This window comes from Actinokineospora cianjurensis (genome assembly GCF_003663795.1).
Taxonomy (GTDB): Bacteria; Actinomycetota; Actinomycetes; order Mycobacteriales; family Pseudonocardiaceae; genus Actinokineospora; species Actinokineospora terrae.
The window spans coordinates 2,982,512-3,038,942 of sequence record NZ_RCDD01000001.1; the positions used below are offsets into that span (position 1 = coordinate 2,982,512).

Genomic DNA, 56,431 nt, shown 5'->3' on the forward strand with positions numbered 1-56,431 from the left:
TGGTGGTCCTGGGGCACGCCGAGTACTACCCGCGGTTCGGGTTCACCCCGGCGTCCGGGTTCGGTGTCCTTGCGCCGTTCGACGTGCCCGACGAGGCATTCCTGGCCCTGTCCCTCGACCCCGGGCGCCGCGCCCCGACCGGCGTCGTCCGGTACCCGGCAGCCTTCGGGGTCTAGTCGGCGGTTGACACCGGGCGCGCTGGTCCCACGGCGGGTGGAACCGGTACTAGCGCTATCGGGCGGTTCCCGGAAAGATTGACTCCACGCCGGAGTCGTCGGGGCGTCTTCGGGTACCGCTGTTCGGGGAGTGCATGGCCGGGTTGTCCCGCCGCCGGGTTATCGCGGCATCGGTGGGGGGTGTTGCCTCCGCCGTCGGGCTGGGGTTGTTCGGCGCGTGGGCGCTGCGCGAGGACGAGAAGCCCGCGCCCAGTGACGCCAGGACGCCGATCCCGACCGAGATGGGGCCGACGAGCACCGTGCCGCCGCCGAGGTTGTTGGAGATCAAGACCGTTCGGTCGAAGGCGCGCGGCCGGGACGTGGAGGTCGTCGCCTTCCGGCCGGACGGGGTCGCGCCGGGGGTGCTGCCGGTCTGCCTCGCACTGCACGGGCGGGGCGCCGGGGCCAGGGTGTTCACCGAACTCGGTGTCGGCGACCAGCTCAGCGCGGCGGCGGCGTACGCCGTGGTGGCCGTCGACGGCGGCGACGCGTCGTACTGGCTCAAGTCCTCACCCACCGACGACCCGCCCGCGATGCTCGCCGACGAACTGCCCGGCTGGCTCACCGACCTGGGCCTCAACCCGCGCCCGTTCGCCGTCCTGGGCATCTCCATGGGCGGGTACGGCGCGCTCAACTACGTCCGCGACCACCGCGAGACCGTCCGCGCCGCCGCCGTGCTCAGCCCGGCCCTCTTCACGTCCTGGACCGACGCGCGGGCCCGCAACGTCTTCGACAGCCGGGCGCAGTGGGAGCAGACCGAGCCGCTTCGTCACATCGATGCCCTCGCGGACGTGGAACTCGGTGTATGGTGCGGCGAAGCCGACCCGCTGCTGCCCTCGGCCAACCGGCTCATCGATACGGCGCGACCCGCCGTCGCCAGGACCGCGCCCGGGGGCCACACCGCCGACTACTGGGTCACCGCGATGCCCGAGGCGTTGTCCTTCCTGGGTTCGCACATCTGAGGCCAGTGGTGTAGACCTTCTGCGTCAGGTGGTGTAGACCTGTTCTTCCGCACGTGCCGGGCGGTGCCCGACCGCGTCGGCGCGCGCACCCAGCGCCACCGCCAGGCGGTGCGGACCACCTGATCATCCCACCACGGGAGTTCCACAGTGGACGGACGTTGGACCAGGCGCGGGTTCCTCCTCGCCTCGGCGGCCGCGGTCGCGGGCTGCGGCGCGCGCCAGCAGGCCACCCCGCAGGCGGCGCCGACCCCGCTGCCCAGCAGCCAGCCGCCGGTCGACTCGACCTCGGTGAGCAACCTGATCTGGCGCTCCTCGATCGGCGACGTGAAGATGATCGTCATGCGCCCGCGCGAGGTCGCGGGCCCGCTGCCGGTCTGCCTCGCGCTGCACGGCGAGGGCACCGACGCCAACCAGTTCGTCGAGATCGGCCTGCCGCCGCTGCTCACCGCCACCGTCCGCGCGGGCACCAGGCCGTTCGCCGTGGTCGCGGTGGACGGCGGCACCGCGGGCTGGCTCGGCGCGCCGCAGAAGATGCTGGCCGAGGAGCTGCCGGACTGGCTCAGCCGGGCCGAGTTGGCGGCGACGCCGTTCTCCGTGCTGGGCATCTCCAGCGGCGCGGTCGGCGCCTTCGAGTACGCCCGCACCCCCGGCCTCGCGCTGCTCACGGCCTTGAGCCCGGCGGTGTTCACCTCGTGGCGCGACGCCGAGCGATTCGGCGGCTACACCGACGAGAAGCAGTGGGAGCGCTCGGAACCGCTGCGCAACCTCACCGCGGTCGCGGGCCTGCCGTTCGCCGTGTGGTGCGGCACCGACGACCCGCTGCTGCCCGCGGCGCGGGAGCTGGCCCAGCGCACCAAGGCCAACCCGGCCACCTTCGGCGACGGCGACCACTCGACCCTCTACTGGAAGAAGGTCCTGCCCGAGGTGCTGCGCTTCATCGGCGACTCGCTCGGCAAGAAAACGCCCTGACCCGGGCCCGCCGGGGCACCCGACTGGACAGCGTGCCCCGACGCGGGAACCCTGGGTGCGGTGGGAACCGATCTTGCCGCCGACCTGGCCGCCGCCGCCGACCTGCTCCGCACCGCGACCGAGGTGACGCTGCTCGCGCACGTCAGCCCGGACGCCGACGCCCTGGGCAGCGCGCTCGCGCTCGGCCTCGGGCTGCGCTCGCGCGGGGTCGGGGTGCGGGTGTCGTTCGGGTTCCCCGCCGACGTGCCGCGGTCGCTGCGCTCGCTCGACCCCGGGGGCCTGGTCGTGCCCGCCGCCGAGGTGCCCGCCGCGCCGCCGCTGCTGGTCGCGCTGGACTGCGCCAGTGAGCAGCGGCTCGGTGTCCTTCTCGACCGGGTGCCCGCCACGATCGCGGCCGGGGGCCGGGTCCTGGTGGTGGACCACCACGTCGCCAACACCCGGTTCGGCACCGACCACGTGGTCGACGAGTCCGCGCCCGCCACCGTGGTGCTGGTGCTGGCCCTGCTCGACCGGCTGGGGGTCGAGCTGACCCCGCAGATCGCGCGCTGCCTGTACGCGGGCCTGATCACCGACACCGGGTCGTTCCGCCGGGCCACCCCGGACACGCACGCGCTGGCAGGCAGGCTGCTGGCGGCCGGGGTCGACCCGACCGAGGTGGCCAGGGAGCTGATGGACTCCCGCCCGTTCGCCTGGCTGCGCCTGGTGTCCAGTGCGCTCTCGCGCGCGCAGCTCGTGCCCGACGCGGTCGGCGGCCGCGGCCTGGTGGTCACCGTGGTGTCGCTGACCGACCTCGACGGCATGGAGCCGGAGGACGCCGACAGCGTGGTCGACCTGATCCGCACCGCCGAGGAGGCCGAGGTCGCCGCGGTGGCCAAGGAGATCACCCCCGGTCGCTGGTCGGTGTCGCTGCGCGCGGTGGGGGACACGGACGTGCGCGCGGTCGCCGCCGCGCTCGGTGGCGGAGGTCACCGGCTGGCCGCCGGGTTCCCCGCCGCCGGGTCGGCCGAGGACGTGCTCGTGCTCATCAAGGGCGCTTTCGCCTAGTCCACTTCGGACCCCACCGGTGCTCGGGGACCACTCGGTGATCGCGCGCGGACCGGCTGTGATCGCCGGGAAAAACCGGGCGCGACTTCCCGACGTTTTCGGTCGGTCATGTGATGGCCTGATGGTATAAACCATTTGTTACCTGGCGTGTGGGTCGGGACGGGCGCCGCCGGTTGTTGTGCGACTCGATCAGGTGGTGCTCATGCGGTCGACCAAACTGCTCGCGCTCGCGTCCGCGCTCGCGCTCGCCGGGTGCGGCTCCGGGAGCGGTGCCGACCCGGGGGCCGGTGCCCCGCAGGGCGCGGACGCGTTCCTCGGCGCGGGCTGCCCGGACGCGGGTGTCCGGCCCAACGGGGACAAGGAGTTCACCTACTGGTCGATGTGGAACGCCGACGAGCCGCAGGGCCGGGTGCTGAGCAAGGCCATCCGGTGCTTCACCGACAAGACCGGCGTCAAGGTCAACGTGCTGTGGTTGGGCCGCGACCTGCTGACCCGCAACATCGCGCCCGCGCTCAACACCGGCACCGTGCCCGACCTGTTCGACCAGGACGTCAGCCAGGTCATGGCCACCGTGGTCGCCGCGGGCGGCACGCAGCCGGTGCAGGACGTGCTCGACTACCGGGTGGGGGAGGGCGACCTGAAGGTGCGCGACGTGCTCCCGGTCTCCTCCTACGACTTCCCGCAGAACAAGGGCCCGGACGGCAAGATCTTCGAGATCCCGTACGTGGTGTTCGGGTCCGCTTGGTGGTACGACCGCACCGTCGCCGGGCGGGTGACCGCGCCGAAGACGACCGACGAGCTGTTCCAGTTGTTCGACAACGCCAAGTCCTCCGGTGTCGCCGCGATCGCCCAGGACGGGGACCGCAGCACCAGCAACGCGGCGCTGTTCACCCAGGCCGCGTTGCGCTACCTCGGCGCGGGCGGCCTGGTGAAGGCCGCCGAGGACAAGACCGGCGAGGTGTGGCGCAACGACGTCGGCCTCTACCAGGCCGCCGAGTTCGTCGAGAAGATCGCCAAGGGCCGGTACCTGATCCCCGGCTGGGACTCGGCGAAGTACCCGACCCTGCAACACCGCTGGGCCACCGGCGAGGCGGCGTACTTGTCGCTGCCCGGCTGGCTGCCCGGCGAGACCAAGGACTACCTGGCCCGCAAGGGCGGCGACCACTCGGTGAGCCTCGCCTCGTTCCCGTTCCCGCAACCACCCGCGGCGTCGCACACCGTCGCCGAACGGGTACCGGTCGGCTTCGCCGTCACCGCCAAGGCCAAGAACCCCGGCGCGGCCAAGGCGTTCATCGCCTACGTGCTGAACAAGGACATCCTCTCCGGTGTCCCCGCGGTCGCCGACAACCTGACACCCCGCGCCGACCTGGCCGTCCCGGAGTCCCAGAAGGACATCAAGGCGGGCCTGACCGACCCGGGCGTGGAACAGGCCCTCTACCTCGACGGCGTGAACGCGGTGGCAGGCGGCCGTTGGGTGGAGGCAGTGCTCTACCCGCTGACCGACAACCTGCTGCGCGGCAACATCTCCGCCACCGACTTCATCGACGCGGTGGCGGACAAGCAGGTCCGGTTCTGGAAGGGCGCGAAGTAGCCAGGTTGGTGACGAACAGCACCAGGTACACCACCGTCATGCCCGCCTGGTAGGCGATCGAGGCCCGGTTGTTGTCGAAGGCCGACCACAACGGGCTCGGTCCCCACCGGACGAGCGCGAACAAGAAGAGTCCGTGCCACCCGGCGAACAACGCCACCAGCACGGTGAGGAACCCGCACCAGGGTTCGGACTCGACCAACGACTTCCAGATGAGCGCCAAGGCGAGCAGGTTGACCACCAGGGCCAGCACGGCCAGGCAGGCCAGGAACATGAGGTCGAGCTTGCTCAGCCGCGAGCCCGGGGAGAACACGCCGAAGGACGCCGCGATCTGCACCCCCACGCAGACGATCGCGAGCACGCTCAGCAGCGGTCTCGACCGTCCACCGCGCACCACGGGGTGGTACGGCGGCGGTTGCGGCGCGGGGGCGAACACCGCTGCCCCCGGCGGGTATACCCGTTCGACCTCGTCCTGTTCCTCGTCGTCCCCCATGCCTGCACCGTATCCAGGTGGACTCGCGGCGTCACTGTGACCTGGCAGTCCCCTGTCGATCACCCGCGCGCACCCGGTGATAATCATGCTGCCTGACGAAAGGGAATTCATCTTCGACCCATTGCCGACCAGTGTGGACAAGCGCGAAGTCCCCGAAGTTCCTACCCCTGTTATCGGGGTCACGGGCGGGCGGTGCGGGTTTTCGCTGCGTATTGTCTGGTGGGTGGACCGGGTAGCCGCCGGTGTTTTCCGGTCACTAGGGGGCGCAGGTGGGAAGAATCGGCTCGACCTCCTTGCGGCAGATCCTCGGGTTGGCCGTGCCCGCGCTCCCGGTGCTCGCCGCCGAGCCGCTCTACCTGTTGGTGGACACTGCGGTCGTGGGGCACCTCGGCGGGCTCGAGTTGGGGGCGCTCGGGATTGGCGCCGTGGTGTTGGCGCAGTTGTCGACGCAGTTGACGTTCCTGTCCTACGGCACCACCGCGCGGGCGGCCAGGTTGCACGGCGCGGGCAGGAGCGGGGACGCGGTCGCGGAGGGCGTGCAGGCGACCTGGCTGGCGATCGGGTTGGGACTGGTGCTCGTCGGCGTCGGGCAGGTGGTGGCCGGGCCGGTGGCGCGGGCGCTGGCCGGGTCCGGGGCGGTGGCGGACGCGGCCGAGGGGTGGCTGCGGATCGCGGTGCTCGGCGTGCCGATGGTGCTGATCACCCTGGCGGGCAACGGGTGGATGCGCGGCGTGCAGGACACCCGGCGGCCGCTGGGGTACGTGCTGGCGGGCAACGGGGTGTCGCTGGTGCTGTGCCCGACCTTCGTGCACGCCCTCGGCTGGGGGCTGGCCGGGTCGGCGATCGCCAACGTCATCGGGCAGTCCATCGCCGCGGTGCTGTTCCTCGGGGCGTTGCGCGGCAACGTGCGCGCGCCGCAGCCGAGGGTGATGTGGGCGCAACTGGTGCTGGGCCGCGACTTCGTCCTGCGCAGCCTCGCCATGCAGGCGTGCTTCCTGTCCGCCGCCGCGGTCGCCGCCAGGACGTCGATCGGAGCCGTTGGCGCGCACCAGGTCGTGCTGCAGCTGTGGACGTTCCTGGCGCTGGTGCTCGATTCCCTCGCCATCGCCGCGCAAGCGCTTGTCGGGGCGGCTCTCGGGGCCGGGCAGGCCAAGCGCGCGCGTGAGCTCAGTGGCCAGTTCGCCCGCTACGGCCTCGTCTTCGGCATCGCGCTGGGCATCGTCTTCGCGGGACTGTCGCATGTGCTCCCACGCGCGTTCACCATGGACCCGGCCGTCCTCACCGAGATCCCGCACGCCTGGTGGTTCTTCGTGGCCATGCAACCCCTGGCAGGCGTCGTCTTCGCCCTCGACGGTGTCCTGTTCGGCGCGGGCGACATCGCCTACCTCCGCACCGCCACCCTCGCCAGCGCCCTGATCGGCTTCCTGCCGCTGATCTGGCTCTCGCTGGCCCTCGACTGGGGCCTGGCGGGCATCTGGACCGGCCTCACCCTCTTCATCGTCCTGCGCCTCATCACCCTGCTGGCCCGGCTCCGCTCCGGGAACTGGGCCGTCGTCGGCGCTACCCGCTAGCTCAGGACACGTTGAGGGCGACCAGGGCCCGCGCGCTGGTGCCCTCGTCCACACCCAGCGCCACGGCCGTACCGGCCGGGTCGAAAATGCCGTACGTCCCCGTGATGCCCGCCGCCGGAATGCGTTTCCCGTGGGACAGGGCGATCGCTTCCACCCGGTCCAGGTCGCGCCGCGGGAAAGCCGTGTTCACCGCTGCGGCCATGTCCAGGGACAGGCCGGGTGATTCCTCCAGTGCCTCCAACGTCCGCGCCACCCGCAAGTCGAACGGCCCCACCGTCGTCCGGCGCAACGCGCCCAGGTGGCCGCCGACCCCGAGGGACGCGCCCAGATCGCGGGCCAGCGCGCGCACGTAGGTCCCGGAGGAGCAGTCCACCATCACGTCCAACTCCACCCCGGTGGCCGTCCGCGTGGTGGCCAGCAGGTCGAACCGGAACACCGTCACCGGTCGCGCGGCCAACTGGACCTCCTCGCCTGCCCGCACCCGCGCGTACGCCCGCTTCCCGTCCACCTTCACCGCGCTCACCGAGCTCGGCACCTGCTGGATCGGCCCGGTCAGCACCGCGATCCCCGCCGCGATGGCCTCGTCGGTGACGCCGGTCGGGTCCGCGCTCGACACGACCTCGCCCTCCGCGTCGTCGGTGGTGGTGGCGGCGCCGAGGCGGATGGAGGCCAGGTAGGTCTTGCGGTCGAGGGCGAGGTGCCCGAGGAGCTTCGTCGCGCGTTCCACGCCGAGGACCAGGACGCCGGTGGCCATCGGGTCGAGGGTTCCGGCGTGGCCGACCTTGCGGGTGCCGATGATGCGGCGGACCCGGGCCACCACGTCGTGGGAGGTCATGCCGGGGGCCTTGTCGACGACGATCAGGCCGGGGGGGACTGCTGCGCGCTGAGACACGAGCGGCAATCTTAAGAGGCCGCCGCTTCCTGCTCCGCCGGGATGTCCCACGGCTTGCGCCGGATGCGGACCGGGACGTCGTCGCCCCTGGTCTCGGCGGCGAACACCGCGGCCCGCGCGCGCCGCCACCACACCAGCGTGCGCCACGAGCCGAGCAGCAGCACGACCGCGACGGCCAGGAACGCGAACCGGAACGTCGACGGTCCCGCCGACGCCGTGTCGCCGCCGATCAGCAGGCCGATGCCGAGCGCGGTCACCGTCGTGGCCGTGAACCCGCCCACGTTCACCACACCGGTGGCCGTGCCGACCCTGTGGATCGGGTTGTAGTCCCTGGCCAGCGCGAACGCGACCCCGGAGAGCGGGCCGCCGACCGCGAGGACCGCGAACGCCACCGCGGCGACCGGCCTCGGGACCACCCCGCCCGGCCAGCCGAGCAGCACCGCCCACACCACCATCGCCGCCAGCAGGAACCCGGCCACCATCGGCACCCGGCTCTCCGGCCACCGCCCCATCACCTGCCCGATGACCGGCCCGGTGACCATCGCCACCACGACCAGCAGGCTCAGCACCGACCCGGCCGCCGCAGGCGAGAGGCCCTGCGCCTGCACCAGGTACGGGAAGCCCCACAGCAGCCCGAGCACGCCGGGGCTGAACATCGTCGAGAAGTGCACCCAGAACCCCAGCCGCGTCCCCGGCACCCGCCACGCCTCGCGGACCTGCCCCACCACGTCCCGCAGCGACGCCGCCTCCCGGGGTTCCTGCTCGCCGTCGGGGGTGTCGCGGACCCGGAACAGCACCACCAACGAGTACGCGGCGGTGGCCGCGCCCGCGATCGCGAAGGTCGAGGACCAGCCCGCGTTGGACAGCAGGAAGGTCAGCGGGACGGTCGCCAACAGGTTCCCCACTTGCCCGAGCGCGGCGGTCACCGACGACAGCACGGCGTACTTGCGCGGTGGGTAGTGCGCGGCGACCACGCGCAGCACGCTCACGAACGTCATCGCATCGCCTAGACCGAGCACGGCGCGCGCAGCGAGAGCGAGTGGGTAAGAGGCGGCGACCGCGAACAAGACCTGTCCCAGTCCCATGAACAGCGCGGCGGCAGTGAGCACGCGGCGGGGCCCGAACCGGTCGACGAGCAGCCCGGTCGGCACCTGCATCGCGGCGTAGACCCCGATCTGCAGCACCGTGAAGGTGCCCAGTTCCGCGGCCGTGATGCCGAACCGGTCGGCGGCCTGCAGCCCGGCGACCCCGAGCGAGGTGCGGTGGAACACCGCGAGCAGGTAGACCGCGACGGCGGCGGCCCAGACCGCGAGTGCCCTGCGCCCGGTGGCTGGCAACGGCCCGCTCCTCTCGTCCACCCGGACCCATCGGGGGAGGTGCTGCGATTATTAGCCTAGCTAAGCGTGTGACCGCGCACACCCGCCGAACCGGGGAGTTCGGTCACACCCGAACCGGGCAGGTCACGACCGGCCCACCCGCCCACCCGCCTGCCCCACCCGGTGCCCGACCGCCGACCCCCGCACCCACTAGGCTCGGGGCTGTGCAGCGTTGGCGCGGTCTGGCGGACCTACCCGGGGGCTGGGGTCGCTGTGTGGCGACCATCGGCGTGTTCGACGGGGTCCACCGGGGACACCAGGAGTTGATCTCCCGAGCGGTCGCCCTCGCCGCCGAGCGCGACCTGCCCAGCGTGGTCCTCACCTTCGACCCGCACCCCTCCGAGGTCGTCCGCCCCGGCAGCCACCCGGCCCAGCTGACCACCCTGCACCGCAAGGCGGAGCTGGTGGAGGAACTGGGCGTCGACGCGTTCTGCGTGCTGCCGTTCACCTCCGAGCTGTCCAAGGTGGCCCCGGACGAGTTCGTGCACGAGATCCTGGTCGAGCGCCTGCACGCCGCCGCGGTGGTGGTCGGCGAGAACTTCACCTTCGGCAACCGCGCCGCGGGAAACGTGGCGCTGCTGACCACCCTCGGCCAGCGGTTCGGCTTCACCACCGAGGGCGCCGAACTGGTGACCGCGGGGGAGCTGGCCTTCTCCTCGACCTACATCCGCTCCTGCATCGACGCCGGTGACGTGCGCGCCGCCGCCACCGCCCTGGGGCGCCCGCACCGCCTGGAGGGCATCGTGGTGCGCGGCGACGGCCGCGGCCACGAACTCGGCTTCCCGACCGCCAACCTGTCCACGCCCCGCTTCGCCGCCGTCCCCGCTGACGGTGTCTACGCGGGACGGTTCACCTTGCTCAACGGGCACAACCGCGCCCCGCTGACCACCGCGGTCTCGGTGGGCACCAACCCGACCTTCTCCGGCCGCGAACGCCGGGTCGAGGCGTTCGTCCTCGACGTCGACGAGGACTTCTACGGCCAACGGGTCGCGGTCGACTTCGTCGAGCGGCTGCGCCCGATGGAGCGCTTCGCCGGCACCGAGGCGCTGGTCGAGCAGATGCACCTCGACGTCGCGCGGACCAGGGACCTGCTGACCTGACCGTCCGGCGCGGACGGTCATCCTGGTGGTTCTCCCACGAAACGAACGAGTGGGCCGGCAAGATACACCCGGTCAGGGGGACCGGACCGGCACTAGGGGAGAGGCGGCGGGTGGAGGATCACAAGATCGTCCAACGCAACATCGCGTTGCAGCGCGAGTGGTACGGGGAGCCGCTCGGTGACCGGGTGCGCAGGCTGGTGGTGGCCTTCGACGTCTCCCAGGCCAACCTCGCCGACGTGCTCGGCATCAGCGCGCCCATGCTCAGCCAGGTGATGAGCGGCCGCCGGGCCAAGATCGGCAACCCCGCGGTGCTGGCCAGGCTGATCATGCTCGAGCGCAAGATCCTCACCCCCGAGGTGGCCTCCGGCCGCCGGGAGGCGCTGCAGCGCGCCCTCGACGACGTCCGCGCCTCCAAACCCGCCGTGACCAGGGACAACCTGCCCGTCGACGTCGGCCGCAGCGCCATCCTCGCGCTGCGCAGGCTCGCCAGTGCCGAGGACCTCACCGAGGCGGCCGGGCTGCTCGACGACCGCTTCCCCGATCTCGCCGACCTGCTGCGCCGCGCCGGAAAGCGCACGTGAGCGGGCTGTTCTCCGCTTTCCCACTCCCCGACCCGGTGGCCGACCACCTGTCGGCGCACCTACCACCCATCCCGCCCGGTCTGCGCGCCACGCCGCGCGAGCTGTGGCACGTCACCGTCGGCTACTACGGCGCGGACGACCCCGACCGCAGGCTGGCTAGGCTGACCGACCGGGTGAGCGGGCTGCCCGCCCCCAGGCTGCGGATGAGCGGCTCCGGGACCTTCGCCGCGGTGTGCCTGCTGAAAGTCGCTACCCCCGATCCGGTGGACTTGCGTAGGCTTGCCGAAGCGGCCGACTTCGCCGAGGGCGGCCACCCCGACTACACCCCGCACGTGACCGTCGCGCGCTGGTCGACACCGACCACCCGAGGCGCCGAGATGGCCGCTGAGCTGCGGGGGTACCGGGGTCCGGAGTGGGTCCCCGACGAGTTGGTGCTCTACGCCAGCGACCGGGGCTCCTACACTCCGCTCGCCCGGGTGCCCCTGCTCGCCAGGAGCGCCCCGGGGGCAGGGTGCTAGCCTTGGCGTTTGGGTACGGCTGCGGTCCGTGGCGGCTGTTACCGACTCTCCCACACGGCACAGGCACCACCGAGGAGTTGACGAGTGGCTCTGTCCACCGAGCAGAAGAAGACGATCCTCACCGAGTACGGCGTGCACGACTCGGACACCGGATCGCCCGAGGCCCAGATCGCGCTGCTGACCAAGCGCATCAAGGACCTCACCGAGCACCTCAAGCAGCACAAGCACGACCACCACTCGCGGCGCGGACTGCTGCTGCTGGTCGGTCGCCGCAGGCGGCTGCTGAACTACCTGACCAAGGTGGACATCGAGCGCTACCGGTCGCTGATCCAGCGACTCGGCCTGCGCCGATAGCTCGAACCCCGGGGGGAGTGGCCACCAGGTCGCTCCCCCCGGGTACATAAAACCGAACCGACACCACCCCGCGCGTGCCACCACGGCACACCCCGCGGGCGAACCAACAGGGCAGCACGCCGCGCGCCACGGGACCAGTTCGCCGGTCCTCGGTAGTGGTCTCCGCCGAGCCATGAGGGCTCCGGGGACTTCGATCGAAGACCGGCCTCGTCATGAACCGTGACCCCGTGCTCGGGTAGCGCGCTGGCCCGACGACGAGGAGTTATCCCTACATGACCGACATCGCTGTGCACGAGACCACGGCCGTTATCGACAACGGCTCCTACGGCACGCGCACCGTCCGCTTCGAGACCGGCCGGTTGGCCCGTCAGGCCGCTGGCAGCGTCGTGGCCTACCTCGACGAGGAGACCATGCTGCTGTCGGCGACGACCGCCTCCAAGCAGCCGAAGGACCAGTTCGACTTCTTCCCCCTGACGGTGGACGTCGAGGAGCGCATGTACGCCGTGGGCCGCATCCCCGGCGCGTTCTTCCGCCGCGAGGGTCGCCCGTCCACCGACGCGATCCTCACCTGCAGGCTCATCGACCGGCCGCTGCGCCCGTCCTTCGTAGACGGTCTGCGCAACGAGATCCAGGTCGTGATCACCGTGCAGAGCCTCAACCCGCAGGACCTCTACGACGTGGTGGCCATCAACGCCGCCTCCGCCTCCACCCAGCTGGCCGGTCTGCCGTTCTCCGGCCCGATCGGCGGCGTGCGGGTCGCGCTCATCGGTGCCCAGTGGGTCGCCTTCCCCACCCACGACCAGCTCAAGACCGCCGTGTTCGACATGGTCGTCGCGGGCCGGGTCGTCGGTGACGACGTCGCGATCATGATGGTCGAGGCCGAGGCGACCGAGAACGTCACCGACCTGATCGCCGAGGGCGCGCAGGTGCCGACCGAGGAGGTCGTCGCCGCCGGTCTCGAGGCCGCCAAGCCGTTCATCCGGGCGCTGTGCGACGCGCAGGCCCAGCTGGCCGCGGTCGCCGCCAAGGCCACCCGCCCGTACCCGACGTTCCCGGCCTACCAGCCCGACGCCTTCACCGCGGTCGAGGCCGCCGTGAGCGACGAGCTCGCCGCCGCGCTGACCATCGGCGACAAGCAGGAGCGCGAGACCCGCGTCGACGAGGTCAAGGCCCTGGTGCTGGAGAAGGTCGGCGCGGTCGAGGGCGGTGCCTTCGACGGCCGCGAGAAGGAGATCGGCGCCGCGTTCCGGTCGCTGAACAAGAAGCTGGTCCGCCAGCGGATCCTGCGCGACAAGATCCGCATCGACGGCCGCGGCCTGACCGACATCCGCGGCCTGTCCGCCGAGGTCGCGCTGATCCCGCGGGCGCACGGCTCCGCGCTGTTCGAGCGCGGCGAGACCCAGATCCTGGGTGTCACCACGCTGAACATGCTCCGCCTCGAGCAGCAGATCGACTCGCTGTCGCCTGAGACGCACAAGCGCTACATGCACCACTACAACTTCCCGCCGTTCTCCACCGGCGAGACCGGCCGCGTGGGCTCGCCCAAGCGCCGCGAGATCGGCCACGGCGCGCTCGCCGAGCGGGCGCTGGCGCCGGTGCTGCCCAAGCGCGACGAGTTCCCCTACGCCATCCGCCAGGTGTCGGAGGCGTTGAGCTCCAACGGTTCCACCTCGATGGGCTCGGTCTGCGCGTCCACCATGTCGCTGCTCAACGCCGGTGTGCCGCTCAAGGCTCCGGTGTCGGGTATCGCCATGGGTCTGGTGTCCGATGAGGTCGACGGCGAGACCCGCTACGTCGCGCTGACCGACATCCTCGGCGCCGAGGACGCCTTCGGCGACATGGACTTCAAGGTCGCGGGCACCAAGGACTTCGTCACCGCGCTGCAGCTCGACACCAAGCTCGACGGCATCCCGTCCGACGTGCTGGCCCAGGCCCTCGGCCAGGCCCGCGACGCGCGGCACACCATCCTGGAGGTCATGGCCGAGGCCATCGACGGCCCGGACGAGATGAGCCCGTACTCGCCGCGGGTCACCAGCGTGAAGATCCCGGTCGACAAGATCGGCGAGGTGATCGGGCCGAAGGGCAAGATGATCAACTCGATCACCGAGCAGACCGGCGCCGACATCTCCATCGAGGACGACGGCACGATCTACGTCGGTGCCGCGGACGGCCCGTCCGCCGAGGCCGCGATCGGTCTGATCAACGCCATCGCCAACCCGCAGCTGCCCAAGGTCGGCGAGCGGTTCCTGGGCACGGTCGTCAAGACCGCCGCCTTCGGCGCGTTCGTCTCGCTGCTGCCGGGCAAGGACGGCCTGGTGCACATCTCCAAGCTGGGCAACGGCAAGCGGGTCAACAAGGTCGAGGACGTGGTCAACGTCGGCGACAAGCTCCGCGTGGAGATCGCCGACATCGACCAGCGCGGCAAGATCAGCCTGGTCCTGGTCAACGAGGAGGACACGGCCGACGCCGCCCCGAACGGCGAGTCCGTCGTCCCCGCCGAGGCTGAGGCGGCTCCCGCCCAGTGAGTTCCAGTTCCCCGGTGACGGCCGCGGGCGCCAACGGCGCCCGCGGCCGTTCCGCACCCAGTAGCCCAGCCCGCCCGTCCGCCCAGCGGGTCCACGGCCACCTGCAGAAGCCCGGTAGCACCGTCCTGCTCGAACGCGACGGTGACACCGAGGTCCGGCGCACCCTGCTCCCGGGCGGGCTGCGCGTCATCACCGAACGCGTGCCCGGTGTGCGCTCCGCGTCGGTCGGCATCTGGGTCCAGGTCGGCTCGCGCGACGAGCCGAACTCGGTCGCCGGTGCCGCGCACTACCTCGAACACCTGCTGTTCAAGGGAACCGCGCGCCGCAGCGCCGCGCAGATCGCCGAGGAGATCGACGCCGTCGGCGGCGAGCTCAACGCGTTCACCGCGAAGGAGCACACCTGCTACTACGCGCACGTGCTCGACGAGGACCTGCCGCTGGCCATCGACCTGGTGTCCGACGTGGTCTTCGACGCGGTGTGCGCCGAGTCCGACGTGGAGACCGAGCGCGGGGTGGTGCTCGAGGAGATCGCCATGCGCGACGACGACCCCGAGGACCTCCTGCACGACGCGTTCTGCACCGCGCTGATGGCCGACCACCCGCTCGGCCGCCCGGTGCTGGGCACCGAGCAGTCGATCACCGCGATGAGCCGGACCGCGCTCAACGGGTTCTACCGCCGCCGCTACACGATGCCGCGGATGGTCCTCGCTGTCGCGGGCAACGTGAACCACAAGTCCGTGCTCACCCTGGTGCGCAAGGCGTTGCGCGACCGGATGGTCGGCGACAAGCTCCCGGTGGCGCCGCGCACCGGGCGGGCCCGCCTGTCCTCCGCGCCGCGCCTGGTGCTGCACACCGACGACACCGAGCAGGCGCACATGATGCTCGGCGTGCGCGCGCTCGACCGGCACGACGAGCGCCGGTTCACCCTGAGCGTGCTCAACGCCGCGCTCGGTGGCGGCATGAGCTCCCGGCTGTTCCAGGAGGTCCGGGAGAAGCGCGGCCTGGCGTACCAGGTGTACTCGTCGGTCGCGGCGTACGCCGACACCGGCCACCTGTCCATCTACACCGGGTGCCAGCCCGACCGGCTCGGCGAGGTCGCCGGGGTGGTCCGCGAGGTGCTCGGCGAGGTCGCCAGGGACGGTCTGACCGACGTGGAGGTGGCGCGCGCCAAGGGGAACCTGCGCGGCGGGCTCGTGCTCGGCCTGGAGGACACCAGTTCCCGGATGTCGCGCATCGGCAAGGGCGAGCTCGCCTACGGCGACTACCTGACCGTCGAGCAGACCCTCGACCGCTACGCCGCGGTCACCGCCGACGAGGTGGCCGCGCTCGCCCGCGAGCTGCTGACCAGGCCGCTGGCCGCCGCGGTCGTCGGCCCCTACGACCACACCGACGACGTCCCGGTCCAACTGCACGAGGTGAGCAAGTGACGAACTGCGCCGTACCCGACGAGCTGATCCGGGTCGCCGTGCTCGGCGCGCGGGGCCGGATGGGCGCCGAGGCGTGCGCCGCGGTCGAGGGTGCCGCCGACCTCGCGTTGGTCGCCCAGGTCGACTCCGGTGACTGGGCCGACGAGGTCCGTGCGTCCGGCGCCCAGGTCGTCGTCGACTTCACGCACCCCGACGTGGTCATGGACAACCTGCGGTACTGCGTCGACAACGGCCTGCACGCGGTCGTCGGCACCTCCGGGTTCGACACCGCCCGGCTGGACACGCTGCGGGAGTGGCTGGCGGACAAGCCGGAGCTCGGCGTGCTCATCGCGCCGAACTTCGCCCTCGGCGCGGTGCTGTCGATGCGGTTCGCCCAGCTGGCCGCCCGCTACTACGACACCGTCGAGATCATCGAACTGCACCACAACCGCAAGGCCGACGCCCCGTCCGGCACCGCGGCGCACACCGCGCGGCTGGTGGGGCAGGCCCGCGCCGACGCCGGGCTCGGTCCGGTCCCGGACGCCACGACGTCCGAAGTGGACGGTGCGCGGGGCGCGGCGGTGGACGGGGTCCGGGTGCACTCGGTCCGGCTGGGCGGTTTGGTCGCGCACCAGGAAGTCCTGTTCGGCGGCGAGGGCGAGACGCTGACCATCCGGCACGACTCGTTGGACCGCAAGTCCTTCATGCCCGGGGTCCTGCACGGCGTCCGCGCGATCGTGACCCGCCCCGGGCTCACCGTCGGCCTGGAAAACCTGCTGGACCTGTGATGTCCGCCCGTTCGGTGTCACTGCTGCTGGCCGCCGTGCTGCTCGTCTACTTCGTCCTGCTCGGCGGCCGCGCGGTGGCCCTGTTCCGCGAGGGCTCCGCGGTCGCCATCGGCCTCGGCGTCGGCGTGGTGCTGCTGCCCCTGGTGGGTGCCTGGGTGGTCTGGTCGACGCTGCGCTTCGGCGTCCGCACCCAGGCCCTTGGTCGCCGCCTGGCCGCGGAGGACGGCTTGCCCGACACCTCCGGCTTGCCGCTCATGCCGTCCGGCCGGGTGGACCGCTCGGCGGCGGACGAGTTCTTCGAGCAGTTCCGCGCGGAAACCGAGGCAGCCCCGGAGGACTGGCGCTCCTGGTACCGCCTCGCCGTCGCCTACGACGTCGCCGGTGACCGCGGCCGAGCCCGCGATTCCATGCGCAAGGCCCTTGAACTGTCCGCGACGGAGTCCGCCCGCTAGTAGCCGACGGCCGGGGCGCCCGGGCGGGTACGGTTCGTTCTGGGGCCGTCTGCCGCGACGGCCTGCTGGTGGCCGAGGCTGGGGCTTGGGGCTACCCGACGGACGGAGACAACGGCATGAGGCTCCCCGACACCGCGCACACCCATCGGCCGTGGCGCATCCACGAGATCGCCCCCGACTTCCACCTCGAGGACGTCTGGGCCCTGCCCACTCCCGGTGGTCCCGAGGACTTCCCCCGATTGGTGCGGCTCGCCGCGAACCGTGATTCCGCCGACACCCCGTCCCCTGTGGCCCGTGCGCTGGTCGCGGTCCGCAGGCGGTTGGGCGCGTGGTTCGGTTGGGACGCACCGGACTCCGGTCTCGGCTCCCGAGTGGAGACACTGCGCGAGCGGCTGCCCGCCGACCTGCTCGCCGCGCCGCCGGGGCCGACCTTCGCCCACCGGCCCTTCACCTCCGTCTACCTGACCGAGACCGAGTGGGCGGCTGAGGTCGCCAACCGGACGGTGCACGCGGTCATGCACCTGGCCTGGGTCCCCGACGGCGAAGGCGGCTACCGGGGCCAGATGGCCGTGCTGGTCAAACCGAACGGCCGACTCGGACAGGTCTACATGTTGGCCATCGCCCCGTTCCGGCACCTGGTCGTCTACCCGCCGCTGATCCGCCACTTCGGCCAGGCGTGGCGGGCGACGCCACCGGCCCGGACGACCTGACGCGTCCGTTTTGTCGGTGCGGCGGGCTAGCCTGGCCCGCATGTCGACCTACGTCCTGCTGCCCGGCGCCGCGTCCGATCACCGGCACTGGCGGTTGGTCGTGCCCGGGCTGCGTGAGCACGGGCACGACGTGATCACACCCGACCTGCCGTGCGAGGACGACTCGGCGGGGTTCGAGGAGTACGCCGACGTGGTCGTCGCGGCGGTGCGCGGGTACTCGGACCTGGTGGTGGTGGCGCAGTCGATGGCCGGGTTCACCGCGCCGATCGTGGCGACGCGGGTGCCGGTCGCGCGGATCGTGCTGGTCAACGCCATGGTGCCGGTCGCGGGGGAGAGCGGCGGGCAGTGGTGGGAGACCTCTGGGCTGCGGCCGGTGCGCCGCGCCAAGGAGCTGCGGGAGGGTCGCGACCCGGACCGGGAGTTCGACCCGGTGGAGATCTTCCTGCACGACGTCCCCGAGGAGCTGCGGGAGGAGCCGCTGGGGCAGTCGGACACGCCGTTCGCGAAGCCGTGGCCGCTGGAGCGGTGGCCGGACGTGCCGACAACGGCGGTGGCCAGCATCGACGACCGGCTGTTCCCGGTCGAGTTCCAGCGGCAACTGCTGCGCGAGCGGCTGGGCATCACGCCGGTCGAGATCGCGGGCGGTCACCTGCCCGCGCTGGCCAACCCCGACGGGCTGGTGCGAGCGCTGCTGTGAACCCGGACGACCTCGAGCGGCACCGGGTCGAGCTGACCGGGTACTGCTACCGGATGCTCGGGTCCGGCTTCGAGGCCGAGGACGCCGTGCAAGAGGTGTTCAGCCGCGCCTGGACCGGTGCCTTCGACGAGCGCCGGGGGTCGCTGCGGACCTGGCTGTACGCCATCGCGACGAACACCTGCCTGGACATGCGCCGCGGTCCCCAGCGCCGGGCCGTGCCCGCCGGGTCTCCCGCAGCGCCGGGGACGCCGTTGGGTGAGCCGCTGCCGGAGTCGGCGTGGGTGCACCCGATGCCCGACCACAAGATCCTCGACCCTGCGGACGCCACCATCGCCCGGCACACCGTGCGGTTGGCCTTCGTCGCCGCGTTGCAGCACCTGCCGCCGCGCCAGCGGGCCGTGCTGATCCTGCGCGACGTGCTCTGCTGGCGAGCCGCAGAGGTCGCCGAACTGCTGGACACCTCCGTCGCGGCGGTCAACAGCGCCCTGCAGCGGGCCAGGGCCGTGTTCCCCGCGCCACCCGAGCCCGCCGAGGTCGACCGGGACCTGCTGGACCGCTACTGCGCCGCGTTCACCGCGCACGACGTCCCCGGGTTGGTGGCGCTGCTGCACGAGGACGCGACCATGACCATGCCGCCGTTCACGTGGTGGCTGCGCGGCCGGGCTGATCTGGCGGCCGTGCTGACTCACGCCGAGGCGCCGTGCAAGGGCGCGACACTGCGGCCGATCAACGCCAACGGCGGACCGGCACTGGCCCAGTACGCGCCGGACGGGTCGGCGTTCGCGATCTTGTTCGTGCAGACCGAGGGCGGCCTGGTGCGCTCGACGCAGACGCACCTCAACCCGCTGCTGTTCCCGCTGTTCGACCTTCCGATGAGTTCCGGGTCCCCACTCCGTATACCCGGGTGACGAGAGAGAGGACTCCCATGCAACCGACCATCGAGACCCGCGCCGAGCAGCCGTACGTGTCGATCCGCACCCAGGCGACCCTGGCCGAGTGGGGCCGGGTCAACGCGCTCATCGGCCAGGTCTACGGCTGGATCACCGAACGTGACCTCGCCCCGGCGGGCGCGCTGTTCTACCGGTACCACTCGGTCACCGACGACGTGCTCGACGTCGAGGTCGGCGTGCCGCTCGCGGTCGCCGTTGCCGGTGACGACACGGTGGCGGCGGGCAGCAAACCCGCTGGTCAGTACGCGGTGCTGATCCACAGGGGGCACCCGGACCGGATCCGCGAGACCTTCGCCGCGCTCGACGAGTGGTCCACCGCGACCAGCGTCGAGTTCGACGTCACCGACGGTATCTGGGCAGGCCGCTTCGAGAGCTACCTGAGCGACCCCGCCGAGGTTCCTGACCTGGCCGACTGGCGGACCGAAGTGGCATACCGCGTACGGCACTGACGCCGTGGCACTACCATGTCCCCCGGTCATCACCGATCGGAGAACACGGATCGTGAGCACATTCGAAGTCGAGGACTCCACCGGGGTCTGCCAGTGCCCCACCTACTCGGCCATCCCCGGCCGCCGAGAACTCCACGACGTCGGCGCCCCCGGCTGCGCCTATGAGACCGAGGTGGCCGAGCAGGACTGAAGACCGGCGGGGGCCTCAGGGTCCCCGCCGGTTCGGTCTCCGGGGTCCGGTGTGGACCGGGTGGCTGTCGGTGCCGCGGGGCATGATGGGGGCATGTGTCGAAGCATCAAGACCCTCAGGGCGCCGTTCGTCGACGAGGTCGGGGATGACGATGTGCGGGCAGCCGCTCTGCAGTACGTGCGCAAGATCTCCGGGTTCCGGGCGCCCGCGCCGCACAACGTGGAGGCGTTCGAGGCGGCGGTGGCGGCGGTGACGGCGGCCACCCAGGAGTTGTTGGACCGGTTGGTGGTTCGCGGCGCCAAGTAGTCGGCTGGTTACAGGAACCAGCCCGCGAAGAGCGCGGGCGAGGCGGCCAGCGCGCTGAAGCGGATGAACCGGCCCAGCAGGCCGACGCCGATGAACGCGGTGAGGCGCATGCGCACCAGGCCCGCCAGGACCACCATGGCCATGAACGGTGGTAGGCCGAAGACGGAGCTGACGCTGTAGGTGCCGTACATCCAGCCGGGGTGGCGTTCGCAGCGCTCGCGGATCTGGGCGACCCAGTCGCGCAGGCGTTTGGTGCGCACCTCCCAGCGCACGCGGCGGGCGGTGAGCGGCCGCTCCCGGTCGTGGTGGCGGTGCAGGAACGCCGGTAAGCGGATCCACCCGCGCGCGGCGAAGTAGAACAGCAGCTTGCCCAGCACCTGCGCCACGGCCACCACCGCGCCCAACGCCAGCCAGTGCACCTGCGGTTCCTGCGCGGCCAACCCCAGCACGAACAGCTCGACGCTGACCAGGGGCACCAGCGCGGAACTGAACGCCACCCCGAACGTCACACACAGCCACCCCAGCACCGGCCACCCCCTCCCCTCACCACCGGGCGCGTCTCATCATCACCAAGCCCGTCTCATCATCAACAAACGACGGTACCCGAGCCCAAGCCTCCGGCGGCCGAAGTTGTCCACACCACCCCTCGGCCGCACCTGTCCCGCTACCAGCCAGGACGCGCCCGGCCACCTCCCGGTTCCCGACGGCAACTGATCCCGTTCCTGGCAGGCATTCTGCCCGGAGCGGCCCCACCGGCACGCGCCTCGACGAGTCCGGCGTTCTCGGTCCGCTCAGGGGGTGGCGGGTTTGCGGCGGGTCGTCCTGCGGCCCGCCAAAGCACCGAGGGACAGGGCCGCGGTGGCGAGGAGAGCGATCAAGAGGCCGCGGTTCGGGGGTGGGGCCAGCACCTCGGCTCGGGCGGCGGATGCCTCGGCCGAGTTGTAGAGGTGCTTGGCCCTGGCGAGGGTGAGCATCCTGGCGTGCCGGTCGGGGATGGTCTCGGTGACCACGCGCTCCAGCAGGTGCCAGGGGACGATGCGGGCGCCGCGGTGGTACTCGACCCACAGGGTCTTGCCGCCGCCGAAGCGGTCGGCCAGGTCGCGGGTGCTGGCAGGCGCGGTGGTGGTGTGCAGGAACGTGGCCAGTTCGGTGATCTCGGGCGTGCGCGTCATCGGTCCCCCGGTGCTCCTCCCGCGGACACGGGTGGTCCGCTGCCTCGCCCGCCTGCCAGGGGTCGCCTCGACGAGCCGGGCCGTCGCAGGCCAGTATCGCAAGACCGCCGCTAGCGCAGGTCCAGGGTGAGCGGCCCGGTCATCCGCACCTCGCGCAGCGGCTGACCGCCCGCGTCGAGGGTCCGCACCACCCCGTCCGGCGCCCACCCGGCCCGGCGGAAGAACCCCACCAGCGACTTGTTGCGCTCCGGCACCCAGCAGATACCCCTGGTCGACCCGGCGGCAGCAGCGGCGGCCCCGGCGGCAGCGAGCAACCGACCCGCGTGCCCGCGCCGTCCCCACCTCGGCTCGACCAGCAACGTTCCGACCAGGGCGACCGTCTGCGCGTCCGGCACCGGCACGTCATTGGCCGCCGCGGACTCCGACTCCGGCGCCGGGCCGGTCACGCAGAACCCGACGACCCACGGGCCCTCGGTGGCCACGTGCACCACAGCCGGACCCTGCTCGATCACCCTCGCCAGCGGCTCGCCCGCCGCCGCGGTGTCCAACCCGGCCAGCACGTCCGGCGGCAGCAGGTCGGCGAACCCGGTCTGCCACGTGCTCACCTGGATGCGGGCGAGCTCGGCGACGTCGTCAGGGACCGCGGTGCGCACGGCGGCTTCGGCCATGCGCAGAACGTAGTGGATGCCCGCGCGCGGCGGATTGTCGGTGGTTGGTGAGAACATCGGGCGTCCGTCCTACCAGGAGTTGTTCATGCCCCCGACCCAGCAGACGCCAGTCCAGTCGACCCCCATCCAGTCGACCCGAGTGCAGTCGACCCGAGTCCAGCTGACCGCGGCGGCCGCCCGTCGAACCGCGCTCGCCGCCCAGGGGTTCGCCGACGCCCGCCCCACCGCCGTGCCGACCCGCCAGCACCTGCGCCGCGCCTTGAACCGGGTCCAGTTGCTGCAGCTCGACTCCGTCAACGTGGCCGTCCGCGCGCACTACATGCCGTTGTTCTCCCGCCTCGGCCCGTACCCGATGTCCCTGGTCGACGACGCGGCGTGGACGAACACCGCGCGCAAGCCCCGGCTGCTGGTCGAGTACTGGGCGCACGAGGCGAGCCTGGTCCCGGTCGAGGACTGGCCGCTGTTCCGCTGGCGCATGCGGCGCTACGAGTCCCGCTACGCCCGCCACATCGCCCGCATCGCCGCCGCGTCCCCCGGCCTGCTCGACGACGTCCTCGCCACAATCCGCGAAGAGGGCCCGATGGCCGCGGGCACCCTGGAGGCCGCCCTCGGCGGCGCGGTCCCGAAGTCCAAGGGCGGCTGGTGGAACCGCTCCGACATCAAGCACATCTGCGAGTCGCTGTTCGCCACCGGCAGGCTCACAACCGGTACCCGCCAAGGCTTCCAGCGCCTCTACGAACTCCCCGAGCGCGCCATCCCGGCCGCCGTCCTCGCCACCGAGATCCCCGACGACGAGGCCGCCCGCGTCCTCACCCTCCGCGCCGCTACCGCCCACGGCGTCGCGACCGAGAAGGACCTCCGCGACTACTACCGGCTCGAACCCGCTCGGTCGCAGCAAGCCGTGGCGGAACTGGTGTCCGAGGGCTTACTCGAACCGGTCGCGGTGGAGGGCTGGCGCCACCCCGCGTACCGGCATGTGGACGCCCGCACGCCGCGACGTGTTGTGGGGCGCGCGTTGCTGTGCCCGTTCGACCCGCTGATCTGGGAACGCGACCGGGCCGAGCGGCTCTTCGGGTTCCGCTACCGCATCGAGATCTACGTACCGGAGCCGCAGCGGGTGTACGGGTACTACGTGTTCCCGTTCCTGCTGGACGGTGAACTGGTGGCGCGAGTGGACCTCAAGGCGGACCGGCTCGCGGGCGTGCTCCGGGTGCAGGGGGCGTTCCTGGAGGAAGGGCGCGAGCCGTCACGGGTCGTCAGCGAGTTGGCGGGGGAGTTGACCGTGATGGCCGAGTGGCTGGGGCTGTCCGGGGTGTGGGTGGGGGAGCGGGGTGACCTCGCGGGCGCGCTGCGGCGGGCCGTGCGCTGAGTTCCGCGCGTCCACGGGGTGGGACTCCGCGAGCGGGGACCGGTTATCCAGTGGCGAATTCGGCGAATCGGACGCACCCTTGCCTCTGGGCCACCGATCGCCGGGCACCACCGACGGCGACGCCCCCACACCGACGACGCGCGGAGGTCGAGCCATGCCGGAGCAGGCCACAGTGGACAGAGCAGTCGAGCTGAAGCTCCCCCGCCCCCGCAGCGAGACCATCGGCGGCCGCGCCCCCAGCTGGCCCGCCACCTCCCCGCTCGACGACGAAGACTACGAACCCACCATCATCCGCGGCCGCGACTAACCCCCCACCCACCCCCGGCGCCTACCCCAGCGCCAACAAGCACCCGCCCACCCGCGCCCGGCCCCTGCCCCACCGACACCTGGCGCTTGCCCGGCCGCGACTAGCCCGCGCCCCGGCGACGACTACTCCCTGCCCGGCGGCGACCGCCCAGCCGGACTAGTACCTACCGAGCCCGCGTCTAGCGCCTGCCCGGCCGCGACGAGAGCCCGCCCCAGCGACACCTGGCGCCCGCCCTGGAACCGCGGACCTCGGCGGCGGATGACCGTGCCCGCCCCGGACTTTCACCCGGTCCAGCGACAGAAGTTATCCACATCTGGATCTTGGTACCCCCTGTTCCAAGATCCACTGTCGGGGGGTCCCGGTAGACTGGGCACTGGGACGCCCCCCGGTGTGGGTGGGGGCTGGGCCGGGTCGGGACCGCGCGCGCGAGGCGGCGATATCGGCGCAGGCGGGGGTACGACGCCCTCTCGCGTTGAACGCGCGCGGGGCGGCGATTTCGGGGGCTGGCGCGGGTCCGATGCCCTCCGCGTCGGACCGCGTGCGAGGCGGCTGGGGAGGCTGCCCCACCAGCGAGAAGCCGCCCCCGGGCCTGGGAGTAGCTGGGTGCCAGTGCGTGGGGGCCGCGTGAGGTGGCGGGTTTGGCTGGCGACTGGGGTGCGTTGCTCTCCGCTGAGACCGCGCGTGAGGTTGCGGGGGAGGCTGTCCCATCAGCGAGAAGCCGCTCCCGGACCGGCGGGGCGGGGTGGCTGCGTGTCGGCGTGTGAGGCAGCGTGCGGGCTCGGTTGGAGTCTGCGGCGCGTTGCCCTCCGCCGGGACCGCGCGTGAGGCTCCGGAGAGGCTGTCCCATAAGTGAAAGGCCGCTCCCGGACCTGAGGAGCCCGGGAGCGGCTGTGTGTCGGGAGCAGCGTGCGGTTGCTGGCTCGGCCAGCGCGATGCTCCCGCTGGGACCGCGCGCAAGGCTGCGGACAGGGCCGCCCCATCAGCAGGAAGCCGCTCCCGGACGAGGTGTCCGGGAGCGGCTGTGTGGGAGGTCAGTGCGAGGCGGCGGTGACGTGGGCTGAGCCGACGCCGGTTCGGGCGCGGATGCGTAGGGTTGGGGCTGCTTCCGGGGCGGTGCCCGACAGCGGTAGGTCGCTGCGGGCGTCTCCGGCGCCGGAGGAGACGTCGATTTCGGCGGGGCTGCCCTCGCGGATGCCGACGCGGAGGGCGCCGGAGCCGGTGGTCAGTTCGAGGGTGCCGCTGGTGGCGTCGGCGATGGTGATGTCGCCGGTGCCGCTGCGGACCGTCACGTCCGAGCTGACCGCGCCCAGCCAGACGTCCCCGCCCGCGGTGATCACGGTGGTAGGCCCACCGACCGCGGTCAGTTCTACCTCGCCGCGGCCGGTCCGAGCCTGGACCCCCGCGGGAGCGGGTCCGATCTTGACCGAGCCCGTGCCGCTGGTCGCCTGCACCGCGCCTGTCGCTTCCGCGATGTCGATGCTGCCCGTGCCGGTGGTGACGTCGACCTTGGCGGCGACCCCCGCGACCCGCACCGATCCCGCGCCGCTGCGGGCGGACACGACCGACCCGGCCCGGGCCCGCACGACCACCGCGATCGGGATCGCCCGCAGCTGCGGCTCCTTCGGGGAGCGCACGACCAGCCTGCCGCCGACCACCTCGACCCTGGTGCGGCGCACCGCCTCGGCCGCGGCGTCCTCGGGCTGCTTGGCCTCGCCGAACTGGGTGCTGAACCACGACACCAGGTTGGTGATGCCGTCCGCCCACGGGTTGGCGTCCTCCGGCGCGTGCCTGACCTCGACGTCGACGCCCTCCTCGTCGGTCAGCCGCACGTCGATCCGGCCGGACCCGGTGGCCACCGTGATCTCCACCGGGTCGGTGCCGGTGTCGAACTGCTCCATCCGCACGTCGCTCATCCCGCGTACCACCCCTGCACTCGGGAGGCGCCCTTGTCCGGCTCCCCCTGCTGGTCACTGTGCTTGCGGTGCCCGCTCAGGGCCCCCTGCAACGCCTGCTGCACGAAGGTGTTGAGCGACACCCCCTGCGAGGACGCCGCGCGCTCCGCCTTGGCCTTGAGCTCGTCGAACAGCCGCAGCGTCATCCGGCTCATGTCGCCGCCGAACTCGGACTTCGCCGCGCCCGGCTGCGGTGGTGGCTCGGCTTGCCCCCCGGTCGTCTTGGTCACCACGACCCGCACGTCCCGCCCGTCCAACCGCACCTCGACCACGTGGTCGGGCAGGTGCGCGGTCACCTCGGCGGCCAGGTCGGCCAACGCGTTCATGATCGCCAACCGCGCCGACGGCTCCAGTGCCGCCGCCAGCACGGCCGCCGACCGCCTCGTCGACTCGTCCCCCGCCGACGCCGTCGTGGTCAGGTCGTCGCGCAGGGTGGCGAGGTAGCTGCTCAGGTCCATGACACCACCATGACATCAGGTTCGACATCAGTCAACGCGGACTGTGGTGTCAGTTGATGTCACCCGCGCCACCGCCTCGTGCCAGCGGGAACGTTCGCCCGTTCGCCGACTACTGTTGCGCCCGGCAGGGCAGCAGGAGCCGACGTGAGGATGTGGACGTGACCGAGACGGTGTCGCCGAGGGTGCAGCTCATCGCCAAGACCGAGTTCTTCGCGCCGTCGGACGTGCCGTGGTCGACCGACGCCGACGGGGGTGAGGCGCTGGCCGAGTTCGCGGGGCGGGCGTGCTACCAGTCGTGGCGCAAGCCGAACCCGGCGACGGCGACCAACGCGGGCTACATCAAGCACATCATCGAGGTCGGCCACCTGTCGGTGCTCGAGCACGGCAGCGTGTCCTTCTACATCACCGGCATCTCCCGGTCGCTGACCCACGAGCTGATCCGGCACCGGCACTTCTCCTACTCGCAGCTCTCGCAGCGGTACGTGCCCGAGAAGTCGGCCGCCATGGTCGAGCCCGAGGCCATCGCGGGCGACCCGGAGCTGCACGCCAAGTTCCTCGCCGCCGCCCAGGCCGCGCAGGACGCCTACAACGAGCTGCTCGCGGGCCTGGAGCAGAAGTTCGCCGACGTGCCCAGCGCGACCCTGCGCAAGAAGCAGGCCCGCCAGGCCGCGCGCGCGATCCTGCCGAACGCGACCGAGACCCGCATCGTGGTCACCGGCAACTACCGCGCCTGGCGGCACTTCATCGCCATGCGCGCCACCGAGCACGCCGACGTGGAGATCCGCGCGCTGGCCGTCGAGTGCCTGCGCCAGTTGCAGAAGGCCGCGGGCAACGCGTTCGCCGACTTCACCATCTCCGCGCTGGCCGACGGGTCCGAGGTCGCCTCCAGCCCGCTCGTCGCCGAGGGCTGAGCCGTGCGGCGACTCGTCATCGACGTGGTCGCGGGGGACTACGCGGTGACCCGGTTCGACCCGGGCACCGCCGTCCCCGCCGACCTGCTCACCGCCACCGGCCTGGTGTCGGTCACCAGCACCCCTGACGAGGTCTCGGTCGTCGCCCCCGCCGCGGTGACCCCGGGCGGTGGCCGCACCGACCCCGGGTGGCGGCTGCTGACCGTGCGCGGCCCGCTGGAGTTCACCCTCACCGGGATCATGGCCTCCATCGCCGGATCGCTGGCCGCGGCCGGTGTGTCGCTGTTCGCGCTGTCCACGTTCGACACCGACCACGTGCTGGTGCACGATTCGGACCTCGACCGCGCGGTGGCCGCGCTGCGCGAGGCCGGTCACGACGTGCACACGAGTTGACCGGTTCGCACTCGCCCGCGCGGGTGGCCCACTAGGATTCGCGCGGCCAGAGGAGGTTTGCCGGTGTCGCAGGATCAGGGTCCCACCGTCGCGCACGGACCCCGGGTGGTGGCGGGTCGCTACGCGATCCTCAACGAACTCGGTCGCGGCGGCATGGGTGTGGTGTGGCTCGCCGAGGACCGCATGATCGGGCGACACGTGGCGATCAAGGAGTTGCACCTGCCCGACGGGGTGCCCGCCAGTGAGCGCGCGGTGTTCGAGGAGCGGGTGCTGCGCGAGGCGCGCACTGCGGGTCGACTCAACGACCCCGCCGTGGTCACGGTGTACGACGTGGTCCAGGAGTCCGGGGCCACCTACATCGTCATGGAGCTGATCCAGGCTCCGACGCTGTCGGACATCGTGCGCGAGCGCGGTCCGATGCCCGCGGAGCAGGTGGCCAAGCTGGCCGAGCAGTTGCTCTCGGCGCTTGAGGCCGCGCACCAGGCCGGGATCGTGCACCGCGACGTGAAGCCGAGCAACATCATGCTCGCGGCCAACGGTCGGGCGAAGCTCACCGACTTCGGCATCGCGCAGTCGCTCGACGACCCGAGGCTGACCAGCAGCGGCATCCTCATCGGCTCGCCCACCTACATGGCACCGGAGCGCATCCGCGGCGAGGAGGCGGGCGCCGGGTCGGACCTGTGGGCGCTGGGCGCGGTGCTGTTCTACGCGATCGAGGGCTACAACCCGTTCGAGCGGCCGACCACGGCGGCGACCATGCACGCGATCCTCGCCGACGTCCCGCACCTGACCAGGGCGCAGGGCGCGCTGGCCTCGGTGATCAGCGGCCTGATGATCGGCACCCCCGCGGCCAGGCTCACCGCGGCCCAGGTGCGCGGCCTGCTCACGCACGTCCCGACCGGCCCGCCGACCGGACCCACCATGATCACCGGCGGCACCGCGTACTTCCCGCACCAGAACCCCACCGGCGTCGTGCAGGCGCCGCCGCCCGCCAAGCCGCGGACCAAGCTGCTCGCCGTCGGCGCGGCGGTCGCGGTCGTGGCGGGCGCCGTCGGCGGCTTCTTCCTGAGCCAGGCGATCAACGCCCCCGCCGACAGCGAGCAGACCGTCGCGATCCAGAAGTTCAGCTACGGCGACTCGGGCGACTTCCCGGAGTTCACGATCTCGGACGGCTACTGCAACAACAGCCTGTTGCAGAAGGGCACGGCCTTCGACTCCTACGACGACTGCAAGAAGCCGTTCCAGATCCAGGTCTTCGCCACCCTGGAGCCCGCGAGCACCTCGGCGCCGTGGACCTACCGCAAGTCGGAGCTGGAGGCGCTCGGCGAGTCCTATTGCGGCTGGTCCTTCAGCACGGAGCGGGTGAAGAGCGACATCAAGGCCCAGCTCACCTACGCGGTGGTGGTACCGACGCAGCAGACCTGGGACGCCAAGGACTCGTCCACCGGGCGCGACCACACGATCCACTGCGTCCTGGTCCGCAAGGACAAGGCGAAGATCACCGACAGCCAGGTCGAGTCGCCGTCCTGACCGCTACCACTCGGTAGGGTGGGGTCATGGGTGTCGCCAGGGACGAACGCGCGCAGCTGAGCAGCTTGTTCACCGAGGTCGGGCCGGACGTGCCGACGCTGTGCGCGGGGTGGACCAGCCGCGACCTCGCCGCGCACCTGGTCGTGCGGGAGCGGCGGCTCGACGCGGCACCGGGCATCCTGATCAAGGCGCTGGCCGGGTACACCGAGCGTGTCCAGCGCTCTTACACCGCTCGACCCTGGTCGGAACTGGTCGAGTTGGTCCGCACGGGCCCGCCTGCGCTGTCGCCGTTCCGGCTGGTCGACGAGCAGGTCAACACCACCGAGTACTTCATCCACCACGAGGACGTCCGCCGCGCGGCCCCCGACTGGGAACCGCGCCCGGCCGACCCGCGCCGCGACAACGCCCTGTGGGTCGCGCTCGGCCGCACCGCCAAGTTCTACTACCGGCGCAGCCCGGTCGGCATCGTGCTGCGCACGCCGGACGGCCGCGCCATCACCGCCCGCCCCGGTCCCGACCCCGTCACCATCACCGGCGAACCGGGCGAGCTGCTCCTGGATGCCTTCGGCAGGGCCAAGACCAGGATCGACCACACCGGACCACAGGACGCCGTCGCGACCGTCCGATCGGTGCGCAGGGGTCTCTGACCGCGGGTCCGCGCGGTTGTCCACAACCCCCCGAACCGTGCACAAGATGGCAGTGGTAGAAGTCACCCCCGTTGCCAGCGGGTAGCGTCTTGCCCATGACCGCATGCCCCACCGCCGCACCCGGACGGCCCTTCGGCCGGGTGCTGACCGCCATGGCGACCCCGTTCGCCGCAGACGGGACGCTCGACCTCGACCGCGCCCAGGCCCTCGCCGAGCACCTCGTCGAGCTGGGCAACGACGGACTGGTGGTCAACGGCACCACCGGCGAGTCGCCGACCACGACCGACCAGGAGAAGTCCGACCTGGTCCGCGCCGTGGTCGAGGCGGTCGGCCACCGGGCGACGGTGATCGGCTCGGTCGGCACCTACGACACCGCGCACACCGTGGCGCTGGCCCGCGAGGCCGAGAAGGCGGGCGCCCACGGCCTGCTCGTGGTCACCCCGTACTACTCGCGGCCACCTCAGGCCGGTCTGATCGCGCACTTCACCGCCGCCGCCGACGCGACGCCGCTGCCGGTGATGCTCTACGACATCCCGCCGCGCTCGGTCGTCCCGATCGAGGTCGACACCCTGCGCAGGCTGGCCGAGCACCCGCGCATCGCCGCGGTCAAGGACGCCAAGGGCGACCTGCTAGCGGGCAGCCAGGTCATCGCCAGCACCGACCTGGCCTACTACTCCGGCGACGACGCGCTGAACCTGCCGTGGCTGTCCATCGGCGGCGTCGGCTTCGTCAGCGTCATCGGCCACGTCTCGGCCGGGCGGCTGCGGTCCATGTTGGACGCCTACGAGACCGGCGACGTGAGCACCGCCCGCGGCGTCCACAACGGACTGCTGCCGGTGCTGCGCGCGTTCAGCCGGGTCGGCGGCGTCGTGTTCAGCAAGGCCGCGCTGCGGTTGCGCGGGCACGACGCGGGCGACCCGAGGTTGCCGCTGCCGCCCGCCACCCCCGAGCAGCTCGAGGCCATCGGCGCCGACCTCGCCGAGGCCGGTGTCCCGCTCGCGCAGACCCCCGCCTCGCACGTGGCCAGCGCCAGGGTCGCGCACGCCGACGCGAACGCCGCCTACATCGCGACCACCACGCACACCAGCACCGGGACGGTGCGCCAGTGACCTGTTCCCCGGGCACCCGCCCACCGGGCACCCCAGCCGCGGGGGTCCGTACGTCCGGCGCCGCGGCGCCGGGTCCACGTTCTCCGGGTGCCCGCCCCCTCGACACGCGCCTGCTCGACACGCACCCCCTCGACAGGACGGAAGGCCGGGTGAGCGCCCAGTGAGCCAACCCCCCAAGTCGGGCAAGTGGCCGACCAACCCGCCCCCCGCCCTGCCGGAAGGCGGCCTGCGGGTCGTCGCGCTGGGCGGCATCGGCGAGGTCGGCCGGAACATGACCGTCTTCGAGCACGCGGGCCGACTGCTCATCGTCGACTGCGGCGTGCTGTTCCCCGAGGACCAGCAGCCCGGCGTCGACCTGATCCTGCCCGACTTCCGGCCGATCGAGTCCCGGCTGCACGAGATCGACGCGCTGGTGCTCACCCACGGCCACGAGGACCACATCGGCGCGGTCCCGTTCCTGCTGCGGCTGCGCCCCGACCTGCCGGTCGTCGGCTCCCGGTTCACCCTCGCGCTGGTCGCCGCCAAGTGCAAGGAGCACCGGCTCGACCCCAGGCTGCGCGAGGTCACCGAGGGCGAGAAGATCAGCTACGGCGAGTTCGACCTGGAGTTCTTCGCGGTCAACCACTCGATCCCGGACGCGCTCGCGGTGGCCATCCGCACCCCGGCGGGCATCGTGCTGCACACCGGCGACATCAAGCTCGACCAGCTCCCGCTCGACGGCAGGCTCACCGACCTGGCCGGGTTCTCCCGCCTCGGCGACGAGGGTGTCGACCTGTTCCTGGTCGACTCCACCAACGCCGAGGTCCCCGGGTTCGTCATCTCCGAGCGCGAGATCGGCCCGGTCATCGACGGGGTCATCGCCCGCGCCGACCAGCGGGTCATCGTCGCCTGCTTCGCCAGCCACGTGCACCGGGTGCAGCAGGTGCTCGACGTCGCCGTCGCGCACGACCGCCGGGTCGCCCTGGTCGGCCGCTCGATGGTGCGCAACATGGGCATCGCCGCCGACCTGGGGCTGCTGTCGGTGCCACCGGGGCTGCTGGTCAACCTCGACGAGGCGATGGCCATGCCCGAGGACCAGGTGCTGTTCGTGTCCACCGGGTCGCAGGGTGAGCCGCTCTCGGCGCTGTCGCGGATGGCGCGCGGCGAGCACCGGCAGATCTCCATCCGGCCCGGCGACACCGTCATCCTGGCCAGCTCGCTGATCCCCGGCAACGAGAACGCGGTGTTCGGCGTGGTCAACGGCCTGGTCCGGCTCGGCGCGCACGTGGTGCACCAGGGCAACGCCAAGGTCCACGTGTCCGGGCACGCCCCGGCCGGTGAGCTGCTGTTCCTCTACAACGCGGTCCGCCCGAGCAACGTCATGCCGGTGCACGGCGAGTGGCGGCACCTGCGCGCCAACGCCGAACTCGCGGTCAAGACCGGGGTGCCCGCCGACCACGTGGTCATCGCCGAGGACGGCGTGGTGGTCGACCTGGTCGACGGGCGCGCCGCGATCACCGGGCGGGTCGAGGTCGGCCACGTCTACGTCGACGGCCTCTCGGTCGGCGACGTCGGCGAGTCGACGCTGTCGGACCGGCTGGTGCTCGGCGAGGGCGGCTTCATCGCGATCACCGTGGTCGTCGACTCGACCACCGGGCGCGCGGTGTCGGTCCCCACGGTGTCCGGCCGCGGCTTCTCCGACGACCCCAAGGCGCTCGACGGGGTGCTGTCGCTGGTGGAGATGGAGCTCTCGCACACCGAGTCCGAGGGCATCACCGACACCCACCGCATCGCCCAGTCGGTGCGCCGGGTGGTGGGCCGCTGGGTGGCCGACACCTACCGCAGGCGGCCGATGATCGTCCCCACCGTCATCCCGGTCTGATCTGCCGGTCCGGTGGGCTCGCCGGGCCCGCCGTGGCAGGCTCGAACGGGCGCGGGCAGCACGGCCCGCGCCCGGTCGAGGGGGAGCCATGACGACAGGGGTGAACCGGCGCGCGGCGCTCGGGTTGGGCGCGGCCGCGGTGCTGGGGACGGGTCTCCCGGCTGCTGTTGTTCCCGGGAAGGCGTCTGCTGCTACCGGGCTGGCGCCTGCTGTTCCCGAGCGGGGGCCTGCCGCTCCTGCTGCCGGTCGCACGCCTGGCGAGCGGATCCAGCGGCGCTACCGCGCGGAGACGGTGCGGGCGGGCGGCGCGTGGCAGGCGTTGATCAGCCACCTCGGGCAGCCGGTGGTGGCCTCGCACGCCGACGACCTCGTCGAGGCGTACAGCGTCAACAAGGTCGCGGTGGCGGTCGCGGTGCTGGACAAGGTCGACCGGGGGCAGGCGTCGCTGGCGCAGCGCCTTGAGGTCACCGCCGAGATCGTGAACCACGCCGGTGACGGCATCTTCCCGCTCGACGGCGCATACCCGAGTTCGGTGACCCTCGGGCACGCGTTGGCGCTGCTGCTGTCGGTGTCCGACGACACGGCGAACCGGTTGGCGGGCCTGGTGACGCCGACGGTCGAGGTCAACCAGACGTTGGTGGCCAAGGGTTTCCCGCGCACGCAGGTGTCACCCTCGGCGAACCCGAACCGCTTCTACCTCGGCAAGACGACCCCGCGCGAGACCCACGACCTGTTCAACGCCCTGGCCGCGGGCCGCCTGCTGTCGGCGTCGTCCACCGAGTTCGTGCTCAAGGTCCTGCGCTCCCAAGCCGCCCACACCGACGGCATCCGCCGCGACCTCTCCTCCGACGAACGCGCCCGCGTCGCCACCAAGGCAGGCTGGTTCACCAACGGCCGCAACGAAGCAGGCATCGTCTTCGACGCCACCGGCGCCCCCACCCTCACCTACGCCCTCTTCTCCCAAGGCGCGGGCGACCCCACCGACTTCGGCGGCACCAACGCCGCCATCCAAGCCCGAGTAGCCCTGGGCCGCCTCTTCGTCGACATCGTGGGCCCCGGCACGTCTCGAACCCCGGCCTACACCCCGACCAACGGCGGCTGACTCTGGTCCATTGTGGACTGTCGCCCCGCTTCTCGGGCGCTGGTTGATCTCCAGCCGCACGACTTGCGCCCGCCGCGCTGTTCTGGCGGCCTGTGCATGCCTCTGACCAGGCGCTTCTTGTGTTGGAGGGCGCCGATGTTCACCCGGTTCAGCGACAGAAGTTATCCACATGTGGATCTTCGGCGGCCTGTGTGAAGATCGTTTGTCGGGGGGTGCCGATAGACTGGCACTGGGACGCCCCCCGGAGTGGGTGGGGGCTGGGGCAGGACTGGCACGCGCGCGCGAGGCCGGCGTCGTGGGAGCGTGGGGCCAGGGCCAGGGCCAGGGCCAGGGCCAGGGCCAGGGCCAGGGCCAGGGCCAGGGCCGAGGTGTGGGGTGTGGGGTGTGGGGTGTGGGGTGTGGGGCCGGTGTGGGAGGCCAGTGCGGTCGGCTTCGGGTGTGGGATTCGGTGGCGTTGCTGGTGATTCGGGGGCGCTGCGGCGGGTTTGCCTGGGATGGGCTGGAGACAGGTGGGCCGCGCTGTCGTGGCTTTGCGGGGCTGCGGCGGGGCTGAAGGTACTTGGCTCGGGATGCGTGCCGGGGCTTCCGGAAGGCTCGGCTGCCGTGTAAATGCGTTGGCTCGGCGCGCGGAGTCTCGGCGGGCATTGGACTCTGGCGGTGCACGAGCCGAGCACGGCGGGCCTTGTGGGTGTCGTGCGGAGGTGGTGGCGCGGCTGTAGGTGGGCCAGGCCCGGGGTGGGGTGCCCCGGGCCTGGTGGTGTGCGGTGGGGTGATCAGCCGGTGAGGGCGGTGTCGGCCAGGGGGGTGAGGCGGTCGTTGTCGAGCATCAGCAGGGCGCCGGAGGGGATGTCGAAGAAGAGGCCGACCAGGCGGATGTCGCTGGCGGCTACCTCGGGGATGGTGCGGAGCTTCTCCAGTTGCACGGCCACGTTCACCATCGCCAGTCGGTCCACTTCGGACCAGCCCGCCTCGGCGGCGTGGTCGGCGATGGGGTGCCCGGCGCGCAGGGCGGTCAGGCTCGGCTCGCCCCAGCGCAGCCACTGGCGCATGGGGTCGCCCTCGGGCATGGCGCGCCGGTCGGCGAGCAGGGCGGCCATGCCGCCGCAGCCGGAGTGGCCGCAGACGACCAGGGTCGGCACCCGCAGGGCGCGCACCGCGTAGAGCACCCCCGCGTGCACCGACTGGTCGCCGACGGGGCCGGGGTCGGGCACCAGGTTGCCCACGTTGCGGATGGTGAACAGGTCACCCGGGCCGGACGCGGTGATCACGTTCGGCACGATGCGCGAGTCGGCGCAGGTCAGGAACACCGCGTGCGGCTGCTGGGATCCGGCGAGCTTGCGCAGGTGCGGGCGCAGCGCGGGCGCCCCCGTCCGCCGGTACTCCTGGGCGCCGGTCACCAGCGGCCGCAGCACGTGGTCGTCGACCGAGCGCTGCGTCGGGATCAGCGGGCGCTCCTCGTGCTCGGTGACCTGCCAGTGCGACCACGGCGAGAACCACCTCGGCAGGGCGCTCCTGTCGCGCGGGATGTCGCCGATCTCGTCGACGGCGACCGTGCCGCCGGTGCCCTCGTGCTGGCGCTGCCAGGCTGAGAGGTGCTCGTACGCCGCGTGGTCGAGGTAGTCGACGACCAGTTCCAGGTGCACCGCGCTGCCGTCGGGGACCTGGGTCAGCACCCGGGAGAGCCGGGGCACCGACAGGAAGCTCAGCGTGCCCTCGACGATCACCGCGCACAGCGGCCTGCCGTCCTCGTCGGTCTCGTCGCCGGTGCGCACCCGCACCCTGGCCCACACGACCCGGCGGACCATGCCCAGCAGCGACACCGCGAGCCCGATCAGCACGCCCTGCAACAGGTCCAGCAGCACCACCCCGGCCAACGTGACCAGGTAGACGTGCAGGTCACCGTGCTTGCGCGCGACGGCGACATCGGCGGGCCGCACCAGCTTCACGCCCATGACGATCAGCAGACCGGCCAGCGCGGCCAGCGGCACCTGCTCGACCAGCCCCACCAGCAGCACGGTGAACAGCAGCACCCAGATCCCGTGCAGCACGGCGGAAGCCCTGGTCCGAGCACCCGCGCGGACGTTGGTGGAACTGCGCACGATCACGCCCGTCACCGGCAGGCCGCCGAGCAGCCCGGAGGCCATGTTGGCGCTGCCCTGCCCGATCAGCTCCCGGTTCAGGTCGCTGCGGTGGCCGGTGGCCAGCTTGTCGACCGACACCGCCGAGAGCAGGCTCTCCACGCTCGCGATGATCGTCATGGTCGCCACGCCCACAGCGAAGGCGAACCACTCGCCGTCCGGCAGTCGCGGCAGGTGGATCGCCGAGAGCGGGTCATCCGGCAGCGACACCCGCGCCACGGTGAGCGCCAGCAGCAGGCTCGCCCCGGTCACCAGCACGATCGCCACCAGCGGACCGGGCACCCCGCGCAGCCTGGCAGGCATCCTCGGCCACAGCACCAGCATCCCGATGACCAGTAACCCCGTGGCGGCCGCGGCCGGGTCCAGCCCCGCGACGGCGGCGGGCAGGTCGCGCACGTTCTCCCAGGCGGACGCCTCCGCCGCGCCGCCCGTGAGGACGTGCAGCTGGCCGAGGACGATGGTCACGCCGATGCCCGCGAGCATGGCGTTGACGACGGTGGGGGAGATGGCGAGCGCGGCGCGGCCGATCCGGCAGGCGCCGAGCACGACTTGCAGCACACCGGCGAGCACGGTGATCGCGCAGGTGACGGCCCAGCCGAACTGGGTGATCAGCCCGGCGACGACCACGGTCAGGCCCGCGGCCGGGCCGCTGACCTGCAGGGGGGACCCCCCGAGTGATCCGGCGACGATCCCGCCGATGACGGCGGCGATGAGCCCGGCCATGACCGGGGCGCCGGAGGCGGCGGCGATGCCGACGGAGAGGGGGATGGCGACGAGGAAGACGACGAGCGAGGCGGAGAGGTCGAAGCGGGCGTCGTGGCGCAACCAGCGCCTGGCCGCCGCCGTTGGCGGCGCGTGCGCCGGACCGCTCGGGCGTAGCTGGCCCATGGCGGAACCTCCTGTGTGTCAGGTGAGATGTCGGATGTCATCGCAGGTCGGGTGATCCAGGCCGGGAGTCCCGGCCCTGGTGAGCACATGGTGACCGATCGACCACGATGTGTCGCGTCCGTCAGGTAAACGACCCTTTACCTTTCTCGGTTCCGGTGACGGCGTGACAGGGACGACATTCACTCGACAGAGTGGTTCTGACGTGACCGCGGTCTCATTTGGTGGGCAATGGTTCTGCTGGTGTGACAGGGGTGCGGGTGGCCAGTTGGACCAGCAGCGCCCCGCCCAGCAGCACGACCATGCCCGCGATCTGCACCGGTTCCAGGACCTCGCCGAGCAGCAACCAGGCCAGCAGCGTGGCCACGACCGGCTCCGAGAGCGCGAGCACGCTGGCCACCTGCGAGGGCAGGTCGCGCAGAGAAGTGGTGCTCAGGGCGTACGCGATGGCCGTGCTCACCGCGGCGACGGTCACCAGCAGCACCCAGATCGGCAGTTCCGCGCCGCCGAGCCGGGCGGGCGCGCCGAGCCGGTCGAGCGGCATCTCCCACGGCGGCGCGAGGACGAACAGCCCCGCCGCGCCCACGGCCATCCCCCAGGTGACCATCCCGATCGGGTGTTGCTCGCCCGCACCCTTCTCGCCGAGCAGGTAGTAGCCCGCCGAGCACAGCGCCGCGCCCACACCCGCGAGCAGCCCCACGGCGTCGAGCGCCAGCCCGGACCACACCTGCGAGACCAGCGCCAGCCCGCCGAGCGCGAGCCCGGTGCCCAGCCACGACAACGCGGGCAGCCGCACCCGCCGCACGAACCGCACCCACAGCGCGACCAGCACCGGCGAGGTGTACTCCAGCAGCATCGCCACCCCGACCGGCAGCCGGGAGACGGCGAGGAAGAACAGGAACTGCACCGCGGCGACCCCGATGAGCCCGTAGGCGACCACGACCCGCCAGTGCTCCCGGCGGACCCGCAGGACGCTCGGTCGCACCACCGCGACCCCGACCAGCAGCATCAGCGCCGCCAGGCCCGCCCGCGCGCTGGCCACCTGCTCCGGGGCGAACCCGGCCTGCATCACCGGCTTGGCCAACGGGCCGGAACTGGCGAACGCGGTCGACGCCACGAGGATGAACAGCGTGCCCCTCGCGCGGTGGGACTCGCTGACCGGTGTGGACGTCTCGGTGGTCACGGCGAGCAGTGTGTCCGAAGTCGACGGCCAGTGGTAGGACGTTTCCTGCCAGTACCTACGGTCGCCAGGGGCTCGTCGAGTCGCACGGCCGGGTCGGGTCGTGGAACGCGGGCTCGTCGAGCTGGTCCGCGCGCAACGGCGCCAGGTCGGCGGTGATCTGCCGCATGATCCGCGCGTGCGCCCGCACCGCGTCGCCGGTCTTGGCGGCCGACAGGTCCGACAGGTCGACCACCCCGCCGAAGTGCACCTTGAACACCGGCCGCCTGCGCACCGCCCGGAAGAACGAGGTCACCAGCGGCTTGACGTCGGCGGGCCCGGTGACCACCTCGGTGCCCCAGCAGACCGCCTCGTGCGCGCCCCACTGGCTGATGGTCAGCACCGGCACGTCACCGTGCAGCGCCATCCGCGCCGCCCCGGTCTTGCCGCGCTCCGGCCACAGCCCCGGCTCCCGGCTGACCCGGCCCTCGGGGTAGAGCAGCAGCGGCACGCTCGCCGTGGTCAGCACCTCGGTGGCCCGCCCGAACACGTCGGCGATGTTCGCCTTGCCCCGGTCGACCCGCAGGTGACCGGCCTTGCGCAGGAAGTACCCGAGCACCGGCGCGTCCAACAGCCCCGCGGTCAGCATGAACCGCGGCAGCACCCCCACCTTGCGCAACGCCGCGATCAGCACGAACGGGTCGAACATCCCGATGTGGTTCGCCGCCACCAGCACCGGCCTGCCCCGCAGGTGCGCCGGGAACTCCCCGCTGATCTCGATCCGCCCCACCGACCGCACCAGCGCGTGGTCGATCGCGCACATCACCCGCCACACCGGCGGGGTCTGCCCGGACCCACCCGGGGAGCGCGGCAGACGGGACTCGGGGCTGCGCAACGCGGACATGCGCGTGAGCATCGCACGCGCCGGTACGGGCCCGATCCGAGGGATGGCAGCTGTCCCGCGGGCTGGTCGGTGTGGCAGCGCCTTGTTTGGGACGGCTTGCGGTGGTTGGGCTGGTTGATGTGGCTGCGCGAGCAGGAGCAGCTTGCCCGCTTGTTGGTGCGGGCAACCCGCGCCGGGGTGATCGGTGTGGACTCTCGGGTCGGTGCAGCTTGCCCGTTGGTGCGAGCATCCTGTGGCGGGGTGGTCGGTGTGGCTGCGTGAACAGGGGCGGCTTGCCCGCTGGTTGGTGCGAGCATCCCGTGGCGAGGCGTCGGTGTGGCAGCGTGAACAGGGGCGGCTTGCCCGCTGGTTGGTGCGAGCATCCCGTGGCGAGGCGTCGGTGTGGCAGCGTGAACAGGGGCGGCTTGCCCGCTGATTGGTGCGAGCATCCCGTGGCGAGGCGTCGGTGTGGCAGCGCGAACCGGGGCGGCTCGCCCACTACCGTGTGATCTCATGGCGAGCCGGACGACGACTTCGAAGGGTGGGGGCAAGGGTGGGGCGCGCAAGCCCGCTGCCTCGCGCGCGCCTGCCAGGCGGACTTCGGCGCGCAAGCCCCCGCCGCCGCCGACCAAGGGTGTGCTGGCCTCGGCTTGGGGGTTGTTGGCCAAGGGTGTCGGGTCGATCGTGCGGGCGCTCGGGCGGACCAAGGAGCTCGACCCGGCGCACCGGCGTGATGGTGTGGGGTTCGCGCTGGTGGCGCTCGGGGTGATCCTGGGTGCCGCGGTGTGGTGGCAGGTCGGCAAGGTCGGCGGGTACCTCGAGGACGGTGTCCGGACCGTGCTCGGCGCGATGACCGTGGGGATGCCGCTGGCGCTGTTCGTGCTCGGTGTCACGCTCATGCGCACCGATCCGCAGCCGGAGAAGCGCCCCCGCTACACCGTCGGCACGTTGCTGGTGGTGCTCGCCCTGCTCGGTGTGCTGCACATCTTCGCTGGCCTGCCCGCCGACAACGACGGTCGGATGTTCGCCGGTGGCGCGCTGGGCTACCTCTCCGGCGGGCTGCTCGCCAAGGGCGTCACCGCCTGGGTCGCGGTGCCGGTGCTGTTCCTGCTGCTCGGTTTCGGCGTGCTGGTGTTCACCGGTACCCGCATCCGCGACGTCCCGGCCCGCATCCGTGATCTCGGCCGCGACCCGGAGGAGACCGGTGCGGCCGCCGACCTGTTCGCCGACGAGCCGGACCTGACCGCCGAGCCGCCGCTGAAGCCGCGCAAGTCGCCCCGGCGCAAAGCCGCCCCGGCCGACGAGGACGCCGCCGACCAGCCGCCGCTGCCGCTGGACGAGCCCGCGCCGACCAGGGCGCCGCGCAAGCGCCCGGTCGAGGTCAAGGAGACCCCGCAGGTCACCGAGCCCAAGCCCGCCACCGACGCCATCACGGTCACCCGGGTCGTCGACGGCGACTACCAGCTGCCCAAGCCGGACCTGCTGGTCGCTGGCGACGCCCCCAAGGCGCGCAGCAAGGCCAACGACACGATGATCGAGGCCATCTCCGGGGTGCTCGACCAGTTCTCCATCGACGCCCAGGTCACCGGCTTCACCCGCGGCCCGACGGTCACCCGCTACGAGGTCGAGCTCGGCCCGGGCGTGAAGGTCGAGAAGATCACCGCGCTGACCAAGAACATCGCCTACGCGGTGGCCACCGACAACGTCCGGCTGCTCGCCCCCATCCCCGGCAAGTCCGCGGTGGGCATCGAGGTGCCCAACGCCGACCGGGAGATGGTCCGCCTCGGCGACGTGCTGCGCTCGAGCACCGCGATCAAGGACAGCCACCCCATGGTGGTGGGCCTCGGCAAGGACATCGAGGGTCATATGATCACCGCGAACCTGGCCAAGATGCCGCACCTGCTGTGCGCGGGCTCCACCGGCTCCGGCAAGTCCAGCTTCGTCAACTCGATGCTGGTGTCGCTGCTGGCCAGGGCCACCCCGGACGAGGTCAGGATGATCCTGATCGACCCGAAGATGGTCGAGCTGACCCCGTACGAGGGCATCCCGCACCTGATCACCCCCATCATCACCCAGCCGAAGAAGGCGGCGGCGGCGCTGACCTGGCTGGTGGAGGAGATGGAGCAGCGCTACCAGGACATGCAGGCCAACCGGGTGCGCCACATCGACGACTTCAACAAGAAGGTGAAGTCCGGTGAGATCGCCGCGCCGCCGGGCAGCGAGCGCGAGTACCGGCCCTACCCCTACATCCTGGCCATCGTCGACGAGCTCGCCGACCTCATGATGACCGCGCCGCGCGACGTCGAGGACGCCATCGTGCGGATCACCCAGAAGGCGCGCGCCGCGGGCATCCACCTGGTGCTGGCCACCCAGCGGCCGTCGGTGGACGTGGTGACCGGCCTGATCAAGACCAACGTGCCGTCCCGGCTGGCGTTCGCCACCTCGTCGCTGACCGACTCCCGGGTCATCCTGGACCAGCCGGGCGCGGAGAAGCTGATCGGCATGGGCGACGGCCTGTACCTGCCGATGGGCGCGGCCAAGCCGGTCCGGGTGCAGGGCGCCTACGTCAGCGACGAGGAGATCGCCGAGATCGTGGCGTTCACCAAGGAGCAGGCGCAGCCCGACTACACCGCCGGGGTCACCGCGGCCAAGGCGGGCGAGGCGCGCGAGATCGACCCGGACATCGGCGACGACCTGGAGCTGCTGGTGCAGGCCACCGAGCTGATCGTCACCTCCCAGTTCGGCTCGACCTCGATGCTGCAGCGCAAGCTGCGGGTCGGCTTCGCCAAGGCCGGGCGGCTGATGGACCTGCTGGAGTCGCGCGGGGTGGTCGGCCCGTCGGAGGGCTCGAAGGCCCGCGACGTGCTGATCAAGCCCGACGAGCTGGAGAACGTGCTGTGGACGATCCGCGGCGGTCCGGCGGCCGATTCGGGAACCGAGGACGACGAATGACTCGGACCGAGGTCCCTTTGGTCTCGAACCGCTAACGACGGCCCCGATCGGCAGCGCGGGACGACCGGGTCGGCCACGGTACCTCCGGATGATTGTGCGCGCCCGGATCCCGGGCGCGATCTAGGGAGGACCCAGCAGCGTGGACCCGTACGACTCCGTCTACACCACCCCCAGCGCGCCGACCGGGGTGATCGTCACCTTCGCCCTCATCGGCGCGGCCATCGCGCTGGTGGGGATCATCGCGATGTGGAAGCTGTTCACCAAGGCGGGGCAACCCGGCTGGGCGGCCATCGTCCCGTTCTACAACTACTACGTCATGCTCAAGATCGTCGGGCGCCCCGGCTGGTGGTTGGTGCTGGCGTTCGTCCCGTTCGTCAACATCATCATCGGCATCATCGTGCTGATCGACCTGGCGAAGGCGTTCGGCAAGGGCACCGGGTTCGGCGTGCTGCTGATCTTCTTCAGCTTCATCGGCCTGCTGGTCCTGGCCTTCGGTGACGCGCGCTACGTCGGCCCGGTCGCCGACCCGCAGGCGATGGCCAACCGCGGTGGCGGCTACGGCGGTGGCGGCTACCCGCAGCAGGGCTACCAGCAGCCCGGCTACCCGCAGCAGCAGGGCTATCCCCAGCAGGGCGGTTACCCGCAGCAGCAGGGTTACCCGCAGCAGGGCGGCTACCCCCAGCAAGGCGGTTACCCGCAGCAGCAGCAGTACCCGCCGCAGGGCGGCAACCCCCAGCAGGGCGGTTACCCGCAGCAGCCCTACGGCGGCTGATCTCCCGCCACGTGCAACCCCCACCCTCGCCCGTACCGTCCAGTGGGCGAGGGTGAGGAGTGGCGATGAGGATGAGTGTGATCACGAAGTTACTGGTGGCCGCGGGTGTGCTGGTCGCGATGACCGCGTGCGCCAAGGCAGGCGGCGGGGCCACCCCCGGCGGCGGCGGACCCGGCCCCGGCACGCCGCAGCCGACGGTGCAGACCGGTCCGCCGCTGGACCAGGAGTTCGACATCGAGCGCGGCAAGTCGACCGTGCTGTCGGACTCCGACGTGCTGATCGCCTTCCGCGAGGTCTCCCAGGACAGCCGGTGCAAACCCGGCCAGGCGTGCGTCTGGGAGGGTGACGCCACCCTGGAGCTGACCCTGGCGGGGTCGGCGGTCCAGGTGCACACCAACAAGCAGTTCCCGATGACGGCCGAGGCCGGTGGCTACAAGGTCAGCCTCGTCAAGCTCGACGTGCCCGGCGTGGTCGCCACGCTGGTGGTCCACAAGGTGTGAGGCGGGCGGCCCGGCCGGTGGTCGGGCCGCTCAGCTGTTGCCGAACTGGCGCACCGCCGCGTAGTAGACGTCCGCGGTCCGGTTGCACGACCAGTTGCCCGCGCAGATCGTGTACAGGTCGGTCTTGAAGTTGTTGTCGATCGAGAGCCGCGTGGTCTCGGTGAACCGGCCCTGCTTCTTGTAGTTGCGGTAGCCGAAGTCGTGCCGGTAGCACGCCTTGACGAAGTTGAAGCCGAACGGGTTGTCGGGGGAGTTCGAGCAGCCGTCGGTCGACCAGTCCAGCTGGGTGGCGTACGGGCGGTTGGCCCGCGTGGTCTGGAACTGGGTGAGGCTCTGCGAGAACAGGTAGCTGTCCGTGGTCGACCGCAGCTGCGCGGGGCTCAGGTCCGCGGCGGCGACCCCCGCCCCGGTGACGAGTGCGGCGCTGACGGCGATCGTGGTGACGACGCCGCGGGCGGCGCGGCGCAGGGTCGTGGTCATGCTGGTCACGGGGGACTCCTCGCGAAGGGGACGCGCGGGGCGGCGCGGTCGGTTGGTCAATTACGCACCGACCACCCCCGTCAGCGGCACCACCGTTCGGGCTACCCGGACCGAACTCTCGGTTACCGGCCGGCAGACCCGCGGTTTCCTTGCGCGGCAACGGTTCTCGTCAACCCCGGCGCACCCCTGAGGCGGTCCGGCGTCACCCCTGTGGACTATCCACTGTGGTCGGCTCGGGCTGGTCGTCGCCGTCCGGGCTGTCGAAGTAGCGCTGGATCTCGTCCTCGCCGGGGACCTCGTCGCGGTGGGCGTCGGACAGCCGCTCGGCGAGCACCGGCGGCGCGTGGTCGACCCACGCCGCCCTGCCGTGGTCGGGCAGCAGGTGGTGCCGCGCGGCGAACCCGTCCGCCGCGTCCCTGATCGCGTCCCGCAGCGCACCGGCCACCACGGCCTGCGCGGTCTCGGTCAGCTCCAGCAGCATGGACCTGACCCGGTCGAGCTGGTCGTCGTGCCCGGCCTGGTCGGCCAGCGCGGGCCAGAGGTGCTGCTCGAACAGCGCGGTGAAGTCACCCGCGATGGTCGTGGTCGTCGACCGCAGCCGCTCGAAGGCGGCGAGCACCTCGCTCGACGGGACGCGCAGGGTCGCCATCCGCAGGCCCGCGTCCATCACCCAGCGCCGCGTGTAGGGACGGCCGCGCCGCCAGCGCACCAGGTCGAGCCGGACCGCGCGCAGCATCAGCGAGGGCCGCAGGTCGCCGGGGGGGATGGCGGCGCGCAGCGCGGACACCCGGACCGGGACCCAGTCGTCCGGACCGCCCGCGCCGTCGAGGCCGAGCACATCGCCGACGCGAGCCCCCAGGTCTCGCGCGGCGATGAGCTCGGCGATCGCGGGCAGCGAGAAACCCCGCTGCTGCAACCGGTGCACCAGGCCCAGCCGCTCGACGTGCGTGCCGTCGTAGCGAGCAGTCCGGCCCCGCCGCCGCGGTGGGTGCAGCAGGCCCTTGGTCTGGTACATGCGGATCGTGCTCGTCGGCAGCCCCGCCTCGGCGGCGAGCTGTTCGACGGTCAGCGCGGCTTCCCGTCCCACGAGTACCGATCATGCTGGGCCTGTGGGATGCGAGTCAAGACTGTTCTAGTGAACACTCGAAGAATCAGAGCTTGAGCAACATCCTCGTGTTGCCCAACGTGTTGGGCTTCACGTACTCCAGGTCGAGGAACTCCGCGACGCCCTCGTCCATCGACCGGCGCATCTCGGCGTACACCTCGGGGCTCACCGGGGTGCCGTCGATGGCGACGAACCCGTGCTTGGCGAAGAACCCGGTCTCGAAGGTGAGCACGAAGATCCGGCCGAGGCCCAGCTCCCTGGCCACCGCGACAAGCTGCTCGGCCAGCACGTGCCCGACACCCTTCCCGCGCGCGCTCGGGGCCACCGCGATGGTGCGGATCTCGGCGATGTCCTCCCACAGCACGTGCAGCGCGCCGCAGCCGACCAGTTCGCCGTCCACCTCGGCCACCCAGAACTCCTGGATGTCCTCGTACAGCGTCACCAGCGGCTTGGCCAGCAGGACCTTGCCGACGTAGGTGTCGATCACGGCCTTCATGGCGCGGACATCGGTCACCCGGGCCCGCCGAACCAGGGGTTTCACAACCGATCAACCTAGTCCCCGCGCCCGCGCCCGCCCCGGCACGGGCAGAATCGACACGCGGTCGTCCACCCGCTGAGACCCGAGGAGCCCCATGCGCCAGGCAGTCATCTGCGAGCCCCTCCGCACCCCGGTCGGCCGCTTCGGCGGGGTCCTCGCCGACGTCGGCGTCGCGTCCCTCGCGGCGGCCGTCGTCGCGGAACTGGTGCGGCGCACGGGGATCGACCCGGCGCTGGTCGAGGACGTCGTGCTCGGACAGTGCCACCCGAACGGTGACGCGCCCGCGCTCGGCCGGGTCGCCGCGCTCGACGCGGGGCTGCCGGTGTCGGTCCCCGGCACGCAGGTCGACCGGCGGTGCGGGTCCGGGCTGCAGGCCGTGCTCGACGCCGCGATGCGGGTGCAGACGGGCGTCAACGACGTGGTGATCGCGGGCGGCGCGGAGAACATGAGCCAGGTCGAGTTCTACTCGTCGGCGATGCGCTGGGGCGTCAAGGGCGGCGGTGTCGAACTGCACGACCGGCTCGCGCGCGCCAGGGTCACCGCGGGCGGCGTGAACCACCCCGTGCCCGGGGGGATGGTCGAGACCGCGGAGAACCTGCGCCGCGACTACGGCATCAGCCGCGCCGAACAGGACGAACTCTCACTGCGCTCGCACCAGCGCGCCGTCGACGCCATCGCCGCGGGCCGCTTCGCCGACGAGATCGTCCCCATCGGCGAGGTCGACCGCGACGAGCACCCCCGCCCGGACGCGAGCCTGGAGTCCCTCGGCCGCCTCAAGCCCATCATGCGCCGCCAGGACCCCGACGCGACGGTCACCGCGGGCAACGCCAGCGGCCAGAACGACGGCGCCGCCGCCTGCCTGGTCACCACCCCGGAGAAAGCCGCCGAACTCGGCCTGCGCCCCCTGGCCCGCCTCGTCACCTGGTCCACCGCGGGCGTCGACCCCACCCGCATGGGCCTCGGCCCCGTCCCCGCCACCGCACGGGCGTTGTCGCGGGCGGGCCTCACCCTCGCCGACATCGACCTGATCGAACTCAACGAGGCATTCGCCGCCCAGGTCATCGCCGTCACCCGCGAGTGGGGCTTCACCGACACCGACTGGGACCGCACCAACGTCAACGGCAGCGGCATCTCCCTGGGGCATCCCCTGGGCGCCACCGGGGCCCGGGTCCTCGCCACCCTGCTCCACCAACTACACCGCCAGGACGCCACCTACGCCCTGGAAACCATGTGCATCGGCGGCGGCCAAGGTCTAGCCGCCATCTTCGAACGCCTCTGACTCATCGGCTGCTCCAGGCCCCTGCTGACGACCTCGGCCACCTTCAGGCCCGCTGACAACTCGGCCACCGCCAAGCCCTGCTGACGACCTCGATCACTGTCAGGCCCTGCTGACAACCCCGGCCACCGTCAGGGTCCTGCTGACGACCTCGGCGACTTGTCCGGCCCCGCTGACAACCCCGGCCACCGTCAGGCCCTGCGCTTACCTCAGGCAGGGCCTGCTCGACCATGCCCGGGCTTCTTGCGCGCCCACTTCGGCCACTCCGCGCAGACCTGCGCCAAGGCCCGACTCTCCACTCGCCACCAACGAGCCCGCCCCACCGCAGGCCCCTGTCCGTCCCAGTGCCTTCTTGCCCCCACCACACCCTCTTGCCCCCACCCAGCCCGCCAGCCCCGCCCCCACCCTCTTACGCCCCCTCGCGCCCGCGGTCCCGACCCCGCCCAGCCCCCACCCACTCCGGGGGGCGTCCCTGTGCCAGTCTATCGGCACCCCCCGACAGTCGATCTTCAAACAGCCCCTCGAAGATCCACATGTGGACAACTCTTGTCCCCGAACCGGGTGAAAATCGCGGCCGGAGCGGCGACGGATCGCCTGGTCGAGGGCGCCCCACCGGGTGAGTGGCGGCGAGCGCGGTCGAAGTCGTCTTGACGGAGATCGACAGCAGGTCAGGGCTGGGCGTCGAAGTCTGTGACCAGGCGGGTGGGGGCTCGGACTCGCCAGGACTCCAGGAGGATGTCGGCGAGTTCGTCCTCGTCGATCTCCGGTAGGCGGACCAGGACCGAGGCGTACCCGTCGTAGTGCGGGGTGGTGAAGTAGCGGTCCGGGGCGCTCTCGATCAGGGCCTGTTTCTCGGACACGTCGGCCACGAACACCACGAGGGTCTCGGGGTCGCGCAGGCGGGCGAAGAGCTTGTCGCGGACCCGGAAGCCCGGGGTGCCGTAGGAGGGTTTCTCGGTCGTCGCCGGGAGGGCCAGTGCCGACCGGCGGACGTCGTGCTCGGTCACCATGGCGCCATCCTGGTCCACGCTCGGGTCCAACCCGTGGACACCGGGCGGTTACCCTTGGCCCGTGTCCTCTCCCACCACGCCGCGTCGTGTCGCCATGCTCACCCTCGGTTGCGCCCGCAACGAGGTCGACTCCGAGGAGCTGGCGGGGCGGTTGTCCGGGGGTGGCTGGGAGCTGGTGGACGCGGAGGCGACACCGGACGTCATCGTGGTGAACACCTGCGGGTTCGTCGAGTCGGCGAAGAAGGACTCGGTCGACACGCTGCTGGCCGCCGCCGACACCGGGGCCAAGGTCGTCGCCGTGGGGTGCATGGCGGAGCGGTACGGCACGGAGCTGGCCGACAGCCTGCCGGAGGCGGCCGCGGTGCTCGGCTTCGACCACTACCCCGACCTGGCCGAACGCCTCGGTGACGTGGTCTCCGGGCACTCCATCCCCTCGCACGTCCCGGTGGACCGGCGCACGCTGCTGCCCATCTCGCCGGTCGACCGGCAGGCGACGGACGTCACCGTCCCCGGGCACGCGTGGGGGCCGACCGTGGCCCGCAAGCGCCTCGACGACGGCCCGGTGGCCTCCCTCAAGATCGCCTCCGGCTGCGACCGCCGCTGCTCGTTCTGCGCGATCCCGTCCTTCCGCGGGTCGTTCGTCTCCCGCCTGCCGGACGAGATCGTCGCCGAGGGCGCGTGGCTGGCGCGGCAGGGCGTACGCGAGGTCGTGCTCGTCAGCGAGAACTCCACCTCTTACGGCAAGGACCTTGGCCGTGAGCATGCGGGACAGGGCGCCCTTGAGGCCGTGTTGACCCGTCTCGCGGACATACCCGGTATAGACCGCGTCCGAGTGTCCTATCTGCAGCCCGCTGAGACCCGGCCGAACCTGGTGCGCGCCATCGCCACCACCCAGGGCGTCGCGGACTACTTCGACATGTCCTTCCAGCACTCCAGCGAGCCCGTCCTGCGCCGGATGCGCCGCTTCGGCAACACCGAGTCCTTCCTCGGCCTGGTCGAGCAGATCCGCGCGCTCGCCCCCGAGGCGGGCATCCGCAGCAACGTCATCGTCGGCTTCCCCGGCGAGACCGACGCCGACGTCGACGAGCTCGCCCGGTTCCTCACCGAGGCCAGGCTCGACGCGGTCGGCGTGTTCGGCTACTCCGACGAGGACGGCACCGAGGCCGAGGGGCTCGACGGCAAGCTCGACGCCGACACCATCGCCGCCAGGGTCGCCCGGATCTCCGCGCTCGCCGAGGAGCTCACCACCCAGCGCGCCGAGGACCGGATCGGCACCGAGGTGCTCGTGCTGGTCGAGCGCGAGGAGACCGACGACGAGGACTGCGTCGGCCGCGCCGCGCACCAGGCACCCGAGGTCGACGGCGAGTGCGTCGTGCTCGACGGGGAGAAGTACACCGCGGGCGACCTCGTGCGCGCCCGCGTCGTCGACACCGAGGGCGTCGACCTCATCGTGGAGGCCATCGAGGTCATCCCGCGCGCGAACCCGGAGCCGCAATGAACTCCGCGGCGACCGGCGGGGACACCGTCGACGGTGAAGACCGCGCCGAGGTGATGCTGCCCGCGGGCCCGGAGGCGGTGATCGGCGTCCCCCCGGTGGTCGCGGTGCCCCCGGAGTCCGTCGCGGTCCTGCCGGAACCCACGGTGGTCCCGCTGCTCAACGTGGCCAACCTGCTCACCATGACCAGGCTGGTGCTGGTCCCGGTGTTCCTGATGGCGCTGTTCACCGAGGACGGCACCGACACCACGTGGCGGCTGGTGGCCTTCGCGGTGTTCGCGCTCGCCTCGATCACCGACCACGTCGACGGGATGCTCGCCCGCAAGCACGGGCTGATCACCGACTTCGGCAAGATCGTCGACCCGATCGCGGACAAGGCGCTCACCGGCGCCGCCCTGGTCGGGCTCAGCGTGCTCGGCGAGCTGCCCTGGTGGATCACGCTGGTCATCGCCTTCCGCGAGGTCGCCGTGACGCTGCTGCGGTTCTGGGTGATCCGCCACGGCGTGATCCCGGCCAGCCGCGGCGGCAAGCTCAAGACCCTCACCCAGATCTTCGCCCTCGGCGCGTTCCTGCTCCCGCTGCCCAGCTGGCTCGCCCTGGTGCCGTGGGCCTCGATGTACCTGGCGGTCGTGCTGACCGTCGTCACCGGCGTCGACTACGTCATCCGCGCCGTGCGCCTGCGCGCCATGGGCCTGCGCACGATCGCCCAGTGACCCCGCACCGGGTCGTGGCGGCGCTGCGGGCGGCGGGGGAGACCATCGCCACCGCCGAGTCGCTCACCGCCGGGCTGCTCACCGCGGCGCTGACCACCGTTCCCGGCGCCAGCGCGGTCGTGCGCGGCGGGCTGGTGGTGTACGCCACAGACCTCAAGGCGACCCTCGCGGGCGTCGACCCCGCGCTGCTCGCCGAACGCGGCGCCGTCAACGCGGAGGTCGCCGTGCAGCTCGCCGCCGGGGCGCGGGAGCGCTGCGGCGCCGACATCGGCGTCGGGCTCACCGGCGTGGCCGGACCGGACCCGCAGGACGGCGTCGCCCCCGGGACGGTCCACATCGCCCTGGTCGGCCCGCGGGGCACCCGGCACGAGGTGATCACCGCGGGTGGTGACCGGGAAGCGGTCCGCGCGGCCGCGGTGGTGGGCGCCCTCGCGCTGATCGGGGTGGACCTCGGTACCCTTCCGGGGTGAACCCAGGGTCACGGTCAGTGCGCGCCACCGGGCGCCCGCCGTGCGGACACCGGGAACACCGGGGTCGGCGCGGTCGTTCGCTCTTGGCGGACTACCCGGGAAGTCGCTGCGCTCGGTCAGCCGCCGTGGGTAACGTTGTCGGTGTGACGGCCCCGCGCCGTTCCGCTCCGGCTCCTGCCCCAGGGCGGGTGCGGTGCGCGGACCGGGCCCCGTCGAGGAAGGGAGGTGCGCGATGACCGTGCTGTTGCGCGAGGCGATCGGTGATCGGCTCCGACACGCCCGCACCAACCAGCGGCGCACGCTGCGCGAGGTGTCCCGCTCGGCGCGGGTGAGCCTCGGGTACCTCTCCGAGGTCGAGCGCGGGCGCAAGGAGGCATCCAGCGAGCTGTTGGCCGCGATCTGCGACGCGCTCGAGCTGCCGCTCTCGGAGCTGCTGCACAAGGTGGCCTCCGACATGGGGGCGCTGACCTCGGTCGAGCGCGGCCTGCCGGAGCGGGTCGGCGTCGAGCCGGTGGACAAGATCGAGGCCATGGACGCGCTCGAACCGGACGGCGGCAAGCGGGTCGCGGTGGAGGGCGGCAGGCTGCTGCCTGCCGTGATCGGGGAGAACCTCGCCGACCTGCGGATCCAGCCGGTGCTCAGCCACCGCATCGACCCGCCGCTGACCAGCAAGGCCCGCGCGGGGGCGGTGTTCGCCGCCTGAGCCGGGTGGGGTGAGACGTGCCGCGCGGGCCCGGTTCCCAGGGGGAGCCGGGCCCGCGCGCGTGCCCGCCGGTGGGACCGGGGTCCGGGGATACCCCGAAGGGCGGTCCGCTTCCTCAGGGGAGATCTATGGGTGAACCCTGATTTCTCGTGGGTCCGGTGGAACCGCCCGCACGCACCTGACACGATGGAACCCACAGATGGGACCCGCCTCCGGTGGCGCCGGAGGAACCACCAGCGGTGCCGGTCCGTTGCCACGGTGTCGGCGCGGGGGTGACCGGAGGGTCCGGCAGGGATGAAGGCAGGCGGAGGACGACGATGGCCAACCCGTTCGTGAAGTTCTGGAAGTACGTCATGGCGTCGTTCTCGTCGAAGATCGATGAGCACGCCGATCCCAAGGTGCAGATCCAGCAGGCCATCGAGGAGGCGCAGCGCCAGCACCAGGCGCTGTCGCAGCAGGCGGCCGCGGTGATCGGCAACCAGCGCCAGCTGGAGATGAAGCTCAACCGCCAGCTCGGCGACGTGGAGAAGCTGCAGGCGTCGGCCCGCCAGGCGCTGGTGCTCGCCGACGAGGCCCGCTCCAAGGGCGACGAGCAGAAGGCGACGCAGTTCGAGAACGCCGCCCAGGGCTTCGCCACCCAGCTGGTGACCGCCGAGCAGGGCATCGAGGACCTCAAGACGCTGCACGACCAGGCGCTGCAGGCCGCCGGGCAGGCCAAGCAGGCCGTCGAGCGCAACGCCATGGTGCTGCAGAACAAGCTCGCCGAGCGCACCAAGCTGCTCAGCCAGCTCGAGCAGGCCAAGATGCAGGAGCAGGTCTCGCGCTCGCTCAACCAGATGAGCGAGCTCGCCGCGCCCGGCAACACCCCGTCCCTCGAAGAGGTCCGGGACAAGATCGAGAAGCGCTACACGACGGCCCTCGGTGCCGCCGAGCTGGCGCAGAACTCGGTGCAGGGCCGGATGATGGAGGTCCAGGTCTCCACCACCGAGCTCGCCGGCCAGTCCCGGCTCGAGCAGATCCGCGCCTCGATGGCGGGCGGCTCGGTCGCGGGCCAGGTCACCAGCGGCGCCACCCCGGCGGGCACCCCGTCCACCATCCAGGCCGAGATCCAGCAGCGGGTGGCCCAGGAGCAGAAGGCCAACCCGCAGGCCGGCTCCTGACGCGCGCCGACACCATGCGGCCGCGCCGGAACGAGCTGATCAAGCTGGGCGGTGAGCTGGTCGAGCAGCTGCGCGGCCCGGTCCCCCAGCAGGTCCGCGACGCGATCGCCGGGTGGCGCGACCCCAGGGCCAAGGCCCTGCGCCAGCGCCGCCGGGCGGTGCGCCGGGCCCGGTTGTGGACCGCCACCGGCCTCACCACCGGCACCGGTGCGGTGGTGGTCGAGACCGCGTCCGCCGCACCGGGCATCGCCGTCCCCGCCCTCATCGGGGCGGCCGTGGTGTCCGGCGTCGCCGCCGTGTCCACCGGGGTCCGCGCGTGGCGGCTGCACAAGCAGCCGTTGCCGGAGGCCCCACCCGCCCCGGTCGTGCTGCCCGCGCGCGGCTCCCAGGCCAGGGAACCGATCACCAGGCTCGGCGAGGCCGAGGACACGCTGCGCGAACTGCTCACCCAGCTCGCCGCGGGCGCCCTCGTCCCCCCGGACGCCGTCACCGAGGCCAGGACCACCGGCGCCGAGGCCGCCTCCGCCCTCCGCGCGGTCGCCGCCCGCGTCCAGGTCGTCGAACGCGCCCGCGAACACGCCCCACCCCTGGACCGCGGCCACCTCACCGAGAGCATCCGCGCCCTGCGCGCCCAACTCGACCAGGGCCTCGACGGCTACGGCGCCCTCGTGGCCGCCGCCGCCCGAGCCCTCGCCGCCAGCTCCGTCGCCACCCCCCGCCACGACCTCACCGACGCCACCGACCGCCTCGCCGCCCTCGCCTCAGCCCTACGCGAACTCTCCCTCGGCTGAGTTCCACCGAGTCCGGGGGCAGAGACAACTCTTGGCCGGTCCCGCGTCCTTGCCGAGCGCACCGCAACCAAGTGCAAGGGCTGTCGCGGTGCGTCTCCGGGGCGCCCAAGCGCGGCTGAGTCCGCCGAGTTCGGAGCAGGCGACCCCGGGCATGTCCGCCCTTTGCTGAGCGCACCCGAACCAAGCGCGGACGCTGTCGCGGTGCGTCCCTCGGGAGCCCACGCGCACCCTGCGTGCGCTCGATCGCCGCGACCAGCACCTCCCCACTGGACGCGCCAACCGGCTCACGGCCGGGCCGCGCGAGCTCTCCCTCGGCTGAGCTCTCCAGGTGCCGGGACAGCTCCGCCGCCTAACGCGGGTCGTCCCGGGTGAGATATCGAGGGCGTCGGCTCGTCACTGTGCGAACGGCTCCCCCGAGTCCCGGCCGGGGTGCTGTGGTTGAGGGCACTGCTCCGCGGAGCCAGGGGCGCGCACCTGCGGGGGAGGACACAGTGGGTCACCAGATGCGTGATCGTCCTCACCCGGTCGGACGCATCATGGCGGCGGGGTTGGCGCGTGTCACCCACGTCGAACCGTGCCGTGGCTGGAGGGGAGCGATCGATGGACACCACCGGGATGCGCCGGGCCGTGACCGCCGAGGTCACCAGGATGGCCGACTACGAGACCGGGTTCTGGGCGATCGTCGACGGGCTCGGGGTGGACCGGGGGCACGCGGGGCGGTTGCTCGACGAGGCGGTCGACCGGATCGGGACCGGGTGGGGTGGGACGGCCGACCCGTACGCGCTCGTGCTGTCCTGGATGCCCTGCTGAGCGGCCTTGACCGTCGGTCACCGAATTCCCGGTTCGTCGCAATCCGCTAGGGCATCAGTGTGAATATCACGGTGTCGTATCGACTCGCCGACTACGTGCTGTGGCACCATGCACGGCAGGAGTTCGGGGGGCGGGTTCGGCGGGGCGGAGGCGGCCTTGGCGTTGTGGTCGGTGCACGGCGACGGCCGCCGTGTCCGTGACGGCGCCGTCGTGGCCCCGGACGAGCGGCTCAGCTGGCCGCTGACCGTCGGGCTCGGCGTGCAGCACGTGGCGGCCATGTTCAGCGCGACCGTGCTGGTGCCCAGCGTCACCGGCTTCCCGGTCACCACCACCCTGCTCTTCTCCGGCGTCGGCACCCTGCTGTTCCTGCTGATCACCCGCAACCGGGTGCCCGCCTACCTCGGCTCGTCGTTCGCCTTCATCGGCCCGCTCGCCGCCGCCCAGCACCACGGGATGGCCGCGCAGTTGGGCGGGGTGCTGGTGGCGGGCCTGCTGCTGGTCGGCGTCGGGGTGGCGGTCAAGGCGCTCGGCGTCCGGCTGCTGGAGTCGATCATGCCGCCGGTGGTCACCGGCGCGGTGATCGTGCTGGTCGGGCTGAACCTGGCGCCGTCGGCGACCAAGTCCTTCGGCGCGCAGCCGGTCATCGCGGTGATCACCCTGGGGGTCATCCTGGGCTGCGCGGTGGTCGCCAAGGGGCTGCTGTCGCGGATGTCGGTGCTGGTCGGCGTGCTCGTCGGCTGGGTGTTCGCCGCGCTCACCGGCGGCTTGCCCGAGGTGAGGCTCGACGCGCTGGCGGACGCCGCCTGGTTCGGACCGCCGCAGTTCACCGCACCGCAGATCCAGCCGTCGGTGATCCTGCTGGTGATCCCGGTGGTGATCGTCCTGGTCGCGGAGAACGTCGGCCACGTGAAGGCGGTCGCCGCGGTCACCGGCCGCGACCTGGACGGCTCGGTCGGCGACTCGCTCATCGCCGACGGCCTGGCCACCGTCCTGGCAGGCTCCGGCGGCGGCTCCGGCACCACCACCTACGCCGAGAACATCGGCGTCATGGCCGCGACCAGGGTCTACTCGACCGCCGCCTACGGGGTGGCCGGGCTGACCGCGATCCTGCTGTCGATGAGCCCGAAGTTCGGCGCCCTGGTCAACACCATCCCCGACGGCGTCCTCGGCGGCGCCACCATCCTGCTCTACGGGATGATCGCGCTGGTCGGCGTGCGGATCTGGCTCAACGACCGGGTCGACTTCGCCGACCCGGTGAACCTGACCGTGGTCGCGGTGGCCGTGGTGGCGGGCGCGGGCGACCTGAAGGTCCGCCTCGGCGACGCGGTGTTCGGCGGCATCGCCTGGGGCGCGGTCGCCGTCGTCTGCGGCTACCCGCTGCTGCGCTGGCTGGCCAACCGCGGCCGCGGCGAGGTCAACGGGACTCGACAGCGCGGTTGATCCGCCGCACCAGCGCAGGCCCCTCGAAGACGAACCCGGTGTAGAGCTGCACCAGGCTCGCCCCGGCGTCGAGCATCCTGGTGGCGGCGTCGACGTCGAACACCCCGCCGACCCCGATGACCGGCAGCTCGCCGCCGGCCTCGCGGGCCACCAGCGCCACCACCTGCCTGGACCGCTCGGCCAGCGGCCTGCCGCTGAGCCCGCCCGCCTCGGCCCCGGTCGGCGCGTCCGCCGGTGAGAGGCCGTCGCGGCCAAGCGTGGTGTTGGTCGCGATCACGCCGGACACCCGGTGGTCGGCGCAGACCTGCAGCACCTCGCCGATCGCGTGGTCGGTCAGGTCCGGCGCGATCTTCACCAGCAGCGGCTTGGCCCGCCCGCCGCCCGCCAGACCGTCCGCCTCCCGGCGCAGCTCGCCGACCAGCGCGTCGAGCGCCGCCCGGTCCTGCAGGCCGCGCAGGCCGGGGGTGTTGGGGGAGCTGACGTTGACCGCGAAGTAGTCGCCGTACGGGTAGAGCGCCCGCAGCGAGTGGCGGTAGTCCTCGACGGCCTCCTCCACGGGGGTGACCTTCGACTTGCCGATGCTGATGCCCAGCGGCACCCCGACCGGGCCCAGTGCGGCCAGCCGCGCGGCCAGGGCGTCGGCCCCGGCGTTGTTGAAGCCCATCCGGTTGATGATCGCCTCGCTCTCGCGCAGGCGGAACAGCCGCGGCCCGGGGTTGCCCGGCTGGGCGTGCCGGGTGACGGTGCCGACCTCGACGTGCCCGAAGCCCATCGCGGGCCAGGCCCGCAGCGCGCGGCCGTCCTTGTCCATCCCCGCCGCCAGCCCCACCACACCGGGGAACCGCACCCCGAACACCGTTGTGGAGACCTTGGCGCCGAACAGCGCGCGCAGCCCCCGCACCGCGGGCCGGACCTGGCCGAGCCTGCTCAACGCGGCCATGGTCCGCTCGTGGGCGATCTCGGGGTCGCCCCCGCCGAGGGAGAACAGGGCGCGTCGGACGAGGTGCTTGTAGGCCACGGCCCCATCGTGTCACCCGCTGCGGCGCCCGCCGGGGCGAGGGCGCGGGGTTGCGGCGTTCACCGCGGGCCGGTCCCGCGGTGGACCATGATGGCGGGGTGAGCGACGTCGACGACCTGTACGGCCTGCCGCGGGAGGACTTCGTCCCGGCGCGGCGCGACCTGGCCAAGCGGTTGCGCGCGGCCGGGGACCGGGAGGCGGCCACCCGGGTGGAGAAGCTGCCGAAGCCGACCACCTCGGCCTGGTTGGTCAACCGCCTGGTGCGCGCCGAGCCCGAGCGGGTGGACGCGCTGGCCGAGCTGGGGTCGGACCTGCGCGCCGCGCACGCGGGAGCGGACGGCGCGCGGTTGCGCGACTTGGCGAAGCGGCGGGCCGAGCTGATCGCCGGGCTGGTGGCCGCGGCCGGGGGAGACCTCAGCGAGGCGACGATCCGCGAGCTGGAGGAGATGTTCACCACCGCCATCGCGGACGAGACCGCGACCGCGACGCTGCGGGCCGGTCGGCTGGCGTCGGTGCGC

Annotated in this window: 58 protein-coding genes (2 of these 58 cut by a window edge); 42 read left to right on the top strand and 16 right to left on the bottom strand. The window is 72.2% G+C overall.

From position 1 onward, the window contains the following. The 5 genes from CLV68_RS13295 to CLV68_RS13315 all read left to right on the top strand — a co-directional run. Positions 1-176: the final stretch of a GNAT family N-acetyltransferase gene (locus CLV68_RS13295; protein WP_121390626.1), read on the top strand. The gene continues 340 nt to the left of window position 1, outside the view; 176 of the gene's 516 nt are visible here — the last part of the coding sequence; its start codon lies off the left edge, out of view; its stop codon occupies positions 174-176. 173 nt (positions 177-349) lie between these two features. Then, positions 350-1,177, top strand: a complete 828-nt coding sequence (locus tag CLV68_RS13300; protein WP_170224268.1) for an alpha/beta hydrolase — start codon at positions 350-352, stop codon at positions 1,175-1,177. A gap of 147 nt (positions 1,178-1,324) precedes the next feature. Beyond that, positions 1,325-2,146 (top strand): alpha/beta hydrolase, encoded by an 822-nt coding sequence (locus CLV68_RS13305; protein WP_121390628.1) that lies wholly within the window; start codon positions 1,325-1,327, stop codon positions 2,144-2,146. A gap of 60 nt (positions 2,147-2,206) precedes the next feature. Then, positions 2,207-3,190: a DHH family phosphoesterase gene (locus tag CLV68_RS13310; protein ID WP_246009793.1), complete on the top strand. Its 984-nt coding sequence runs from the start codon at positions 2,207-2,209 to the stop codon at positions 3,188-3,190. Positions 3,191-3,392: 202 nt separating this feature from the next. Continuing rightward, positions 3,393-4,781, top strand: a complete 1,389-nt coding sequence (locus tag CLV68_RS13315) for an ABC transporter substrate-binding protein (protein WP_121391171.1) — start codon at positions 3,393-3,395, stop codon at positions 4,779-4,781. Here CLV68_RS13315 and CLV68_RS13320 read toward each other — a convergent pair. Next, positions 4,729-5,271, bottom strand: a complete 543-nt coding sequence (locus tag CLV68_RS13320; RefSeq protein ID WP_121390629.1) for a hypothetical protein — start codon at positions 5,269-5,271, stop codon at positions 4,729-4,731. The two genes, CLV68_RS13315 and CLV68_RS13320, sit on opposite strands and share 53 nt — an antisense overlap. A gap of 269 nt (positions 5,272-5,540) precedes the next feature. Here CLV68_RS13320 and CLV68_RS13325 point away from each other — a divergent pair, with 269 nt between their 5' ends. Beyond that, positions 5,541-6,842: an MATE family efflux transporter gene (locus CLV68_RS13325; RefSeq protein WP_246009794.1), complete on the top strand. Its 1,302-nt coding sequence runs from the start codon at positions 5,541-5,543 to the stop codon at positions 6,840-6,842. A gap of 1 nt (position 6,843) precedes the next feature. On the opposite strand, the gene truB is transcribed toward CLV68_RS13325, so the two are convergent. Both truB and CLV68_RS13335 read right to left on the bottom strand, forming a co-directional pair. Beyond that, positions 6,844-7,743, bottom strand: a complete 900-nt coding sequence (gene truB / locus CLV68_RS13330; protein ID WP_121390630.1) for a tRNA pseudouridine(55) synthase TruB — start codon at positions 7,741-7,743, stop codon at positions 6,844-6,846. Between the two features lie 2 nt (positions 7,744-7,745). Next, positions 7,746-9,071, bottom strand: a complete 1,326-nt coding sequence (locus CLV68_RS13335; RefSeq protein ID WP_121390631.1) for an MFS transporter — start codon at positions 9,069-9,071, stop codon at positions 7,746-7,748. Positions 9,072-9,274: 203 nt separating this feature from the next. On the opposite strand from CLV68_RS13335, the gene CLV68_RS13340 reads away from it, so the two are divergent. The 14 genes from CLV68_RS13340 (at position 9,275) to CLV68_RS13400 (ending at position 20,136) form a co-directional block, all read left to right on the top strand. Further along, the gene (locus CLV68_RS13340) at positions 9,275-10,210 is read left to right on the top strand and encodes a bifunctional riboflavin kinase/FAD synthetase (RefSeq protein ID WP_121390632.1); all 936 of its coding nucleotides are present in this window, start codon (positions 9,275-9,277) and stop codon (positions 10,208-10,210) included. Between the two features lie 110 nt (positions 10,211-10,320). Further along, positions 10,321-10,791, top strand: coding sequence for a transcriptional regulator (locus tag CLV68_RS13345; protein WP_092778726.1), 471 nt, complete (start codon positions 10,321-10,323; stop codon positions 10,789-10,791). After that, positions 10,788-11,309 (top strand): 2'-5' RNA ligase family protein, encoded by a 522-nt coding sequence (locus tag CLV68_RS13350; protein WP_121390633.1) that lies wholly within the window; start codon positions 10,788-10,790, stop codon positions 11,307-11,309. The genes CLV68_RS13345 and CLV68_RS13350 overlap by 4 nt, the downstream gene beginning before the upstream one ends. 84 nt (positions 11,310-11,393) lie before the next feature. Continuing rightward, positions 11,394-11,663 (top strand): 30S ribosomal protein S15, encoded by a 270-nt coding sequence (gene rpsO, locus CLV68_RS13355; RefSeq protein WP_092778728.1) that lies wholly within the window; start codon positions 11,394-11,396, stop codon positions 11,661-11,663. A 272-nt stretch (positions 11,664-11,935) separates the two neighbouring features. Next, the gene (locus CLV68_RS13360; protein WP_121390634.1) at positions 11,936-14,188 is read left to right on the top strand and encodes a polyribonucleotide nucleotidyltransferase; all 2,253 of its coding nucleotides are present in this window, start codon (positions 11,936-11,938) and stop codon (positions 14,186-14,188) included. 101 nt (positions 14,189-14,289) lie between these two features. Beyond that, positions 14,290-15,615, top strand: a complete 1,326-nt coding sequence (locus CLV68_RS13365; RefSeq protein WP_170224367.1) for a M16 family metallopeptidase — start codon at positions 14,290-14,292, stop codon at positions 15,613-15,615. After that, positions 15,612-16,382 carry a 4-hydroxy-tetrahydrodipicolinate reductase gene (gene dapB, locus CLV68_RS13370; RefSeq protein ID WP_121390636.1) on the top strand — a complete coding sequence of 257 codons (771 nt, stop codon included), beginning with the start codon at positions 15,612-15,614 and terminating at the stop codon, positions 16,380-16,382. Before CLV68_RS13365 ends, dapB begins: the two co-directional genes overlap by 4 nt. After that, on the top strand, positions 16,382-16,834 hold the full coding sequence (locus CLV68_RS13375) for a hypothetical protein (RefSeq protein ID WP_121390637.1): 453 nt from the start codon (positions 16,382-16,384) through the stop codon (positions 16,832-16,834). Before dapB ends, CLV68_RS13375 begins: the two co-directional genes overlap by 1 nt. 116 nt (positions 16,835-16,950) lie before the next feature. Continuing rightward, positions 16,951-17,544, top strand: coding sequence for a DUF2867 domain-containing protein (locus CLV68_RS13380; RefSeq protein WP_121390638.1), 594 nt, complete (start codon positions 16,951-16,953; stop codon positions 17,542-17,544). A gap of 40 nt (positions 17,545-17,584) precedes the next feature. Next, positions 17,585-18,241 (top strand): alpha/beta fold hydrolase, encoded by a 657-nt coding sequence (locus CLV68_RS13385; protein WP_121390639.1) that lies wholly within the window; start codon positions 17,585-17,587, stop codon positions 18,239-18,241. Further along, complete coding sequence (locus tag CLV68_RS13390; protein WP_121390640.1) at positions 18,238-19,149, top strand: RNA polymerase subunit sigma-70; 912 nt, start codon at positions 18,238-18,240, stop codon at positions 19,147-19,149. Before CLV68_RS13385 ends, CLV68_RS13390 begins: the two co-directional genes overlap by 4 nt. 17 nt (positions 19,150-19,166) lie before the next feature. Continuing rightward, the gene (locus CLV68_RS13395; RefSeq protein ID WP_121390641.1) at positions 19,167-19,640 is read left to right on the top strand and encodes a GyrI-like domain-containing protein; all 474 of its coding nucleotides are present in this window, start codon (positions 19,167-19,169) and stop codon (positions 19,638-19,640) included. A 52-nt stretch (positions 19,641-19,692) separates the two neighbouring features. After that, complete coding sequence (locus tag CLV68_RS33880) at positions 19,693-19,830, top strand: hypothetical protein (RefSeq protein WP_170224270.1); 138 nt, start codon at positions 19,693-19,695, stop codon at positions 19,828-19,830. A 93-nt stretch (positions 19,831-19,923) separates the two neighbouring features. After that, positions 19,924-20,136 (top strand): DUF2277 family protein, encoded by a 213-nt coding sequence (locus CLV68_RS13400; protein WP_121390642.1) that lies wholly within the window; start codon positions 19,924-19,926, stop codon positions 20,134-20,136. 8 nt (positions 20,137-20,144) lie between these two features. Here the strand turns inward: CLV68_RS13400 and CLV68_RS13405 are convergent, their stop codons facing one another. From CLV68_RS13405 to CLV68_RS13415, 3 genes are all read right to left on the bottom strand, one after another. Then, complete coding sequence (locus CLV68_RS13405) at positions 20,145-20,663, bottom strand: YqaA family protein (protein ID WP_121390643.1); 519 nt, start codon at positions 20,661-20,663, stop codon at positions 20,145-20,147. A 264-nt stretch (positions 20,664-20,927) separates the two neighbouring features. Beyond that, positions 20,928-21,308, bottom strand: a complete 381-nt coding sequence (locus tag CLV68_RS13410) for a hypothetical protein (RefSeq protein ID WP_121390644.1) — start codon at positions 21,306-21,308, stop codon at positions 20,928-20,930. A 110-nt stretch (positions 21,309-21,418) separates the two neighbouring features. Beyond that, a complete protein-coding gene (locus CLV68_RS13415; protein ID WP_121391173.1) occupies positions 21,419-21,976 on the bottom strand; it encodes a GNAT family N-acetyltransferase in 558 nt (185 codons plus the stop codon). An 85-nt stretch (positions 21,977-22,061) separates the two neighbouring features. Here CLV68_RS13415 and CLV68_RS13420 point away from each other — a divergent pair, with 85 nt between their 5' ends. Together CLV68_RS13420 and CLV68_RS33885 are read left to right on the top strand one after the other, a co-directional pair. Next, on the top strand, positions 22,062-23,345 hold the full coding sequence (locus tag CLV68_RS13420; protein ID WP_121391174.1) for a winged helix-turn-helix domain-containing protein: 1,284 nt from the start codon (positions 22,062-22,064) through the stop codon (positions 23,343-23,345). Between the two features lie 154 nt (positions 23,346-23,499). Next, positions 23,500-23,652, top strand: coding sequence for a hypothetical protein (locus CLV68_RS33885; protein WP_170224271.1), 153 nt, complete (start codon positions 23,500-23,502; stop codon positions 23,650-23,652). A gap of 1,031 nt (positions 23,653-24,683) precedes the next feature. Here CLV68_RS33885 and CLV68_RS13425 read toward each other — a convergent pair. Both CLV68_RS13425 and CLV68_RS13430 read right to left on the bottom strand, forming a co-directional pair. Further along, entirely contained in the window at positions 24,684-25,565 is an 882-nt protein-coding gene (locus tag CLV68_RS13425) for a DUF4097 family beta strand repeat-containing protein (protein WP_121390645.1), read from the bottom strand. Then, entirely contained in the window at positions 25,562-26,062 is a 501-nt protein-coding gene (locus CLV68_RS13430; protein WP_121390646.1) for a toxin-antitoxin system HicB family antitoxin, read from the bottom strand. The genes CLV68_RS13425 and CLV68_RS13430 overlap by 4 nt, the downstream gene beginning before the upstream one ends. A gap of 158 nt (positions 26,063-26,220) precedes the next feature. Here CLV68_RS13430 and thyX point away from each other — a divergent pair, with 158 nt between their 5' ends. The 7 genes from thyX to CLV68_RS13465 all read left to right on the top strand — a co-directional run bounded on the left by thyX (position 26,221) and on the right by CLV68_RS13465 (position 33,615). Further along, on the top strand, positions 26,221-26,973 hold the full coding sequence (gene thyX / locus CLV68_RS13435) for an FAD-dependent thymidylate synthase (RefSeq protein ID WP_121391175.1): 753 nt from the start codon (positions 26,221-26,223) through the stop codon (positions 26,971-26,973). A 3-nt stretch (positions 26,974-26,976) separates the two neighbouring features. Next, on the top strand, positions 26,977-27,366 hold the full coding sequence (locus CLV68_RS13440; RefSeq protein WP_121390647.1) for an ACT domain-containing protein: 390 nt from the start codon (positions 26,977-26,979) through the stop codon (positions 27,364-27,366). 63 nt (positions 27,367-27,429) lie between these two features. After that, positions 27,430-28,896, top strand: a complete 1,467-nt coding sequence (locus CLV68_RS13445; RefSeq protein ID WP_246009795.1) for a serine/threonine-protein kinase — start codon at positions 27,430-27,432, stop codon at positions 28,894-28,896. A 26-nt stretch (positions 28,897-28,922) separates the two neighbouring features. Then, positions 28,923-29,543, top strand: coding sequence for a TIGR03085 family metal-binding protein (locus CLV68_RS13450; protein ID WP_121390648.1), 621 nt, complete (start codon positions 28,923-28,925; stop codon positions 29,541-29,543). A gap of 95 nt (positions 29,544-29,638) precedes the next feature. After that, positions 29,639-30,652 carry a 4-hydroxy-tetrahydrodipicolinate synthase gene (gene dapA / locus CLV68_RS13455; RefSeq protein WP_121390649.1) on the top strand — a complete coding sequence of 338 codons (1,014 nt, stop codon included), beginning with the start codon at positions 29,639-29,641 and terminating at the stop codon, positions 30,650-30,652. A gap of 160 nt (positions 30,653-30,812) precedes the next feature. Then, positions 30,813-32,513, top strand: a complete 1,701-nt coding sequence (locus CLV68_RS13460) for a ribonuclease J (RefSeq protein WP_121390650.1) — start codon at positions 30,813-30,815, stop codon at positions 32,511-32,513. Between the two features lie 88 nt (positions 32,514-32,601). After that, positions 32,602-33,615 (top strand): serine hydrolase, encoded by a 1,014-nt coding sequence (locus CLV68_RS13465; RefSeq protein WP_121390651.1) that lies wholly within the window; start codon positions 32,602-32,604, stop codon positions 33,613-33,615. A 773-nt stretch (positions 33,616-34,388) separates the two neighbouring features. Here CLV68_RS13465 and CLV68_RS13475 read toward each other — a convergent pair. The 3 genes from CLV68_RS13475 to CLV68_RS13485 form a co-directional block, all read right to left on the bottom strand. Next, entirely contained in the window at positions 34,389-36,641 is a 2,253-nt protein-coding gene (locus tag CLV68_RS13475; protein ID WP_121390653.1) for a SulP family inorganic anion transporter, read from the bottom strand. Between the two features lie 214 nt (positions 36,642-36,855). Beyond that, positions 36,856-37,821 carry an EamA family transporter gene (locus CLV68_RS13480; RefSeq protein WP_246009796.1) on the bottom strand — a complete coding sequence of 322 codons (966 nt, stop codon included), beginning with the start codon at positions 37,819-37,821 and terminating at the stop codon, positions 36,856-36,858. Positions 37,822-37,876: 55 nt separating this feature from the next. Next, the gene (locus CLV68_RS13485) at positions 37,877-38,701 is read right to left on the bottom strand and encodes a lysophospholipid acyltransferase family protein (RefSeq protein WP_170224273.1); all 825 of its coding nucleotides are present in this window, start codon (positions 38,699-38,701) and stop codon (positions 37,877-37,879) included. 492 nt (positions 38,702-39,193) lie between these two features. Between CLV68_RS13485 and CLV68_RS13490 the strand changes: the two genes are divergently transcribed. The 3 genes from CLV68_RS13490 to CLV68_RS13505 all read left to right on the top strand — a co-directional run bounded on the left by CLV68_RS13490 (position 39,194) and on the right by CLV68_RS13505 (position 42,904). Further along, positions 39,194-41,632, top strand: a complete 2,439-nt coding sequence (locus CLV68_RS13490; protein ID WP_121390656.1) for a DNA translocase FtsK — start codon at positions 39,194-39,196, stop codon at positions 41,630-41,632. A 139-nt stretch (positions 41,633-41,771) separates the two neighbouring features. After that, positions 41,772-42,404 carry a DUF5684 domain-containing protein gene (locus CLV68_RS34715; RefSeq protein WP_211346490.1) on the top strand — a complete coding sequence of 211 codons (633 nt, stop codon included), beginning with the start codon at positions 41,772-41,774 and terminating at the stop codon, positions 42,402-42,404. A 77-nt stretch (positions 42,405-42,481) separates the two neighbouring features. Further along, complete coding sequence (locus tag CLV68_RS13505; RefSeq protein ID WP_170224004.1) at positions 42,482-42,904, top strand: hypothetical protein; 423 nt, start codon at positions 42,482-42,484, stop codon at positions 42,902-42,904. 30 nt (positions 42,905-42,934) lie between these two features. On the opposite strand, the gene CLV68_RS13510 is transcribed toward CLV68_RS13505, so the two are convergent. The 3 genes from CLV68_RS13510 to CLV68_RS13520 all read right to left on the bottom strand — a co-directional run bounded on the left by CLV68_RS13510 (position 42,935) and on the right by CLV68_RS13520 (position 45,030). Continuing rightward, entirely contained in the window at positions 42,935-43,384 is a 450-nt protein-coding gene (locus tag CLV68_RS13510; RefSeq protein ID WP_121391177.1) for a phospholipase, read from the bottom strand. A 202-nt stretch (positions 43,385-43,586) separates the two neighbouring features. After that, the gene (locus CLV68_RS13515) at positions 43,587-44,471 is read right to left on the bottom strand and encodes a MerR family transcriptional regulator (protein WP_121390658.1); all 885 of its coding nucleotides are present in this window, start codon (positions 44,469-44,471) and stop codon (positions 43,587-43,589) included. 64 nt (positions 44,472-44,535) lie between these two features. Beyond that, positions 44,536-45,030 (bottom strand): amino-acid N-acetyltransferase, encoded by a 495-nt coding sequence (locus CLV68_RS13520; protein WP_121390659.1) that lies wholly within the window; start codon positions 45,028-45,030, stop codon positions 44,536-44,538. Positions 45,031-45,121: 91 nt separating this feature from the next. Here CLV68_RS13520 and CLV68_RS13525 point away from each other — a divergent pair, with 91 nt between their 5' ends. Beyond that, the gene (locus CLV68_RS13525) at positions 45,122-46,306 is read left to right on the top strand and encodes an acetyl-CoA C-acetyltransferase (RefSeq protein WP_121390660.1); all 1,185 of its coding nucleotides are present in this window, start codon (positions 45,122-45,124) and stop codon (positions 46,304-46,306) included. 665 nt (positions 46,307-46,971) lie between these two features. On the opposite strand, the gene CLV68_RS13530 is transcribed toward CLV68_RS13525, so the two are convergent. Continuing rightward, positions 46,972-47,331 (bottom strand): MmcQ/YjbR family DNA-binding protein, encoded by a 360-nt coding sequence (locus tag CLV68_RS13530; protein WP_246009797.1) that lies wholly within the window; start codon positions 47,329-47,331, stop codon positions 46,972-46,974. Between the two features lie 76 nt (positions 47,332-47,407). Between CLV68_RS13530 and rimO the strand changes: the two genes are divergently transcribed. The 8 genes from rimO to CLV68_RS13570 all read left to right on the top strand — a co-directional run bounded on the left by rimO (position 47,408) and on the right by CLV68_RS13570 (position 54,895). Further along, positions 47,408-48,811 carry a 30S ribosomal protein S12 methylthiotransferase RimO gene (gene rimO / locus CLV68_RS13535; protein WP_211346549.1) on the top strand — a complete coding sequence of 468 codons (1,404 nt, stop codon included), beginning with the start codon at positions 47,408-47,410 and terminating at the stop codon, positions 48,809-48,811. 179 nt (positions 48,812-48,990) lie between these two features. After that, the gene (pgsA, locus tag CLV68_RS13540; protein ID WP_246009874.1) at positions 48,991-49,521 is read left to right on the top strand and encodes a CDP-diacylglycerol--glycerol-3-phosphate 3-phosphatidyltransferase; all 531 of its coding nucleotides are present in this window, start codon (positions 48,991-48,993) and stop codon (positions 49,519-49,521) included. Further along, on the top strand, positions 49,518-49,991 hold the full coding sequence (locus CLV68_RS13545) for a CinA family protein (RefSeq protein ID WP_121390662.1): 474 nt from the start codon (positions 49,518-49,520) through the stop codon (positions 49,989-49,991). Before pgsA ends, CLV68_RS13545 begins: the two co-directional genes overlap by 4 nt. 232 nt (positions 49,992-50,223) lie before the next feature. After that, positions 50,224-50,694: a helix-turn-helix domain-containing protein gene (locus CLV68_RS13550; protein WP_121390663.1), complete on the top strand. Its 471-nt coding sequence runs from the start codon at positions 50,224-50,226 to the stop codon at positions 50,692-50,694. A gap of 317 nt (positions 50,695-51,011) precedes the next feature. After that, positions 51,012-51,854 carry a PspA/IM30 family protein gene (locus CLV68_RS13555; protein ID WP_121390664.1) on the top strand — a complete coding sequence of 281 codons (843 nt, stop codon included), beginning with the start codon at positions 51,012-51,014 and terminating at the stop codon, positions 51,852-51,854. Positions 51,855-51,868: 14 nt separating this feature from the next. Continuing rightward, complete coding sequence (gene pspM, locus CLV68_RS13560) at positions 51,869-52,645, top strand: phage shock envelope stress response protein PspM (RefSeq protein ID WP_121390665.1); 777 nt, start codon at positions 51,869-51,871, stop codon at positions 52,643-52,645. A gap of 600 nt (positions 52,646-53,245) precedes the next feature. Further along, positions 53,246-53,455, top strand: a complete 210-nt coding sequence (locus CLV68_RS13565) for a hypothetical protein (protein ID WP_092778780.1) — start codon at positions 53,246-53,248, stop codon at positions 53,453-53,455. Positions 53,456-53,563: 108 nt separating this feature from the next. Beyond that, a complete protein-coding gene (locus tag CLV68_RS13570) occupies positions 53,564-54,895 on the top strand; it encodes a uracil-xanthine permease family protein (RefSeq protein WP_342772770.1) in 1,332 nt (443 codons plus the stop codon). On the opposite strand, the gene CLV68_RS13575 is transcribed toward CLV68_RS13570, so the two are convergent. Beyond that, the gene (locus CLV68_RS13575; RefSeq protein ID WP_121390667.1) at positions 54,870-55,913 is read right to left on the bottom strand and encodes a quinone-dependent dihydroorotate dehydrogenase; all 1,044 of its coding nucleotides are present in this window, start codon (positions 55,911-55,913) and stop codon (positions 54,870-54,872) included. The two genes, CLV68_RS13570 and CLV68_RS13575, sit on opposite strands and share 26 nt — an antisense overlap. 98 nt (positions 55,914-56,011) lie before the next feature. Between CLV68_RS13575 and CLV68_RS13580 the strand changes: the two genes are divergently transcribed. Continuing rightward, positions 56,012-56,431, top strand: partial view of a hypothetical protein gene (locus CLV68_RS13580; RefSeq protein ID WP_121390668.1) — the 5' portion only. Its footprint extends 360 nt past the window's final position; 420 of the gene's 780 nt are visible here — the first part of the coding sequence; it begins with the start codon at positions 56,012-56,014; its stop codon lies beyond the right edge, outside the window.

What these genes read in the sequence shown, in the direction of transcription:
- dapA (WP_121390649.1), top strand. Translation starts at nt 29,639, where the DNA reads ATGACCGCATGCCCCACCGCCGCACCCGGACGGCCCTTCGGCCGGGTG.
- CLV68_RS13510 (WP_121391177.1), bottom strand. Translation starts at nt 43,384, where the DNA reads ATGACCACGACCCTGCGCCGCGCCGCCCGCGGCGTCGTCACCACGATC.
- CLV68_RS13415 (WP_121391173.1), bottom strand. Translation starts at nt 21,976, where the DNA reads ATGGCCGAAGCCGCCGTGCGCACCGCGGTCCCTGACGACGTCGCCGAG.
- CLV68_RS13550 (WP_121390663.1), top strand. Translation starts at nt 50,224, where the DNA reads ATGACCGTGCTGTTGCGCGAGGCGATCGGTGATCGGCTCCGACACGCC.
- CLV68_RS13570 (WP_342772770.1), top strand. Translation starts at nt 53,564, where the DNA reads ATGCACGGCAGGAGTTCGGGGGGCGGGTTCGGCGGGGCGGAGGCGGCC.
- CLV68_RS13320 (WP_121390629.1), bottom strand. Translation starts at nt 5,271, where the DNA reads ATGGGGGACGACGAGGAACAGGACGAGGTCGAACGGGTATACCCGCCG.
- CLV68_RS13450 (WP_121390648.1), top strand. Translation starts at nt 28,923, where the DNA reads ATGGGTGTCGCCAGGGACGAACGCGCGCAGCTGAGCAGCTTGTTCACC.
- CLV68_RS13555 (WP_121390664.1), top strand. Translation starts at nt 51,012, where the DNA reads ATGGCCAACCCGTTCGTGAAGTTCTGGAAGTACGTCATGGCGTCGTTC.
- rimO (WP_211346549.1), top strand. Translation starts at nt 47,408, where the DNA reads ATGCTCACCCTCGGTTGCGCCCGCAACGAGGTCGACTCCGAGGAGCTG.
- CLV68_RS13385 (WP_121390639.1), top strand. Translation starts at nt 17,585, where the DNA reads ATGTCGACCTACGTCCTGCTGCCCGGCGCCGCGTCCGATCACCGGCAC.
- CLV68_RS13430 (WP_121390646.1), bottom strand. Translation starts at nt 26,062, where the DNA reads ATGGACCTGAGCAGCTACCTCGCCACCCTGCGCGACGACCTGACCACG.
- CLV68_RS13395 (WP_121390641.1), top strand. Translation starts at nt 19,167, where the DNA reads ATGCAACCGACCATCGAGACCCGCGCCGAGCAGCCGTACGTGTCGATC.
- CLV68_RS13360 (WP_121390634.1), top strand. Translation starts at nt 11,936, where the DNA reads ATGACCGACATCGCTGTGCACGAGACCACGGCCGTTATCGACAACGGC.
- pgsA (WP_246009874.1), top strand. Translation starts at nt 48,991, where the DNA reads ATGACCAGGCTGGTGCTGGTCCCGGTGTTCCTGATGGCGCTGTTCACC.
- CLV68_RS13525 (WP_121390660.1), top strand. Translation starts at nt 45,122, where the DNA reads ATGCGCCAGGCAGTCATCTGCGAGCCCCTCCGCACCCCGGTCGGCCGC.
- CLV68_RS13490 (WP_121390656.1), top strand. Translation starts at nt 39,194, where the DNA reads ATGGCGAGCCGGACGACGACTTCGAAGGGTGGGGGCAAGGGTGGGGCG.
- CLV68_RS33885 (WP_170224271.1), top strand. Translation starts at nt 23,500, where the DNA reads ATGCCGGAGCAGGCCACAGTGGACAGAGCAGTCGAGCTGAAGCTCCCC.
- CLV68_RS13375 (WP_121390637.1), top strand. Translation starts at nt 16,382, where the DNA reads ATGTCCGCCCGTTCGGTGTCACTGCTGCTGGCCGCCGTGCTGCTCGTC.
- CLV68_RS13420 (WP_121391174.1), top strand. Translation starts at nt 22,062, where the DNA reads ATGCCCCCGACCCAGCAGACGCCAGTCCAGTCGACCCCCATCCAGTCG.
- CLV68_RS13485 (WP_170224273.1), bottom strand. Translation starts at nt 38,701, where the DNA reads ATGTCCGCGTTGCGCAGCCCCGAGTCCCGTCTGCCGCGCTCCCCGGGT.
- CLV68_RS13565 (WP_092778780.1), top strand. Translation starts at nt 53,246, where the DNA reads ATGGACACCACCGGGATGCGCCGGGCCGTGACCGCCGAGGTCACCAGG.
- CLV68_RS13400 (WP_121390642.1), top strand. Translation starts at nt 19,924, where the DNA reads ATGTGTCGAAGCATCAAGACCCTCAGGGCGCCGTTCGTCGACGAGGTC.
- CLV68_RS13475 (WP_121390653.1), bottom strand. Translation starts at nt 36,641, where the DNA reads ATGGGCCAGCTACGCCCGAGCGGTCCGGCGCACGCGCCGCCAACGGCG.
- pspM (WP_121390665.1), top strand. Translation starts at nt 51,869, where the DNA reads ATGCGGCCGCGCCGGAACGAGCTGATCAAGCTGGGCGGTGAGCTGGTC.
- CLV68_RS13425 (WP_121390645.1), bottom strand. Translation starts at nt 25,565, where the DNA reads ATGAGCGACGTGCGGATGGAGCAGTTCGACACCGGCACCGACCCGGTG.
- CLV68_RS13380 (WP_121390638.1), top strand. Translation starts at nt 16,951, where the DNA reads ATGAGGCTCCCCGACACCGCGCACACCCATCGGCCGTGGCGCATCCAC.
- CLV68_RS13315 (WP_121391171.1), top strand. Translation starts at nt 3,393, where the DNA reads ATGCGGTCGACCAAACTGCTCGCGCTCGCGTCCGCGCTCGCGCTCGCC.
- CLV68_RS13410 (WP_121390644.1), bottom strand. Translation starts at nt 21,308, where the DNA reads ATGACGCGCACGCCCGAGATCACCGAACTGGCCACGTTCCTGCACACC.
- CLV68_RS13465 (WP_121390651.1), top strand. Translation starts at nt 32,602, where the DNA reads ATGACGACAGGGGTGAACCGGCGCGCGGCGCTCGGGTTGGGCGCGGCC.